We start from the raw sequence: 57671 nt of genomic DNA, 5'->3' as shown, positions 1-57671 counted from the left end.
CCATTACGCTTGTGACACTTCATACAAGCATCACTGTTAATTTGATTGGCTGGCTCAGCACTCATTGCAGAAAAGCTTAAAAGCAACGCAGCAGCACCTAAGCGTAACGACCACAGCCATTGTCTTTTGGACATAGGAAGTCCTCACATTTATCCGTAGGAAGGTAAAGAAGGGGTCGAGTTCGGATAATTCCGAACCCGACGGTCAAGATCACACAGCCAAGGCTTGCTTAAGACTCTGAGTATCCCACTGTTTATGCTGGTTCATTTCAATGAAACTGATATTGAACTTGCTAAACAGTTTTTTCAGTGGTGAGTTAGTTTCTTTGCCAAAATCACTGATCACCATTTTCACTTCAGATGAATCATGGTCGATCAATACATAATCGAGTCGGCATTCATGATTTAATTCCGTATCATGTTTGTCCATCTCAAATACAGTGTCTAATGGCACGTTACAACAAACATCGTATTTACCTTCAACAACTGTTTTTAATGATTTAAAAAAATTGAAGCTTTGTTTATCAAACAATACTGGTTTAAGTTTCATCTCATGATGTGCGGCTTCATCAGGACCTGCTTTAAAAAACTTAATGCAAGTCATGACAAACATCACAAACACGAATGGTACTGCTACGAATAGTACGAAGTACATAAACGCATAGCTGAGAATGACTGAAGTATTCATACACGCCTCCAAAAACTAATTTATTTTTTGTTATCTCCTTTAAAGCAACTTTAGTATTATTTGAAAACACTTATCTTTTCTTGACGCATGTCACACTTGCAAATAACAACTTAAATATAAACAATGATTTACACGGCTCGTCACATTGCAAAATTATGTAAATCTTAAATACAAATATTGATACTTGATAATTCAGTATTTGTATTTTAAATATGTAAATATCAGTTTTTGAAATTTTAAATTTTATGAAAAACCATTTTAAATATTAAAAATAAAACAAAAAAAACCTTTGATACACATAGATAAAATCTAGATCCAAAACTTGGGATTAGTTTCACATTAAAATTATTAATTAGCACCATAATTAGGCATTGATTTAAGTATTTTCTCAATATTAAGGAATATAAAAAATGCACATTAGTAACATGGATGGCCTCGATATTCTGAGTTTAAAAATACTTGTTTCATTATATGAGAACAAGTCAGCAACCTATGTATCGAAAGCGCTAGACATTCCAGCTCCTAAAATCAGCCGTAGCCTTAAAAATCTACGGGAAATTTTTGGTGATGAGTTATTTATTCGTCGTAAATATGGCTTATTCCCAAATGAGTTTGCTACTCATTTATATCCAATTGCAAAAGAAGCAATTGAGTGTACTGATAAGTTTCAAAAAGCCAGAATAGCAAACACTCGCCAAGTTAAGACACATGTCGAAATTGCAGCACCAGGGTTAATTGCCTACACCTTTCCTAAAGCCTTGATGCAGGCTATTAAAGAAGAGCAAAAACCCATGCACATTAATATAAACCCTTGGTCTATGCATACGACTCAAGACATTATTAATGGTGATACAACCCTAGGTATTTGTTGCAATAAAAGTGCTGCCGATGTTGCCGCCTTCGGCGATAAACTGCTAACGACTGAATTGCAACGTATGGACAAACTCTACCTGATTGCTAGCAGGCATCATCCTATTTTTAAACGGGAAATCACCCTAGAAACGATTGCGGAATACCCCTATGTCAATACGGATCTTGGTAATCCCAGCACCAAATTGAGTCCATACCAAGAGTTTTGCATAACGAATGGCATTAAACTCAATACTGAAATTACCATTACCAGTATTTCAAGTTTGTTTGAATATCTAGGCGAAAGTAATGCAGTCTCCCTATTGCCTTATCGGATAGTTTACGAAATGGTGAGCGATATTCCTGAACTGCATACGTGTCAACTATCGCAGTATGAAGCAGAACGTTTATATGCAGATACAGAAACCCCAACGATTTTCTTAGTGCAAAAAAATCAGCCTAATGCAATCAATGAGGACTTGAAATGGTTAAGCGGAGAGATTAAAAAAATCGTCGATCGTATTATCTAGCCAAGCAAATAGCTCAACATATCCAAACAATAAACCACCGATACACGAGGTGACAGGCATCCTCTGCCTTAGCTTAGGCTCCACCTCAGCCCCCATGCGATCCACTCGAGAATTGTTAAACCAAGCATACATCTTGGAGCATAAACACGTTACACTAAGCCCATCTTTATCCTAATAGATTCAGCTATGCGGACCGAAAATACAGCCACTCTTAATCTTATTTGGGGCGCCCTTATTCTTGAGGAGTTAGCACGTCTTGGCGTGCAACATGTGTGTATGGCGCCGGGCTCGCGCTCAACACCGTTAACCCTCGCCGCCGCCCAGCAAACTAAACTCCAGCGTCACTTACATTTCGACGAGCGTGGGCTCGGCTTTATGGCCTTAGGTCTAGCCAAAGCCAGCCGCGCACCGGTCGCCATCATTACGACCTCAGGCACAGCAGTCGCCAACTTGTACCCTGCCATTGTGGAGGCGTGGCTGACCCATGTACCTTTAATCGTCTTAAGTGGCGATCGTCCGCCAGAATTACTCGGCTGCGGTGCCAATCAAGCCATAGTCCAACCGGGAATTTTTGCGAATTACGCCACTCAAGTGAATTTGCCAACACCGGATACACATATCGCACCGCAGGCGTTGCTTACCACAGTGGATGAAGCAGTGGCGAATCAAACTCGTCCAGTGCACATCAACTGCATGTACCGTGAGCCCTTGTATCCGAGTGAACTCAGTGGCGCGATTCTCGATGCCGAATCACCCTACCTCAAACCATTGCAAACTTGGCTGCAGCTCGCACGCCCGTATACCCAATACGGTAAGAGCAAACAGGTGAGCAGCCCAAGTGACGATGCCATTATGCGGTTCGTCCACGGTAAAGGGGTGATCGTTGTCGGCACTCTCACGCCTGAACAAGATCCACAGCAACTAATTGCCCTATCGCAAAAAATCGGCTGGCCATTACTTACTGATGCCCAGTCGCAACTGCGTCAGCATCCCGCGGCGATAGGTAATATTGATCAACTGCTGCAACATCCAAGGGCGCGTAATCTATTGCAGGAAGCGGATCGTGTACTCGTATTCGGCGGCCGTTTATTATCAAAACGCTTGATAGGTTATCTCGCCGAGCAAAATTGGCACAGCTATTGGCAGGTTTTACCAGAACAAGACAGGCTTGACCCTAGTCACAATGCTAAACACATTTGGCACGCGAATGCACAGCAGTTTGCGGCCTTAAATTGGTATCGCTCATCCTCTGCAAACTGGGCGAATACTCTAATCACCTATAACGATGAATTGCATAACTTATTTGTGCGCAATATCGACCAAGGGGAATTTGGTGAAGCACAAGTTGTGCGTGCCATCGCCAATACTCGTCCGCTAGAACAGCAGCTTTTTATCGGCAATAGCCTGCCTGTACGCTTGTACGACATGTATGCCCCTGTCAGTTGTTGTACGGCAACCACTTATACTAATCGTGGCGCATCGGGTATTGACGGATTACTCGCCACCGCCTGCGGTATTGCGGCCCATGAAGGCAAACCCACGAGTTTAATCATCGGTGATTTATCACAACTGCACGATCTTAACTCGCTGGCCATCGCTAAAGGCTTAACCAGTCCTCTGGTGATCGTGATCCTCAATAACGATGGCGGTAACATCTTTAACTTATTGCCCGTTCCCAATGAACAGGTCCGTAGCGATTATTATCGACTCAGCCACGGTTTAGAATTTGGCTACGCCGCAGCTATGTTTAATTTGCCCTATAATCAAGTGGATAATTTAGCCGATTTTCAAGATAGCTATAATGAAGCGCTGGATTTTCAGGGGGCTTCGATCATTGAAGTCAATGTAAGTCAAACACAAGCCAGCGACCAAATCGCCGAGCTCAACTTGTGGGTGAAACAAAGCTAATGCCAACCATGGCCCGTTACGGCGATCCTTCACTACCGACCTTAGTGTTACTGCATGGCTTTTTAGGCACTAAGACCGACTGGTTGCCGTTAATGCCTGCGCTAAGCCAGCACTTTCACTGTATTTGCTTAGATCTGCCGGGCCATGGGGATAACCAAAAGGAGTTGAAGCCAACCGAATTAGATGGATTTAACCAATGTGTTGAAGATGTGTTGGCACACCTGAATGGCCTTCATATTGGTCAATTCCATCTCTATGGTTATTCTCTAGGTGGCCGTATTGCTCTGCACCTTGCCAAAGCCTATCCAGAAAGACTACTGAGCCTAAACCTCGAATCCTGCCATCCTGGACTTACAGACCCGCAAGAAAAACTTGCCAGAATCAAAAATGATACCCAGTGGGCCGAGCGTTTACTGCATCTGAATAGCAAAGACTTTTTAAGCTTGTGGTATCAGCAGCCCGTATTTGCCGATATGACGGCTACCAAACGAAAAACCTTAATAGAGCATCGTTCTGCAGCATTAGATCTGCATCCTAAACTGCGGCTTAAAGAGGTATTCATAGCCACCTCACTCGCACACCAAGCATCGATGTGGGATGTACCTTTGCTGCTTACCTGTGAGTGCCATTTCTTTGCGGGCAGCCAAGATGCCAAGTTCCACGCTCTCGCCCAAGAGTGGCAATTACACGCGCCCATCCTCGTCCATAGTATTCACGGCGCCGGCCACAACATACACCAAGCTGCTCCCGAGGCATTAACCTCAAAAATAGTGAAGTTGCTAGGGTAATGACAGAATTAAAATGTAGGTAATATATGATATTAACTTCGCTTAACCTGTATCAATATCGACTACCGCTCGACGTATTATTGCCCGTCGGCAAGCAACGTATCGATCACAGAGCGGGATTAGTAATACAAGCCAGTGTCAGTGCCAGCGCTAATGTTGGTGGCGAGCATAGACAAGTCGAAGTTGAAATTGCCCCACTCTCTGGCATAGATGTCGATAAACAAGCCTTGATGGGGTTCAGCCGTGAAACACTCACTCAAGTGCAAACGGCTTTGACTGGATTATTACCCCAACTCTGCGGTCAGCATATTGATACATTGCTAGAATGCGCCGAGCAAAGTCCTTACCCTTCTTTGGCCTTTGGTTTAAGTCTGTTACATGGCAAGTTAATGGGCAAACTCGATGCCATTCGTCCACAAACGGCCACAGTCCCTTTGATTTATCATCCAACGGATGCCAGCAAAGACTTGCTCGATAGCAAAATTGCCGCCCTTAGCAGGAATGTTCGTTCGGTGAAAGTCAAAGTCGCGCAAACTTCAATCGAAGATGAACTAAGCCTGATTTATGGCATTTTACGTACCCGCCCCGATCTCAAATTGCGTTTGGACGCGAACCGAGGGTTTACACTTGAGCAAGCAATCGAATTTGCTGCTTGCTTACCCCTAGATACCATAGAGTACATTGAGGAACCTTGCCTGAATCCTCATGATAATCATGAATTTTATCAAGCAATTGGTATACCCTACGCCCTCGATGAATCGCTCAACGATCCAGAATACCAGTTTGTAATGCAAAATGGTCTGACTGCGCTTGTCATCAAACCTATGCTGCTCGGCAGTATCGAAAAACTAGCTAATTTAATCGATACGGCGCAAAGCTATGGCGTACGTTGCATTATCAGTTCGAGTCTAGAGAGCAGTTTAGGCATTAATGATCTGGCTCATTTAGCCGCGATTCTCACTCCCGATGAAATCCCTGGGCTCGATACCCTCAGCGCCTTTAGCCAAGATTTAATCGTGTCATCGGGTAAAAAATACTGCCTCACACTCGCGCAACTTGAGCCCATTGCACTACATGTCATTGATTCAACTCAACAAAATGATGATGCAGCTAAAAGTGAGGGAAACGAGTTTGTCTAATGCCAGCCTATCAAAACCGCTTGCACTGCCACCCGTGCACCAAGCTGCGCTTGCGTTTCCACAGCAAACAGCCATCAAGTTGGCGGGGGAAGACATTAGTTACTCAAAGCTTAGCCAGTGCGTTATCGCACTGGCTAAGCAGCTAAGTGCTGCGGGGATCTCAAACGGTGAGCCGCTCGCCTGTATTGCTAGCAATAATCTCGAGATGATTTGTCTCTATTGGGCCTGCATCGATATTGGAGCAATCTTTTTTCCTATCTCGCCACGTTTTCCCCTCGCTCAGATCCAAGGCTTAGTTGATCAACATCAGATCCGCTATATTTGGAGTACTGAGGTTTACGAACTACAGAATTGTCATCACTTGCGCTTAAATTTCAATCGCGTTAGCAGTGACTTAGCCCTGCCTGTCGACTTTACTCGCCCAGCTAATGTGATTTTAACTTCAGGCTCTAGTGGCTTTCCCAAAGCGGCGGTGCATTGCTTAGCGAATCATATTGCCAATGCCGAAGGTGCCCGCAGCTTAATCCCACTCGAACAAGGTGATGCTTGGCTACTCTCCTTGCCCTTATTCCATATTGGCGGTCTTGCGATATTAAACCGCTGTGCCTTAGTCGGTGCCAGTGTTGTCCTGCCAGATCAAGCGCTTAGCCTTGGTCAGCAGATTGACCAAGATCAGTTGACTCACATATCTCTCGTTCCCACACAACTGAGCAAGTTACTCGTCGATACGAGCAGCAAGCTTAAAAGTATCAAAGCCTTATTACTTGGTGGCGGCGCAGTCTCAATCGACTTACTCGAACAACTTAAGCAACGCAATATCGCCAGTTACACCAGTTACGGCATGACGGAAATGGGCTCGCAGATCACCACAGGTCACGCTTTTAGCGACGGCAGCAGTGGCAAATTACTCCCCAAGCGTGAGCTTAAAATCGAAGATGGTGTGATTTTGGTACGCGGCGCATGCCTGTTTATGGGCTATCTCACCGCGGATGGAATACAAAAGTGCGTTGAACAAGACGGCTGGTTTTACACCAAAGACATGGGCGAATGGGACGAAAATGGTAATCTGCGCATTCATGGCCGCGTCGATAATATGTTTATCTGCGGCGGCGAAAACATCCAGCCAGAAGAAATCGAAGCCGCGCTTAAACAGCACCCACAAATAGATGATGCTATCGTTTTCGCCATCCCCGATGCACAATTTGGCAGTCTCCCCGCCGCCATCATTCGCGGCAGTTTAACCCACCACCCAGAGTCGATTGCAAGTGAACTCGAATTGTTCCTCGCCGACAAAATCGCCCGCTTCAAACGCCCAAGACAGTATTATGTATGGCCAGAAAATCATGAGCAGGCAGGGCTGAAAGTAAATAGAAAAGCCTTGATAGCTAATCTTGTTAAACACTGATTTATCATCAACGTCATCAAGCCAAATTTCACCCATAAAAAAACCTGCCGCAGCAGGTTTTTTTATGGTTAAGTTACAATCATTTTACACGTGATGTGACTTAGGCTTCCATACAAGCTTTTAGCTTGTTCATGGCATTTTTCTCAAGTTGGCGAATACGTTCGGCCGACACTTGATAAGTCTCTGCAAGTTCTTGCAGTGTGGTTTTATCGTCATCTAACCAACGAGCGCGCAGAATATGCTGGCTACGTTCATCTAAGGTTTTGATAGCCGATAATAAACGACCTTGAGCATTGGATTCCCAGTTGTCGTTTTCAATATTTTCCGCTAAATCCGATGAATGATCTTCCAAATAATGGACGGGGGCAAAATCATGCTCCTCGTCTTGATCATTGGTTAAATCAAATGCCGGATCTTGCGCTGCCATACGTGATTCCATTTCGGTCACATCGGCCTTAGACACACCTAAATTTTCAGCCACCATAGTGACTTCTGCATCGCTGAACCAACCTAAGCGTTTTTTCGCTTTACGGATATTAAAGAACAACTTACGTTGTGCTTTAGTGGTCGCGACTTTAACAATGCGCCAGTTTTTCAGCACATATTCATGAATTTCAGCTTTGATCCAGTGCACAGCAAAAGACACAAGACGCACGCCAACATCGGGATCGAAGCGTTTAACCGCTTTCATCAAGCCTATGTTGCCCTCTTGGATCAGGTCTGCCTGTGGCAAACCATAGCCTGAATAGCCCTTTGCAACGTGCACTACAAAACGTAAGTGCGACATAATCAGTTGCTTCGCAGCTTGTAGATCACCAGTTTCCTGTAAACGCTTGGCTAACTCATACTCAGCCTCAGCGTCCAGCATGCTGATGCTAGTCACTGAATGGATATAAGCTTCTAGACTACTGGCGCCCTGTGGGACTGTCAGTGCCATTGATTGCGTTTGAAAGGTCATTCGCTCTCCTACATTTATCAGACTACTTAACGAGTGCATTCTTAGGTTCAACAACAAAATACCCTAAGAATAAGCTCACGAACTATCGGCTAATTGACAGAGTATGTCAACCTCAGCTCGTTTGCAGGTACCCTTTTTACCTCGCTGAAGTAGACATTGCAAGTGAACAAAAGTTCATTACTCAGCATTTTTTTCGTCACTTTTTTTAGTTTAATCGACTGATTATTATGAAGGTTCAATCGACCGTAAATGCTGACGTACAGACAAATACGAACCTAACCAACCTAAAAATGAGGCAAGTCCAACCAATTGCAGCAGTTCAATAAAAGTGAGTGATTTCATTTCAAGCTGACTGCCATACAAGCCCAACAGCTCGGCAAGAGCCGAATCGAGATACCACACTAATAAGTTAATGATAAGCCAAGCCAATATGCCACCAATGACACCATACCAAATCCCAGTGTAGAGGAATGGACGCTGAATAAAGGCTTCGGTTGCCCCAACGAGCTTCATCACTTCAATTTCGCTGCGCCGATTCATAATCGCTAAGCGAATCGTATTACCTATCACTAAGACCACGGCCAGCACGAGTAACGCGGCAATCGCCATCACAGTACGTTCGAGTAGACGCACTACCGCCTGTAACCGTTCTAACCATTCGATATCTAAACGGCCAAAGCTAATCTCAGGCTCGCGCTCTAGTTTAGTTAAGAGTTCACGGGCGCCCACTGGTGTTGAGTAACGCGGCGTAGGCGTAACGGTAATGACCGCGGGCAAAGGATTTTTATCTAAATAGGCCAAGGCCTCACCAAACCCAGATAAGCGTTGGAATTCTTCTAGCGCTTGATTTTTATCTATGTATTGCACTTTATCCACTTCGGGATATGTCCGAATGCGCGTCAGCAGGCTCTGAATCGTTTGTTCACTACGATTATCGTCGATAAACAAGGAGATCTCTGCCGCGCTGTTCCAGGAACTGGTAATGGTCTCGGCATTTTTAACTAACACTTGCAATGCTGCAGGCAAACTTAGGCTCACACCTAAGACAGCCATGGTCATCACAGAGGATATTGGGTTGCGCCAGAGTTCTCCCATGCTAGCCATTGCTTGCTGCGCATGGCGAATAAAAAACATCACAATCCGACCAGACAGAGGCAGCTTGCTGCGAGTTAATTTTGCGCTATCGCTCATTGCCCTTCACCTCTATTCGTCGGTGCACTGCGAGTGTGCACATTAGGATGCAACTCTTGTGCACCTAACATACGGCCCTGTTTAAGGGTAAAAGTGCGATATTTCATTCGTGCGATAAGACCTAAATCATGGGTGGCGATTAATACGCTGGTTCCCGCATCATTAAAGGTTTCAAACAGACGCAAAATATCCATAGATAATTTAGGATCTAAGTTACCCGTAGGCTCATCGGCGAGTAGTAAAGGCGGTTTATTCACAATCGCACGGGCAATGCCAACACGTTGCTGTTCACCGCCGGACAACATAATCGGGTTATGCCGCTCCTTGCCATATAAACCCACCATGTCGAGTGCACCCGCTACACGCTTACGGATTTCGCCATGGGAGAATCCCTCAATCACCAGTGGTAAAGCCACATTGTCGAACACACTTCGGTCCATCAATAGGTGATGGTTCTGGAAAATCATCCCGATATTGCGGCGCAAATAAGGCACATGTTTAGGGCTGACTTTGGCGATATCGTGACCGTTAATCGCGACGCGCCCCGTTGTTGCCCGCTCGATTACCGTGATTAATTTCAACAGCGTACTTTTACCCGCCCCCGAGTGGCCGGTTAAAAATGCCATTTCACCTTGCTGTAGATGAAAATTCACATCCTCCAGCGCCATTTGGCCGCCAGGATAAATCTTACTGACCTGCTGAAAATCAATCATAAATTAGCTATCCGCTTTTTCTTGAGTGAACAAGGCATCGATAAATTCTTTCGAATTGAAGGTACGCAAATCATCAATTTGCTCACCCACACCTATGTAACGGATCGGAATATTAAACTTATCAGCAATCGCAAATACCACGCCGCCCTTAGCCGTTCCATCTAACTTGCTGATGGTAATACCCGTTACACCTACGGCTTCCTGGAATAATTGTGCTTGGCTAATCGCGTTTTGCCCTGTGCTCGCATCTAATGTCAGCATGACCTCATGTGGCGTATCTGGGTCGAGTTTCTTCATCACTCGCACGACTTTCTTCAATTCTTCCATCAAGTGCGCTTTGTTCTGTAAACGACCAGCAGTGTCGGCAATCAATACATCCACTTTACGCGCCTTGGCCGCTTGCAAAGCATCGAACAACACAGAGGCACTATCGGCACCAGTATGCTGGGCAATCACGGTAATATCATTACGTTGACCCCAAACCTGTAGCTGCTCAACCGCTGCAGCACGGAAGGTATCGCCCGCGGCTAACATGACTGACTTACCTTGGCTCTGATATTGTTTGGCTAATTTGCCAATAGTGGTGGTTTTACCCACGCCATTAACGCCAACCATTAAGATAACAAATGGGCCATTAGCATTGTCTGGCACTAACGGGATAGCGACAGGATCGAGTGTTTTTTGCAACTCATCCCGCAGTAATTCATATAAAGCTTCGGCATCTTTAAGCTGCTTACGTGAGGCATGCTCTGTCAAATTCTTGATTAATCGCGTAGTGGTTTCAACACCAACGTCGGCGATTAATAATTGCTCTTCGAGTTCTTCAAACAGATCATCATCGATTTTCTTGCCGCGAAATAGGCCGATAAAACCACTGCCAATATTCTCGCTGGTACGCATTAAGCCACGTTTCAGGCGAGCAAAGAGCCCTTCCTTAACGGGTCTAGCCTGCGGCTCAGGTTGTAATTCAGCAACTGCTACAACAGCTTGCTCAGTTTCAGCTTGTTGCTGAACTAAAGCCTCTGCTTGCTCACGTGCCAGTGCTTCGCCAGCGAGTTGTTCTGCCGCTAAGGCTTCAGCAGCATGCTGTTCGGCGGCCAAACGGGCAAGTTCAGCTTGTTCCGCTGCGAGTAATTCTGCTTCTAGCTGAGCGGCAACTACACGCGCCGCCTCTGCTTGAGCTAATTGCTCTGCGGCGGCTTGCTCAACCGCTAACTGCTGTGCTGCCAATTGTTCTGCGATGCGTTGCTCTGCTTCTAACTGTGCTTCGGCTAACTTCTCTGCAGCATGCTTTTGTGCACTAAGTTGTTCAGCAGCCAAACGTGTCGCTTCAGCTTGCTGATTAGCAAAATGCAACGATTCAATTCGGGCATGCTCAAGGGCGAATTGCTCGGCTTCGGCTTTTGCCTGTGTTTGTTCGGCCGCTAACTGTTCTGCAGCCTGTTTTTCAGCATGAGCTTCGGCCTCGATGACTCCTTGTGCCTCTACTTGTTCCTGCGCTAAACGCTGTGCTGCATCAGTATCTTGTGTTGGAGTAACAACTGGCGTTTCAGCGACGACCTCATCTTGTGACTTATCTTTACGAAACCAAGAGAAAAAACCTTTCTTTGCCATGTGTGATTCCAGCGCTCTACTTCAGTATTGAATTTTGAATAAGACCCTGATGTTATACCAGATTGCCTCGGCAATTACGCCCAAAAAGTCGGCAATTAGCTAAGCTCAGTTAGCCTTCTCACCTTTTAGTGAGACTTTGATATAAAATAGCGGCCTTTATTAAGGTGGCACAGTCTACCACTTTCTTTCTTCAGGCAAAATCACGGGGGCACTTTGGTTAATCATCGAACGGTCAAAAATAATGTGACCAAGGGTCAAACAGCCAAAAATAAACCCGGCAGTGGACAAGTGCGGATCATCGCAGGCCAATGGCGCTCGCGTCGTCTACCTATCCAAGATCTCGAAGGTTTACGCCCAACGACAGACAGGGTTCGCGAAACACTCTTTAACTGGCTGGCGAATGATTTAGTCAATGCACGTGTACTCGACTGTTTTGGCGGTAGCGGCGCTTTAGCTCTCGAAGCCTTGTCCCGCTATGCCAGTTTCGCCAAAATTATCGAGTTGCAACGCGGCGCAGCCCTGCAATTAAAAGAAAATCTGCAAACCCTTAAATGCGATAAGGCCGAAGTGCTCAATGCTGATACGTTAGTGGTACTGCAAAGGGGCTGCGAGCAAGGTTTCGATGTGGTGTTTATCGATCCACCCTTTCGTAAGGGATTGGCAGAAAAGACGATTCAACTGCTCGATACTCAAGGTTGGCTCAATGATGGTGCGCTGATTTATGTCGAAATCGAGTCTGAATTGCCGCAACTTGCTATCCCTTCTCGCTGGCACGCCTTAAAAGAAAAGAATGCAGGGCAAGTGAGCTACCGTTTATATCAATATCACTCAGAAACCACTGTTGAGCTCATCGAAGATGAAAACCATGCCCTTATTAATTAACTTAGGTAAAGCCATCACTCTGATTGCATGGTTGATGATGGCCTACAACTTAGTCATCCCCTTTGAAGGCAATGTGGCGATTACTTTAAATATCCTGTTTGCCATTACCTGCATGATGCATTGCTTCCAAGTCGCGATTTTCCACATGCTGTTTAAGACCTTGCTACCATTAACGCAACAAGATTATCTACAAGTGTTTATCTTCGGAATTTTCAGCCTGTTAGCTTATCGGCAACGAGTGATGACTCAAGCGAATTAACCGAGCACACAGACAGCAAAAAGCCCTCAATAGAGGGCTTTTTAATGGCTATCAATTAAGAAACTGAATCGCTAAACCTTATCCTTTTGGATATGGGTGTGCTACGCCTTTATGGCAGTCAACACAGGTCTTTCTCGCGTCTGGTTCTTTCTTGAAGTTATTTGAGTGCATTCTTACAGCCATTTTACTCATAGTTTCTGGCTGATTCTCGTAAATACGAGTGTGGCAATGCTGACAGTTAGCAGAATCGTTCGCACGGAAATAATTCAGCGCTTTATCCGCTTGTTCTTTACGATTTTCATCTAACCAAGCTTGAGTGTTAAAGCCATCAATTGTCATGAAACCATATAAATCTTTAGATACGATGATTTTTTTGATCAAATAATCGACTGGACCATGGGGTAAGTGACAGTCTTGACACTGAACCGTAATCCCCGCTTTGCCGCCGCCATGGGCAGAAGCCAACACTTCATCCTTCAGCGAATGATTGCTATGGCAAGACATACAGAACTCATCTGTACTGGTCGCGTGTAATGTTTGTTGAGTGGTAAAGTATCCCACAACACCCACTACAATACCGACGACCAGTAGCGCCAGGATTGAATATTTCGCGCTAGGTTTAAATAGTGCACGCCAGTTCATCACTCTATCTCCAAAATTGTCAAAATTAGTTTTTATAAGACTAGTTTATGCTCTTTCATTTATTAGAAATTTGATTTTAAGCCGAAATTTGCTGATTAAATTAACCTTAAAAGCGCAAAATGAGACTTAGCTCTAACTATTTGGACGTCATTTGGTAAAAACCGCTAGCTGAACTGTGATGCACTTTAACTAAAGCTAATGCAATCACCCGATAATCGCAAGTTACCGATTATCGCGATGAGATTTCCCCTTTGAGAATCAATCACTATTGAAATCATTTCTAGAAAATAGAAATGTGATCCAGTCGATGTTTTGTTTAATTATTGAAGTAGGCGGAGAAATAAATCATTAAAAATTAAAATTTGAATCGTATATGAAACTTTATTGGGCTAACTAAGGTCTCTAAGGGTAAGCAATCAATTTTCAGAGTTATCATGGCTAAATTTTGGATCACCATAGCAGTGTTATTTTCGCTAATCGCCCAATCGGCGATAGTGAGTGCTATGCCAACTTCAGCCAACACCAATGGCCACAGCAGTCAAACCATGCTGATGATGGATGCAGAAATGAACTGCACCATGCCAGATTGTTCTGCATCCGATTGCTTGCAACACTGCCAAGATAGTATGACAAGTCATTGTCAAACCCATTGCCTATCATCACTTTACCTTGAGCCTGCAGTGCTAGAACTGGCCTTCGCCAACCCAGCAAGCAAGCGTATTGCCATACAAGGCTGGGCGATGCAAACTGCCGACCTCGGGCTCACCACACCGCCTCCTAACTCCAATTCACTGTAACGTCTTTCGTTTTTTACAACGTAAAACCGACTAAACACCTTTGATTGCGCCGCTGCATATTCGCACCGCAACGAGGTACAGAGAATTTTTGGAGTTTATTATGAAAACCACTTTATTGAACAAAAGCTTACTAGGCCTTACTTTCGTTATCGGTGCCTTATTAAGTAGCACCACAGTTACAGCCGCCAGCTTAAATAGCACAGATGCGCTCAGTGTTATCAGTATCAATGGTGTGCCAACCACGCCCTTTAAACCCATCCAACTCTCCGCAGGGAAAGTACTGCTCGAGCTAAAATATCAGGATATATTTGATTATCGCGCCGATGATAGTGGCAACTGGGTTAAATCAGCGCCGCTTTACTTAGTGCTGGATGTGAAGGCGAGTGATAGCTACCAAATCACCCAGCCCAAAATAATGACTGAAGCTGAAGCGCGTCAATTTATTAAATATCCAACGATTCAACTCAGTATTAATGGTGACAAAGCGGGCGAATATCCACTGCAAAGCCACAGCCAACTGATGGCGAAAATGTTAGTCAGCAACCCCGCTTTCTAATTTAGACGAGTTAAATATTTAATCTGAGGCATGTGCTGAAATGTGAGTTAAATCATTACAGCATAATGCCTCTATGCTAGACTCGAGCCGTTCATCATTTGGAATACTTATGCATCACACACTCAGTCGTTATTTTTTAGTCATATTCACTCTACTCGCACTCGTCGGGCAAAGTGTCGTGTCTAATGGTCACGCCATGGTGCCACACACTATGGATATGAGTGCGATGAATCATGAGGTTTCCTCCCAAATGCACCACGCTACAATGATGCAGATGGACACGGAGAACAGTTCTGACTCACATTCAATGGCCAACACGGATTGCTGCAACGATAAAATGCTTCCCGGCGCGAAACAGCATTGCTGTGATGGCACCACATCATGTTCAAATGATTGTGGTCATTGTTTGACGATTTCAGTCGCTGGCACTCTATTCAGCCCACACCTCTGGCCAAGTGTGAGCATGAGCGATACTGCAATGGCCACTCCTATGCCTCATTTCCACTCTATCTCTTTGTCTTCGGCCTTTAAACCACCGATAGCCTAGCTCTACTTTGTGCTTATTGGGCAAATAAACCCTTAAAAAAAGCCAAACGACCAAGCTAAAACGACAATGCTGTTAGCCCTAAGCTAACGCCCTATTTAGCCGTTTATTGTGGTGCCTTATCATTAAATCGTGCACCCGAGTCTAGCAAAACGTTGATTACTGAGCCGAATGCCAAATTGTGGCATCAATTCGTCTATCGAAGCGAACCGCTTTGATCCACTGTGCTCACTGACGTTTATGCGCTCGTATTCGGCCGTTAATCCGATGGAGTGAATAATATGAAAACACTAACTAATCTCGCCTTAATCACATTCTTGCTGACCAGCACAAGCGTGTTTGCGACGGCCGCGCCGCACGCACATCAACACGACAATGCCAATCCACAGGAACAAGCACATACCCATGTTTGCCCTATGCACCCTGAAGTGACTGGCAGCAAAGAGGATACTTGCCCTCAATGTGGTATGAACTTAGAGCCAAAGGCAATAGAAGCAAAACCGGCTGAAGGTGCGGCAAAAAACGCCCACAAACACCACTAAGCTAGGCTGGAGATGAGGCATATGAATTCATTTAAAACCGTAAAAAAGCAGACCCCTAAAGCCGTACTGATCTTGAGTAGCTTACTCTTAGGTACGCCTTGGTTGAGCCATGCCCAACTGGCGAGCACACAAGAGCCCGTGGCGACCGAAGCTGCAGTAAATTCTGCAACAGCGCCTAAAAATAATTCGTTAAATCAAGTAAAAACCTACACTTGCCCTATGCATCCCGAAGTGCTCAGCCATGAGCCTGGTCGCTGCCCTAAGTGCAATATGTTTTTAGTTGAGAAACAAGATACCGCAAACTCTGCGGCCGAGCATGCACAGCATCAAGTCGCAGATCACCAAGCCTCTGAGCATGGACAAATCTTGGCAGCGAAAGCTTCGAGCCAGGTATTCGATACCCCAACACCTAAGGCCGACAGCTTAGTTAAAGCCCAAAACCACGTGACAACAATCAAGTACGTTTGCCCTATGCATGCTCACATCATCAGCGATGTGCCCGGCACTTGCCCTATCTGCGGCATGAACTTAGAAAAAGTCGAAACGGGCGGCAATACCCAAGAAATCAATATCAATGTTTCCGGCAGTATGCAGCAAGCGCTGGCACTCAAAGTCGCCAAGGTTGAACGCGACACACTGTGGAAATTTGTCGAAACCGTCGGTCAAATCGATTACGACGAAAGCCAGATCACCCATATCCATGCCCGCGTCACTGGCTGGATTGAAAAGCTCATGGTCAAATCCGTGGGGGATACCGTCAAGAAAGACCAACTGATCTACGAGATCTACTCTCCCGATTTAATTAACGCCCAAGATGACTACCTGCTCGCCATGGACACCGCCAAAGCAAACGGCCAAGGCCGCTACAAAGATTTGGTGCGCAATGCGGGTTTACGCTTATCTTTCCTCGGTTTTAACGACAGACAAATCAAACAATTAGCCGAGTCACATCAAACCCAGTATCGCGTACCTTTCTACGCCAAAGAGGATGGCATAGTTAAAGCCCTCGACGTTCGTGATGGCATGTACATTCAGCCTTCGACCGAAGTCATGTCCCTAGTGGATCTCTCTAAGGTATGGGTGATTGCCGACGTATTCGAGAATGAGCAAAGCTGGATTGCTAAAGGTCAAAAGGCCGAAATTGCCGTTCCCGCCATGAATATCAGTGGCATAGAAGGCACGATCGATTATATCTACCCTGAGCTTGATCCAGTCACTCGCAGCCTGCGTGTGCGAGTGGTGCTCAACAATACCGACGTCGATTTAAGGCCTAAAACCCTCGCGAAAGTCTCGCTATTCGGTGGCCCGAATAAAGATGTGCTCGTGATCCCGCAAGAAGCTTTAATCCAAACGGGTAAAGAAAACCGCGTGATCGTCAAACAGGCCGATGACAGCTTTACCGCTAAGGTCGTTACCGTCGGCATGATGAGCCAAGGCAAGGCCGAGATTGTCTCTGGCCTAAATGAAGGTGAACGGGTGGTGATTTCGGGGCAATTCTTACTCGACTCCGAAGCCAGCCTCAAGGGCAGTTTAATGCGTTTAAGCAGCGGTCATCAGCACTAGGAGCCCGTTATGTTGAAATATATTATCGAGGCGTCCATCAGGCAGCGATTGATGGTGCTGATTATCGCCATCATGATCACTGTTTGGGGCGTACAGGAGCTGCGCAAAACGCCGCTTGATGCGCTGCCGGATTTATCCGACGTACAAGTGATCATTAAAACCCCTTACCCGGGTCAAGCGCCAAAATTGGTTGAAGAACAAGTGACTTATCCCTTGTCGACCGCCATGTTAGCCGTACCTGGCGCCAAAACCGTACGTGGTTATTCCATGTTCGGCGACTCCTATGTCTATGTGATTTTTGAAGATGGCACCGACATTTACTGGGCCCGCTCGCGGGTGTTGGAATACTTAAGTCAAATCAGCAGCCGTTTGCCCCTAGGTGTACAACCCTCACTCGGCCCCGATGCCTCTGGTGTCGGTTGGGTGTATGAATATGCGCTGGTCGATCGCTCTGGCAATTTAGATTTATCGCAACTCAAAAGTCTGCAGGATTGGTATCTTAAGTTAGAACTGCAAAGCGTGGCGGGCGTGTCTGAAGTTGCCACTGTCGGCGGCATGGAGCAAACCTATCAGATAGTGCTTGAGCCCGATAAAATGGCGATCTATAAACTGGATATCGCCAGCATTAAACAAGCGATCGATAAAGCTAATAGCGAAGCCGGCGGCTCAGTAATTGAAATGGCCGAAGCCGAATACATGGTGCGTGCTAAGGGCTATCGCCAAACTCTGGAGGATTTTCGTGAAATCCCCCTTGGCATCACTAGCCCTTCGGGAACAGGTTTATTACTCAAAGATGTCGCCACTGTACGCAAAGGCCCAGCATCACGCCGCGGCATAGCCGAACTCGATGGAGAGGGTGAAGTCGTTGGCGGTATTGTGGTGATGCGTTACGGCGAAAACGCCCTAGCGACGATTGATGCGGTAAAAGCAAAACTCGAAGAACTTAAAGCTGGGCTCCCCTATGGCGTTGAGATTATCCCAACCTATGACAGATCCCACTTGATTCTTAAGTCCGTCGACAACTTGTTTAGCAAGGTCGTCGAAGAAATGCTGGTCGTCGGCTTAGTCTGTCTGCTGTTTTTGCTGCATGCGCGCTCCACACTCGTGGCCGTGATAACCCTGCCGCTATCCATCCTTATCGCTTTTATCGTGATGAATAAGATGGGTGTGAACGCCAATATCATGAGCCTTGGCGGCATCGCCATTGCTATCGGCGCCGTGGTGGATGGCGCGATTGTGATGATCGAAAACCTGCACAAGCATTTAGAACATTTCAAAGCTGAACATGATCGCGAGCCCGATACTAAGGAGCATTGGCGCATCGTCACCGAAGCGTCGATTGAAGTCGGCCCTGCGTTATTTTTCTCATTGATTATTATCACCTTAAGCTTTGTGCCTGTGTTCGCACTCGAAGCACAGGAAGGTCGATTATTCGCGCCACTGGCCTACACTAAAACCTTCGCCATGGCAGCGGCGGCCTTGTTATCGATCACCTTAGTGCCGATTTTGATGGGTTACTTTATTCGCGGCAAAATTCCCAGCGAACGCAGCAATCCCCTCAGTCGCTTCTTGATCGCGCTTTACCAACCTTCGCTCAAACTGGTGCTTAAATTTCCTAAAGTCACCCTGATGTTAGCGTTAGTCGCGCTGGCCAGTGCTTGGTATCCCATGACCCGCATGGGCAGTGAGTTTATGCCCGCCCTTGAAGAAGGCGATTTACTCTACATGCCAACGGCATTACCCGGTATCAGTGCCAGTAAGGCCGCCGAAGTCTTGCAGCAAACCGACCGCTTGATTAAAACCGTGCCCGAAGTGGCCCGCGTGTTTGGCAAGGTAGGCCGCGCAGAAACCGCGACCGATCCCGCGCCGCTGACCATGCTTGAAACCACTATCATGCTCAAACCCCATGACGAATGGCGTGAAGGCATGACCCTAGATGGCATCATTGCCCAACTACAGCAAACCGTCAAAGTACCAGGACTCACCAATGCTTGGGTACAACCCATCAAAACCCGTATCGACATGCTCTCGACGGGAATAAAAACCCCCGTCGGCATTAAGATCACTGGTGCCGATGTCAACGAGCTGCAAAGCATAGGAGCTAAGATAGAAGCCATCCTCAGCAAAGTGCCGCACACAAAATCAGCCTATGCTGAACGCAGTGGTGGCGGGCGTTATATCGATATCACCCCAAAACTTGATGTCGCCGCACGTTACGGTATGTCACTGCAAGATATTCAAGATGTCGTGCGTTACGCCATTGGCGGTATGGATATTGGCGAGTCAGTACAAGGGGCTGAGCGCTATCCCATCAACCTACGTTATCCCCGTGAGCTACGCGATAATATCGAAAAGCTGCGCGAACTCCCTGTGATCACTAAATCGGGAAATTATCTACCACTGCGAAATTTAGCGGATATAGAAATCACCGATGGCGCACCTATGCTCACCAGTGAAAACGGTCGCTTAATCTCTTGGGTGTTTATCGATATTGAAGGCACGTCTATCGGCGAATATATTACGACCGCCAAGCAAGCTTTAAATGCCGAACTCAAGGTGCCCCCGCGCTACAGCTACACTTTTGCAGGGCAGTACGAATATATGCAGCGGGTAGATGCAAAACTTAAGCAAGTGATCCCTATGGCATTAGCCGTCATCTTCATCTTGCTGATGATGACCTTTGGCTCCACCATTCAGGCCAGTATTATCATGCTCAGCCTCCCCTTCGCGTTGGTCGGCAGCACTTGGCTGTTATACCTACTGGATTACAACATCTCAGTGGCAGTCGCCGTCGGTATGATTGCCTTAGCGGGTGTCGCAGCCGAGTTTGGGGTAGTAATGCTGGTGTATCTCAATAACGCCATCAAGCACAGACAGGAGAAAGATAATTACCACAGCGTCAGTGACTTAAAAGAAGCGTTAATGGAAGGTGCCGTTATGCGGATCCGCCCCAAAGCCATGACAGTAGCGACCATCTTCTTCGGCCTACTCCCCATTATGTGGGGTGCAGGATCGGGTAACGATGTGATGCAGAAAATTGCCGCACCTATGGTCGGCGGCATGGTTACTGCCCCATTATTGTCACTGTTTGTACTACCCGCACTTTATCTACTGATTTACTCGCGTAAATTAAAGAAAGACGCGGCGTAATTGAGTGTACGGCGCTAGAACACCGATAAAAATCCCCTCAAACCATTAAAGTTTGAGGGGATTTTCTCATTCAATCAGATTAAAAATCTAATTTTACAACAGTGCCATATACCACTCTGGGTAAAATAAGCCTCTAAGTTTATAGCGCTTATGTGTACCATTGACTCAGTGCCACACAGAATTGACTCAATTCACTGCCGTAGGAAGGATCCCATCACATGACCAAGTCATTTTGTTTAACCATCAGCCGGATATGGCCGCAAGCACTTTCCCTTAAAACCCCTTCACGTGCGTTACTTGCTGCATTCGGTTTATGCGCTGCGCTCATCATTACAGCACCCGCCTTTGCCGCACCCGCAACCGGTGAATTCGTTGCCGACAAACGCTGTGAGCTATTTCAATCGAAAAATAAGCAGACGAATCCAGACCAATGGCAGAGCAATATTGGTGAGCGCTACCCTGTACTTGAAATCCTCGGCAATAGCGCTAAACCTGATTGGCTAAGAGTGCGCACCAATGCGGTGAAGTCTCCCATGCGTTGGATCAGCGGTGATTGTGGTCAATATCTATCTAATGTTGCTGGCAGTAATTTATCAACACCTGCAACGGCGGCGGAACCGGCGCAAACAACCACGGCATCGGACATCAAAGCAAAAAGCCGAGATAGCCTTAAAGAGCATGGTACCCCAGAGAAACGCCAAGGGAATCAATGTCAAATCGGTGGCGAATTCGATGCTAACGTGCTCGCATTAAGCTGGCAAAGCACCTTTTGTGAACTCTATGGCCGCCGTAAAGCCGAATGCCGCGCCCTCAGCCAAACGCCAGAATCGAGCCAATGGCAACACTTCAGCCTGCACGGGCTGTGGCCGAATAAACAACAATGCGGCACACGATATGGTTATTGCAGCACAGTCAAACTGCAGCCGAATGATTTCTGTACTTATCCTGAGTTTGAACTGAATCCATCGGTGCGCAAAAATTTAGAAGAAGTCATGCCAAGCGCCCAATATGGCACCTGTTTAGAACGCCACGAATGGTGGAAACACGGCACTTGCCGTAGCCAAGACCCTAACGAGTACTTTTTATTGGCAACCCAACTGACCCAAGCGGTCAATGCCTCGGCATGGGTACAAAAATTTATGCATGACAACATAGGTAAGAGTGTCAGTAAAAGTGAGTTAAACCAAAGTTTTGATGGCAGCTTCGGTCAAGGCGCTCACACTAAAATGAGTCTAGAATGTGGCAAGGGATTACTAAGTGAAATCCGCATTAACTTGCCCGAAGTCATTAAAACTTCTGACTCCTTACCTAGCCTACTCGCCAAAGCCAATAAGGCCTCAAAAGGCTCCTGCCCTGAAACAATCATGATTGATAACGCTAATTAAACAAATGGTTAGACAAATAAAAACGGCGATTTAGCGTCGCCGTTTTTAACCTTAATGACAGTCCTTAATATGCCAGTCACATCTGATTAAGCTTGATCACCGCAAAGGTAGCGCCTTGGGCGTCAGCAATGACAGAAAATCGTCCCACATCAGGGATATCACTAGGCGGAATGCACACTTGCGCGCCTAAGCTTTGGGCTTTCTCAGCAAACGCATCGCAATCCGCCACCACAAAATAGAGCAACCAGTGGGGAGAAATATCGCCCCATTCAGGCATTATCGTCATCATGCCGCCGATGGATTGACCATCAAGCTGCCATTCTGAGTATTCAATGTCAGGCATGTCACTTGGCATGTTGGTCCAAGGGAAGATTTTGCAGTAAAAGGCTTCTTCAGTACGCGGCTCTTTGCAAGCCAGCTCAACCCAGCAAAGGGTATTGAGTTCACCCTGACGGCGAGCACCTATGTGGTTCTTTGCTTGCCATAAGGCAAAGCGTGCGCCTTCAGGATCGCTCACCTGCGCCATCACGCCCGCATCACCCACAATATGCGGCCCCATGTGCACTTGGCCGCCCGCCGCTTGAATCGCTGCAATGCTGGCATCGATATCATCGACGGCAAAGTAGATACGCCAGTGGCTGGGGATATGTGCTTCTGACTCAGGGATTTGATACATGGCGCCTAAGTCATCTCCCGCTAAATTAAATAGCGAAAAGTGACCTTCAGGGATCGGCATTTCGACCGAGTTCCAACCAAATAACGCTTGGTAAAATGCTGTAGCTCCCTGCCAATCATGGCTTGCAAGTTCAACCCAACATGCATGTCCTTGTGCGTACTGAGTCATTTTCATTATCGGCTCCTTTGTTTTAACAATCATTCGAGTTAAGCCTGAGTTTGTATTTCTGTCCAGTATTCAGGTTAAAAAGATCTGTAAGACAAAACTCAACCGCTAAAGACAAAAAAGCCCTCACATGGAGGGCTTAAATCATCACAACAAATTAGGAATATTGCGGCAGTAAATTTGCCATCGCGAGCAGATGACATGCACCCGTGACTATGCCAAATAACACCACAAGAATAATCAGCGGTGTACCGCCTATCACTCTAAAACCTGTGCTATCGGGGAACAACTGCCGCGATTTATAGGCCATCAGCGCCGGGACGATTACCGCCCACACTGTCGCCGCTAATGCCGCAAAGCCAATCGCTACTAAGAAGCCATCGGGAAACAGTAATCCTAAAATCGTTGGCGGCACAAAGGTCACTAACGCGGTTTTCATTCGGCCAGAGCGTGAATCATCAAAACCAAATAAATCGGCAAGATAATCGAACAGACCTAAGGTCACCCCTAAGAAAGATGAAGCCACGGCTAAGTTAGCAAACAGGGTCAACATACTGTTTAACCAGCTACTCGCCATCACCTCAGACAAAGCGCCCACCAACACTCCCATATTGCCACCTTGAGCAATAATGTCGATAAACTGGCTGCGGGGAATATTACCCATAGTCGCCACTAACCAACAGGCATAAATCACCAGCGCGATAAAGGTGCCGACGAAAATCGCCTTGATAATGGTGGAAGAATCTTTGCCGTAATACTTCACTAAGCTGGGGACGTTACCATGGTAACCAAAGCTAGCGAGACCAAAGGGCAGCGCCGCCCACAGATAAGGTGAAAAGCTGTTATTACCATCGGGTTCGAGCAACTTAGTCACATCAATTTCGATCAATAAATTTCCGATCGCGAGGAAGAAGGTAATGATCATACCGCCGAGCATAATCGTGGTAATCCGATCCACGGCTTTAGTACTGATCAACACTATGCTCGCCAATACTATGGCGAACACTAGCCCTGCCACGCTTTGCGGTAACTCAATTCCCATGCCCTGCAAGCTGTGATTCACAATCGAACCACCGCCGCTGATATAGGCATAAGTCAAAATATACAACACGAAAGCGATAGAAACGCCGTTCACTATCCGCCAAAACTGCCCAAGAGTTTGCTTGCTTAAGGTATCGAAGCTAGCACCAGGTTCGAAATGTAAATTGGTTTCGAGCAACAATAAGCCCGACATCAACATGCAAAACCAAATACCCAATAACATTAAAATCGAATAGCCAAACCACATACCTGCACCGACCACGGGCAGAGAAAACATCCCAGCACCTACGGTCGTGCCAGCAATAATCATGGCACCACCAAGCAAGGACTTACCTGCGGGCTTATGCTTAGCCGCATTCATATGATTTGCCATTAAACTGTGTGCTCCGCGGTGACACTCGCCACTATCGTTTGTCTCACTGACGGACGTAATAAGCTATTGGCCTGATCTCGTATGCGATTGATATTGGACTTATCTTCACTATCCGCCAGATATCCCAATTCTTTGAGCTTCACGCTCAAAGTACCGTAGAGTTTTTTATCGTAGAACTCAGGCGCGGTAATACCATGTAAAGCCCCTAAACGCTGGGCGAGTAAATGGCTCTCAGACTCAAGTTCTGAGCGCTCCATCTTAGGTCTGTTCGCTAACAGATTGAAAATAATAGCGTAGCGTTGCAGAGTCTCACTCACTGAACTGGCTAACAACAATAATTGGCTTGAGTGCTCAGGCACGACAGCTAAAGTATCAGTCTCAACCACTAAACCTTGCCCAATCAGGAAATCCAACACTTGCTCAACATAGGCTGGTAAGTCTTTAATTCCCATGAAGAGTTCGGCTTTCAGCAGTGGATAAAAATCGGCAACGATTGAAACGACTTGCTGGCGCAGGATCTGTTCATTATGGGTTAAACAACTCGCAATTAATGACGGTACGATAAATAAGTGAATGATATTGTTACGATAGTAAGTCATAGACACTGCCTGACTCGCTTCGATAGACACTATTTCCCCTAAAGGATCGGCACTAACAACAAACTTGTTCAGCTCTAAACCTTGCTGCACTAAATGCTTACCATCACCTTCGGCAACAGATGTATAAGAAGTGTAAGGCACTTTTTTGAGTAGGGTCAGATACAAATCAAGCTGACGCTCCAGCAGACTACGTTCTAAGGCGTTTTGATCTGTCGCCAGCAAAACTAAGCTAGTCAAAGTCACCGAACTCGCGGCTGCGGCATCATTGATACGCGTCATCACCCGATTAGCCAGCACGTTTACCGCTGGCGTTAACCAACTTGGTTTCTGTTCGGGATCATCGGCCAACTCAGCACGCCAGTTTGGCGCACGCTCATTTAAGAAATTTTGCAGGGTAATAGGCTCGCCAAAATTCACGTAACCTTGGCCAAAATTACCTAATTTGCGAATGGCACCGAACACCTGCCACACAGATTCTTTTTTCTTTTTCTTACCGCTTAACTCTTTATGGTAAGTCGCCACTTCCATCACATGGTCATAGCCTAAATACACAGGCACAAGTGTGACAGGACGTTCAATACCGCGCAGTACGCTGTTCATCGTCATGGCGATCATGCCAGTTTTCGGCGCCAACAGACGGCCAGTACGTGAACGGCCACCTTCGGAGAAGTATTCCACCGAATAACCTTTAGCAAACAGCTGGTCTAAATACTCACGAAATACTGCGGTGTACAGCTTGTTGCCATTAAAACTACGGCGGATAAAGAAGGCACCACCGCGACGGAACATAGGTCCCGCGGGCCAAAAATTGAGGTTAATGCCGGCAGCAATGTGCGGCGGAACCATGCCTTGATAATACAAAATATACGATAACAGCAGGTAATCCATGTGGCTGCGATGGCAAGGCACATAAACAATTTCGTGGCCATCGTGGTGCAGCTGGCGAACTTGCTCGGCGCCTTTAATGTTGATCCCGCTGTAAAGCTTGTTCCACAGCCAAGTTAAGAAACGCTCGGCAATACGCACTAAACTGTCTGAGTAATCAGCAGCGATTTCATCGAGATACTCAATGGCCGTCTCGCGCGCTTGGGTCTCAGAAATCTTTTTACTGGCGGCTTCTTCTTGAATCGCTTTGCGCAGCGACTCAGATTTGAGTAACGAATGAAACAGTGCTTGGCGGTTTGGCAGCACAGGCCCTGTCATTACCTTACGTTGACGACGGAAATGCACGCGTGCAACCCGTGCTAACTTATGGGCAATCCCCATGTCGGTGCCATGTTCGTCAGCCATGTAACGCAGGGATACGGCATTCGAAAACTGCACGAAGTTATGTCGACCTAAGAACAGAATCATCAAGCACTTGCGTAGCCAAGTCGGGTTTTCCCGCTCAAATACGGCCGCCTTCATAGTGTCGTCTTCTTTCCCTGGCGTGCGACCCCAATACAAACTCACGGGCACCAGTTGAATATCCAATTCAGGACGTTCCTTATGCACGGCTAACAAACGCATAAAGCATTCGAGGAAAGGCTCATTACCAGCACGTTCGCCAAACAGTGGCTTACGCCCTTGAAGACAGACAACCCGAGGCGCAGTCACACCATTAGCCACTAGAGGCTCATAAGGGCTTGGTAAACCTAACTTAGCCGTTATTTCGCTCAAAGCAGCTATGTCACTAAGGGATTCTGTTTTCATCACATAAACAAGGGGTCTGGAAGCATCCAGATTCAGATCGGCAAAGGGATCCTGAGGCACCACAATAGTGTGCACTAAGTGTTTTTGGATCCAACGTAATGATTTCAACCAAAGAGAGTCGTGTTTAGGCATTATTCTTATGCAATTAAGTGCGTTTACTAGCCCGATAGAATACCAGACTATGGGCAATATTCGCTAATTCTCTCCAAAATAGCTAAAAAGTGGTTAATACTTGCGCTGCAAATAATACTGTATATACTAACAGTAACTGTATAGAAAAACAGGAAACACCATGAGACCTTTGACGCCACGCCAAGCTGAAATTTTAGAGCTAATTAAACGAAATATTGCCGATACTGGCATGCCACCCACTCGGGCAGAAATCGCAACCCGTTTAGGTTTTAAGAGCGCCAATGCGGCTGAAGAACATCTTAAAGCGTTGGCAAAAAAGGGCTGCATTGAGATCATGCCAGGCACATCTCGAGGCATTCGTCTACCTGCGGAAATCGAAGATTTGACTGAAACAGGTTTACCGCTCATCGGCCAAGTGGCCGCGGGTGAACCTATCCTCGCCCAAGAACATGTTGAACAGTACTACCAAGTCGACCCAAGCATGTTTCATCCCGCCGCCGATTTTTTACTGCGAGTAAAGGGCGACAGCATGAAAAATATCGGTATTCTCGAAGGTGATTTGCTGGCAGTTCATAAAGTAGAACAAGCTAGAAATGGTCAAGTGGTTGTCGCTAGAGTCGATGACGATGTCACTGTTAAACGTTTCGAAAAAAAAGGTAATGTAGTCTATCTACATGCCGAAAATGAAGATTACTCCCCGATTAAAGTGGATTTAGGCTTCCAAAGTTTAACAATTGAAGGACTCGCCGTCGGTGTGATCCGTAATGGAGATTGGCTATGAATAAACTACTTGGCAATGCCCCCCGCCATCCGGGCCTGTGGCTCGATGAAGTCCGTGATGCTGACTATGACTGGCACCATGCGCCCATCGCCTGCATGCCAACTAAGACTCAAGGTCGCCAAGAATTAATTCATCTGAGTGCACAACTCGCTCAGTTAAGCCAACAGGGCCGTTGGTTAGTGCTCATCAACCCTCCAAGTATTGGCTACAAGCAAATGCTCGCCAGCGCAGGTGTGCGTATGGATAGAGTTTTGCTGGTACATGCTAAAGATGAAGTCGAAACCCTGTGGGCGATGGAGAAAGCCCTGACAAGTGGTACGTCCAGTGCAGTCATTACTTGGACTCAATCATTGGATGCGCGGGATAATCGACGCCTACAAATCGTGGCTAAAAGTGCCCGAGCTATGGGCATAGTGCTTGAAGACGTAAACAGTCACTTACATGCCGACGTACGCATTGAGCAAGGCAATCTCTTCGGTCAGCAATCTTTTTTTAGCTCTGTACACTAAATATTCATTTAATTTTTTACCTTGAAAGCCGCCTCACCTATGAATGTGAGGCTTTTTTTTGGCAATTTTTCAGATAATTAGATAAATAAGTGATCTTGATCAATATTTAAACAGCAAGTATGGTTGGTTAAGTCGGTGATGATATATCACCTTCCGTGGTCAATAAGTCGGTGATGATATATCACCTTCCGTGGTCAATGAATCGAGTATTTATCGAACTCGAAGCGCCACTAAAAATAGAGAACAGATTTATTTCAGCAGTATGTGCCAGCGTGGCTAATTACCAGCAGTAACAATACTTGATTAAAAGTAACAGCCGCCAACGCACGTTGAAGTCAAAAAAGCTTTTTTGGGAACTGAAGAGTTTGCATAGAGTTGAGACTTACTGTGTTGCTCTTCTTTGTAGTTGCTATTCGCAATTGGCAGAGGAGAAGTCTTGTGAAGCAATTGTTGTATTGTTTACTCGTGGTGCTTTTCGCACCACCGTTGACCGCCGCGGACATGCGGTTCAACATGACCCCTGGCGTGACCGAGATCAGTGGCAAGGTTTATCACTTGCACATGACCATTTTGTATATCTGCTGCGCAATAGGCCTAGTGGTCTTTGGCGTCATGATTTACGCCATGATCAACCACAGAAAATCCAAAGGCGCTGTCGCGTCCCACTTTCACGAAAGCACTAAAGTTGAAATCGCTTGGACGATTCTGCCATTTATCATTTTGATCTTAATGGCGATTCCAGCGACAAAAACTTTAATCGCAATGGAAGATCCCAGCAACGCCGATCTCACCGTAAAAGTTACGGGGTCCCAATGGAAATGGCATTACAGCTATTTCGATCAAGATATTGATTTTTATAGCATACTGACAACACCCAGAGCACAAATCGAAGGCACCGAAACCAAGGGTGAAAACTATCTATTGGAAGTCGATAAACCGCTCGTTCTACCAATAAACCGCAAAATCCGCTTTCTGATGACTTCAGAGGATGTCATCCATTCTTGGTGGGTACCCGCCTTTGCCATTAAGAAAGATGCCAATCCAGGATTTATCAATGAGGCCTGGACTCGCATCGACAAACCCGGCATTTACCGTGGTCAATGCGCCGAGCTCTGCGGTAAAGACCATGGTTTTATGCCTATCGTAGTACAAGCGTTACCCGAAGCCGAGTTTGAGGCTTGGGTCACAGAGCAGAAACAAGCCGCAGGTGCTGCGGCTGAAGCCGCTCAAGCCGCTTTATCACAAACCCTAAGTAAAGAAGAGTTGATGACTCAAGGTGAACAAGTTTACCTCGGGCACTGCGCAGCCTGCCACCAGCCCAATGGCGAAGGGTTGCAAGGCGTATTTCCGCACCTTAAAGGTAGCCCGATTGCAACGGGACCGCTCAGCGGCCACCTTGAAATTGTGCTCAACGGTAAAACGGGTACAGCCATGCAAGCGTTTAGTAAGCAATTGACTGCACAAGAAATCGCGGCAGTGACTACCTACGAGCGTAATGCTTGGGGCAATAATACTGGCGATGCAGTGCAAGCCAAAGACGTCAACGAGTACATGAACGGCAATTCTGCACAAACATCCGCCGCGGTACCAAGCAGTACAACTCCGACACCCGCACCTGCAGACGTCTCAGCTGCAATCGATCCCGCAAGCCTCCCCACACTCAGCCATGACGCCCTCATGGCCGAAGGTCAAACTGTCTACGCGACCTTCTGTGCTGCCTGCCATCAAGTGACAGGTGCAGGAATACCACCCGCCTTCCCCGCGCTAGTGGGTAGTGCTATCGCCATTGGACCAGTCGCCAATCACATCGATATTGTGATGCACGGCAAAACGGGCACGGCTATGCAGGCATTTGGCAAACAGCTTAGCCCACAGCAACTTGCAGCAGTCATTACCTATGAACGCAATGCTTGGGGTAACAATACCGGCGATACAGTGCAACCTGCTGATATCGCAAGTCATGGACAGTAGGGGATAATGATGAGCACTACGACTCAAGATCAAACCGCAGCCCATGATGACCATCATCATGGTGCGCCAAAGGGCATCATGCGCTGGCTGCTAACCACCAACCATAAAGACATAGGTACTTTGTATTTATGGTTCAGCTTTATTATGTTCTTAACCGGTGGCGCTATGGCCATGGTGATCCGCGCTGAACTCTTTCAACCTGGATTACAATTGGTCGAGCCCAACTTTTTCAACCAAATGACAACTGTTCATGGGCTGATCATGGTATTCGGTGCGGTAATGCCAGCCTTTACAGGGCTCGCTAACTGGCTGATCCCTATGATGATAGGAGCGCCCGATATGGCGCTGCCACGGATGAATAACTGGAGTTTTTGGATACTCCCCTTCGCCTTCACTATCCTTCTCAGTTCGCTATTTATGGAAGGTGGCGGACCTAACTTTGGTTGGACCTTCTACGCACCACTATCAACAACTTATAGCCCAGATAGCACGGCGCTCTTTGTATTTTCTATTCACATCATGGGGATAAGTTCGATCATGGGCGCAATCAACGTGATTGTGACCATAGTGAATTTACGCGCGCCAGGCATGACATGGATGAAGTTACCATTGTTTGTGTGGACTTGGCTTATCACGGCATTCCTACTGATCGCGGTTATGCCCGTACTCGCTGGCGCAGTGACTATGGTGCTGACCGATAAGTTTTTCGGCACGAGTTTCTTCGATGCGGCTGGCGGCGGCGATCCTGTGATGTTCCAGCATATTTTCTGGTTCTTCGGCCACCCTGAAGTCTACATCATGATCTTGCCGTCCTTTGGCATCATCTCTGCCATAGTTCCAGCCTTCAGTCGTAAACCCTTATTTGGCTATGCATCCATGGTTTATGCTACCGCTAGTATTGCAATTCTGTCGTTCCTCGTATGGGCGCACCATATGTTCACCACAGGTATGCCAGTGTTTGCCGAGCTGTTCTTCATGTATTGCACTATGTTGATTGCTGTGCCAACTGGGGTGAAAGTGTTTAACTGGGTTGCCACTATGTGGCGCGGCTCACTCAGTTTCGAAACGCCCATGCTGTTTGCTGTAGCCTTTATCATACTCTTCACTATTGGCGGTTTTTCGGGATTAATGCTCGCCATTACACCCGCCGACTTCCAGTACCACGATACTTATTTTGTTGTGGCACATTTCCATTATGTGCTCGTGACTGGTGCGATTTTCTCCATCATGGCAGCGGCCTATTACTGGCTACCTAAGTGGACGGGACACATGTACAACGAACGACTGGGACAATGGCATTTCTGGTGCTCGGTGATTTCAGTCAATGTGCTATTTTTCCCGATGCATTTCCTTGGGCTGGCAGGAATGCCAAGGCGTATCCCTGACTACTCGATTCAATTTGCCGATGTTAATCAAATCGTCTCGATTGGTGGGTTCGCCTTCGGCTTATCGCAATTGATTTTCTTAGTATTAGTAATTAAGTGCATCCGTGGCGGCGAAAAAGCTCCCGCTAAACCTTGGGAAGGTTCCGAGGGTTTAGAGTGGACATTGCCAAGCCCTGCGCCTTACCACTCCTTCACGACACCACCTGAGGTGAAATGAAATGGCAACCCAACACCAGCAAGATAAACCTAAGTCAAATCGTAAACTTATCAGCATGTTAGTTATCGGCTGTATTGGCATGTTTGGCTTTGGATTCGCGCTGGTGCCGCTCTACGATGTGTTGTGCGAGCAACTCGGTATCAATGGAAAACCCTCCAATACCGTGAGTAGTTATCAAGCAATCACAGTAGATACAAGCCGAATAGTGACTGTGGAATTTATTTCTCAGGTACAAACAGGCATGCCATGGACATTTGCGCCACAAACCAAACGGCTCGAAGTTCACCCTGGCGAGCTAATCCATACGGCATTTTTGGCGCGCAATATGTCCGCTAAAGCAACGATTGGCCAAGCGATACCTTCAGTTTCGCCCGGCCAAGGTGCCGCTTATTTCAATAAAACAGAATGCTTTTGCTTTAATCAACAACCCTTAGCGGCGGACACTAGCGCTGAGCTGCCGCTCATTTTCTATGTGGATCCTCAGTTACCTGAGTCTATCCACACTCTGACCCTCTCTTACACTCTCTACGACATTACCGACAAGCAGTTAGCGTCTGCCATAGAGCAAGGAGCTGTAAAATGACAACGAAACATCAGTCTTACTACGTTCCATCCCAAAGTGTCTGGCCTATTGTAGGTGCCATTGGCTTGTTCTTAATCGCCTCTGGTGCAGGCCTTTTCGTGCAACAGTTGAAATCAGGTGCATCCGGTGGCGGTTATGTGCTGCTGGTTGGGATAGCTGTGATCCTATTCATGCTGGTAGGTTGGTTTAGAACCGTGATCCAAGAGTCGATGGCAGGGCTCTATTCTAGCCAAATGGATCGATCGTTTCGCCAAGGTATGAGCTGGTTTATTTTTTCGGAAGTCATGTTTTTCGGGGCTTTTTTCGGGGCACTATTTTATGCCCGCATGTTCGCAGTGCCTTGGCTCGGTGGCGCATCGAATAATGCCATGACCCACGAAGTACTCTGGCCTCAGTTTGAAGCTATTTGGCCGCTCATTACTACGCCAGATGGCACTAAAACCCAAGCTATGCCATGGACTGGACTGCCATTAATCAACACTATCGTACTGCTAACCTCCTCAGTTACCTTACATTTCGCCCATGTCAGCCTAGAAAAAGGTAAACGTTCTGCCATTACTCTCTGGCTTGGTATCACCATACTCTTGGGTATGGGTTTCCTTGCCTTACAGGCAGAAGAATATATGCATGCCTACCGGGAAATGGGACTCACTCTGACCTCTGGGATTTATGGCAACACCTTCTTCCTGTTAACTGGCTTTCACGGCATGCATGTCACTCTGGGGACTCTCTTTTTATTCGTGTTGTTTTTCAGAGTGTTGAAGGGGCACTTTAGCGCAGATAAACATTTTGCGTTCCAAGCGGGGAGTTGGTATTGGCACTTTGTGGATGTGGTTTGGCTGTGTTTGTTTATTTTCGTTTACGTTCTCTAGTGCTTTAGTAAGGCGTGGGATTGGGGCTAATTAACCCAGTCCCTAAGGCCACCAGCAATAACAGGATAACGAGCACGGAAAAAATCACTCGCCGACCAAGATAACGGCTCATAGACACTTTTTCATCACCTTTCCCCATAATAAACAAGGCGCGACCTAGATTAAAAATGATGAATAGCAACAGCAGAACTAAGACCAACTTAAAAATGAACAGGCTATTCATACAATATCCTCATGTTCTGCTGAATAAATTAACGGTTTTTCTACTGATATTGACTGTGGCTGTATTAACTATATTGGTCAAGTTGGGTTTATGGCAGTTAGCCCGTGGTGAAGATAAAACGACGCTTTTAGCCCAAATGGAAGCAAGGCAAGCTTTGCTGCCATTAAGTTTTGAGCAGCTCCAGCTCAAGGTCAGCAAAGAAGGCGTAACGGGTTATCGACTGCAAGTACGCGCCACTCCCGCAAGCTCACAAATCTGGCTACTGGATAATCAAATCTATCAAGGTCAAGTGGGCTATTTAGCCTTCCAACCATTGCAAGTAGAAGTTGAAAAACCTTGGTTGCTGGTCGAGTTAGGCTTTGTTGCCGCAGGCTCCCATCGGGATGAGTTGCCCCACATCACTCCCCTAAGCGGGGCATTAAATATCGAAGGCAGGCTTTATCAAAAGCAAATCAATCCCTTGAGCCAAGCTTTAATGGCAGAAACAGGGACAAGTATTCGCTTTCAAAATTTAAATATGCCCGAAATGGCTAAGGTATTAGGGCACCCAGTGTTACCTGTCGTGTTGCAACCAGAGCAATTACCTTCCCTCACATTGCCCCATCCTTGGCAACCTTTCCCACTGTCAGCACAAAAACATTGGGGCTATGCATTGCAGTGGTTTTCGATGGCAGCCGTATTTGCAGGGCTAATGCTGTGGCAAGGGATTAAATATGTAAAACGCCATAGCACCCAAACAGTCGCAAACTCAAGGAGCAAATAGGGAAATTCGTACCATACTTAGCAAGACACTAATAAAACTAAATAAATATAAAACAATAAATTAGGGATAATTTGAATGAGAGGAGCAAGCATGAACTCCCAAAACAAATCTAAACACAAAGCATTAGGGCTATTACTGCTGGCGTTTATTGCACCCGTAGTGATTGCTAAGCTAGTGCTGAGCCTCAATTTATACCATGGCGGTGCCACCAATCATGGCGAGCTGATCAGTCCCGAAACCAGTTATGCCAGCCTTGGGGTTGAAAATTCTAATCCCAAAGAATGGCAATTACTGTATTTATTACCCACCAAATGCAACGATGCTTGCCGTGAACGCCTGTATATTTTGCGCCAAAGCCACACAGCGCTAGGGCCAGATCAGGCGCGAGTAGAACCGCTTATCCTCACCCATCCCGACAGCGATCTTAACGCCTTAAGCACCTTTAACTTCAATACTCGTCCCGCCAATGCAGACTTAAGCAAATGGTTAGATGAACAGCAGCTAATCATAGTCGATCCCTTAGGCAGCTTAGTACTGCGCTACCCTCAAGTGCAGGGCAAAGAAGCACATTTAGCTCAAGGCAAGGCACTGATTGCGGATCTGCGTAAGTTGTTAAAACTGTCGAGGGTAGATTGATGCAACTAACTTGGACCCTACGCTTAACCTTAGTCTTTACCCTATTGGTGATTTTAATGGGCGCTTACACCCGCCTATCGGATGCAGGGCTCGGCTGCCCCGATTGGCCAGGCTGCTACGGCCATATTAAAGTGCCCACCCAAGACCATGAAATCGCCCATGCGCAAACTATATTCCCAGATCACGATATCAATCCAAAGAAAGCTTGGCTGGAAATGATCCACAGATATATCGCAGGCGGACTTGGCTTACTGGTGTTGTTCATCTTAATTTTGTGCTTAAAAACACCGGAAGCACCCAAAAAGTTGCCGATCATCATAGTGCTGCTGATCCTTTTTCAAGGAGCGCTAGGTATGTGGACAGTGACCATGAAACTCATGCCAATAATTGTGATGTCGCATCTTATTGGTGGCTTTAGCCTAATCTCGCTGCTGTTACTCCTTTACCTGCGAACCCGACCTCGGCGTATATTTAATAGCGAAACTCATGCTCGACATCTCGCACCGTTAGCATTGGTGAGCCTATTCGTCCTTGTGGGTCAGATCATGCTGGGCGCTTGGACATCATCGAATTACGCGGCGCTCGCCTGCACCTCTTTACCCATCTGTGAGGGAAATTGGGTAGATAACTTAGCAATAGCCGAGGCATTTTCACCGTTCCAAGGCCAACACCCTAGCTTCGAATTTGGTGTGCTCGATTACCCTGCACGAATGACTATCCACGTAGCCCACAGAATTGGCGCTATCGTCACTGCCAGCTTGTTACTCGTGCTCGCCTACCGATTATTTGTTGGCGCTACGGAACTTAAGGCTTTAAGCCTTTTATTAGTGGGGCTAGTCATACTACAAGTGAGCTTAGGTATTTCTAACGTAGTGATGCATTTACCACTCGGTATTGCCGTGTCTCACAACGGTGGTGCGGCACTACTGCTACTGACCTTAGTCACAATCAACTATTTTTTATGGCGCAAAGCATAAGCGAGGGATCCAAGATGGCAAAACCACTCTCAATCACCAGTAGCCTGCCCACTTTCAGCGTAACATGGCGCGCCTATTTTGAAATGACCAAACCTAAAGTGGTTGCACTGATGCTGCTCACAGTCTTAGTCGGCATGTGTCTTGCTGTGCCCCATGCAGTCCCCGTTCAACCTTTAATCGCCGGTATGCTGGGTATTGCTATGATGGCGGGTTCTGCGGCGGCGTTGAATCATCTGATCGATCGCCGTATCGATGGCTTAATGGCGCGCACCTACAATCGCCCACTGCCTAAGGGACGCATTTCGGCCACGCGCGCGTTAATTTTCGCCGCTAGCTTAGGTAGTTTTGGCTTTATCGTCTTATATTCCTTAGTCAATCCACTCACAGCTTGGTTGACCTTTGCCAGCCTGATTGGCTATGCCTTGGTTTATACTGCCTATTTGAAACGCGCAACATCACAAAATATTGTGATCGGTGGCCTTGCGGGAGCTATGCCACCCTTGCTGGGATGGACGGCAGTGACGAACGAATTTCACGGCCATGCGTTATTGCTAGTGATCATCATTTTTACGTGGACGCCACCACATTTTTGGGCACTGGCCATTCACAGACGCGCCGAATATGCCAAAGTAGATATTCCCATGCTGCCAGTCACCCACGGTGTCGAATTTACTAAAACCTGCATCTTGCTCTACACAGTATTGCTGGCGATTGCTTGCCTGTTACCTGTGCTGGTTGGCATGTGTGGGCCAGTGTATTTCGTCAGCTCGAGTTTACTCAGTACGGGATTTATCTATAAAGCATGGCAACTTAAATATCGGGATCATGATGGCTTAGCGATGCAAGTGTTCCGCTTCTCTATCTACCATTTAATGTTGTTATTTATGACATTACTGCTAGACCACTATTTGTGGAACTAGTGTATGGAACGAGTTTGTCGCGCTAACCTGTATTTATGGAGCGAATAATGCAGAAAAGAATTTTAGTCATCGCCATTTTGTTGTTCGGTCTTGGCGGCCTATTTGCGGTGAAATTTAATCCACCAAAACCTATCGAGTTAGAGAGCGGTTTTCTGTTTCCACAGGCCTATGAATTAGCGCCCTTTGAATTGATTGATCAACACAAGCAAGCTTTTACCAATGCCAGTTTGCAGGGAAAATGGAGCTTATTTTTTATCGGTTTTACCTTTTGTCCCGACATTTGCCCTACGACCTTAAATAAACTTGCGGCAGCTTATCCTGATCTAAACAAAATAGCGCCATTGCAAGTGGTGTTTCTATCCGTCGACCCCAAACGGGATACACAGGATAAACTCTTAACCTATGTGAATTTTTTCAATCCAGAGTTTAAAGCTGTAACGGGTGAACAAACGCAAATCTTCCCGCTCACACGCAGCTTAGGACTCACTTATGCCATGGTGGGTGAAGGAGAAAATTACCAAGTCGACCATAGTGCGGGTTATGTGTTGGTGTCGCCGCAGGGAACGCGAGTTGCGGTATTTAAACCTACGGCAGCGTTAGGCAAACCGCCGCAGGTATTAAATGATAAATTAATTAGCGATTTTGAAAAAATAGTGGCGCAATACAAACCTAGCCGTTGATCACTCTTTGACCCAAGAGCCATCGTCCTTTGGCCTTACCCAAGGCTGAGAAAACCAATAGTAGCCATTACGCGCCTTACTCGGCGCTGTGCAGTTATAACGCGAGCGCCCCGCGGGCAAGGCTAAATCCGCTTGAACACTAAACTCGTTTTCATTGAGCCAAGTCGGCTGTTTTGAGCCTTGACCTTGGATATAACACATCACTTGCTTAGCAGATATATCACTCATATCGAGGGTCACTTTAAGCTCTGGACGCCAATGACCACCCTTTAACTCAGGATCACTTGGGGTTTGTGCAATCACAGGCATATTTAAGCTGTATAACTTTGCCTTAAGGCTTTTTAGGTCAGCATATTGTCCAGCAACGGGGAAACGCGGCAGGGCCGTTAATGGCGAATAGGGCCCCGCGGCACCGGACTGTTGCCCAAAAGCGACAAAGCCGTTCTCAGTTAACATATCCTGCAACGCTTGATTGTACTCACCATATGGATACGCCAACATTTTAAAATTGTGCCCTGTGGCATCTGCAATCGCTTTTTCTGTATCTAAGATATTGGCTTTTATCCGCGCTAACCACTGCGCCTGTGATTCATTTTCTAAGGCGCGGATCAAATGTTCGTGCGCCCAACTGTGGTTAGCAATATCGGCGCCTTCCTTGGATAGTGTGATGAGTTCATCCCAAGTCATCATCTCGGTAAACTTTTGTTTAATCGGCTCAATTGCCACAAACAAGGTGTAGGGGAATCCAAATTCCTTTAGGATAGGATGCGCAGTAGTCGCTATACTGCGATAACCATCATCGAAGGTAATTGCGATTGTTTTAGCGGGTAAATCTTGTTTTTGCTTGATCGCTTCAACCACTTTAGAAAGCGGGATCACCTTAAAGCCGTCATCGACGAGAAACTGCATTTGCTCACGAAATTGCGCGGGCGTAACGCTGGTTGCCGCCGGAGTGGTTTCTGACACATGGTGATATTGCAGAATGACCACGGCATGGGCAGAAAACGTCATTAGCCCTATGAGTGCCAACAGCACACGTTTAACCATAATGTGAACACCTCTGAAATTAATGAATACTGCTAAATCAACTTGGCTCGACCTCATGCTCAACGGCGCGAAAAATCGCCAGTTACTGGCGCTCGCCCTGCCGATGATACTCTCCAATATCACTATCCCGCTGTTGGGCTTAGTGGATACGGCTGTTATAGGTCATCTGAGTGAAGCCTATTATTTAGGGGGAGTCGCTGTCGGGTCAACGATTATCACATTAATCATTTGGTTATTGGGATTTTTGCGTATGGCGACGACAGGTTTAGTCGCGCAAGCCTTTGGTGCTGACGATCTTCACGCCCAGCACAAACTCTTAGTCCAAGGCGCTATGCTAGCGATGTTATTGGGCGTAGGCGTTATCGCACTGCAAGTCCCGATATTGAATTTAGCGTTGGGATTATCCGAAGCGAGTAGCGAGGTCGAGCGTTATTGCCGCGAATATTTTCAGGTACGGATTTGGTCAACGCCCTTCGCCCTGCTCAATTTAGTGATGTTAGGTTGGCTCTTAGGGCGACAACAACCTAAAGCCGCCATGTGGCAGCTGATTTTAGCCAACCTTGCCAATATTATTCTCGATGTGGTGTTTGTCCTCGGCTTGGGTTGGGGCGTTAAAGGCGCTGCCCTCGCCTCAGTCTTTGCCGATATCACCGCTTTCTCAGTCGCACTCACTATGGTGTTGCAACAACTCAAGCGCGCACCCGAGTTTCACTTATCTCAGCTATTTCCCCATGTCACCTTAACGGGTTATGGCAAATTACTGAGGCTCAACACCGATATTTTTGTCCGTAGCCTCTGCTTGCAGGCAGCTTTTGCCTTTATGACATTCCATGGTGCAGGTCTAGGTGATAATACCGTTGCGGCCAATGCCGTGTTATTGAATTTACTGCTGTTAATCTCCTATGCACTCGATGGCATTGCCTATTATGCCGAGGCAGAAGTCGGTCGAGCTTATGGGCAAAAACAGGCAGAACAATTAAGGGAAGCTGTGATCTTAGCTTGGTGCTGGTCGGCCATAACGGCACTAGGATTCTGCGCTGTATTTAGTCTTTTTGGCAGTAATATTATCGCGTTATTGACCAGCATTAATGAGGTCAGAGCCACTGCGCAAACCTATCTTATCTGGCTAATATTCTTGCCTTTATGGTCCTTTAGCTCGTATTTATTCGATGGTGTTTACATAGGTGCCGCTAAAGGAAAAGTGATGCGCAATAGCATGATACTCGCCACCTTTGGCGCGTTTTTCCCAACATGGTATTTACTGCAGCTGCTATTACTACCAGAGCAAGGCAACCATGCCCTCTGGGCCGCGATGAGTGTCTTTATGATCATCAGAAGCCTAACGCTCGCAGGGCATTATTATTTCAGTCAGGCCTTTTTACATAAATAAATCTGTAAAGACAGTAGTTTACTAATCTCAAAATCATTATTATGTTGATTTTACAATTGTAACGAAGATGTGAATCGATAATGAAAAGGATTTTACCGCTGCTATTGCTGTGGCTATGTAACTATACGGTTGCCAACACTGCGCCACAATTACCCGTTGAAGCCTTTGCAAGCATCCCAGATGTTAGCTCTGTGCAGCTCTCGCCTAATGGCAAAAAAATCGCTTCTGTTGTACGGGTCGATCAAGCCAAACTCAAAGGTACTGTCGTTAGTATCCAAGATATAGAAACAGGCGAAAAAAGCATTCCGCTGCACACGGATAATCAAAAATTTGTCATCCTGTCTCTGCAGTGGGCAAACGATAATATCTTACTGATCAGTGCTAAGTTTCCGGCTAACCGTTACGGTACACCTACAACCGAAACCCGCCTTGTTAAGTATGATTTGACCACGAAAAAGACCTCGAGTGTCCTTCCGCGCAGCGTCTTAGACCGTCTTAATTGGATCCCGCAACATCAGGGGCAAATTATCGATCTTATGCCAGATGATCCCGATAATATTTTACTGTCATTAGACGGAATGGGCGAAAACGTAGGCGAAGACAGCGTTCTGAAAGTCAATTTAGCGCAGGGGAAATCCAGTTACACCCAAAATGCTAAAAAGAAGATTATAAGTTGGATTACCGACAGGCAGCACAAAGTCCGAATTTCTATCTACAACGATGATACTGAGTACCGTATTTATGAACAGGCCGAGCAAAAGAGTGATTCACGCTTGCTTTGGACCTTTAAAGCTTTTTCTGAGGACACTGTTTGGCCATTAGGTTTTGATGCAGACCCTAATATCCTCTACGTTCGCGCCTATCACCAAGGTTTCGAAGCCATTTTTAAAGTGAACCTGACCGACCCTAATCTTACAAAAGAGTTGGTTTACGCCAATGAAGCAACTGACGTCGAAGGGGATTTACTCTACTCGCAATTAAAGAAAAAAGTCATTGGTATCAGTGAAGGCGACGGCGAGGAATACACCTTCTGGGAAACAGAATATGTTGGACTACAAAATGGTCTTAAGGCTGTATTACCCGATGCTCACAACTATATTACTCAATTCAGTGCAGATGAACGCCGCTACATAGTGTATTCCACCAGCTCGACCGAGCCTGGCACTTATTATTTCGGCGATAGGGACGAAAAAACGTTATATCCCATCGCGAACAGATACGGCAAGCTCAATAGTGAGCTACTCGCCAACACCCAACATCTAACTTACGAAGCAAGGGATAAGCTCAAAATCGATGCTTACCTAACAGTGCCAAAGGGACTCGAAGCTAAACAGCTACCGACGATTATTTTCCCCCATGGCGGCCCGATCAGTTACGACAGTAACGGCTTTGACTATTGGGCACAGTTTTTCGCTAATCGGGGTTATGCGGTATTTCGAATGAACTTCAGAGGCTCGGCAGGTTACGGCTATGAGTTTATGAAGGCTGGCCTAAAAAGCTGGGGACTCGAAATGCAAAACGATGTTGAAGACGGGACTCGTTACCTAATTGCTCAAGGGATTAGCGATCCTAAACGCATTTGTATTGCCGGTGCGAGTTATGGTGGTTACGCGGCCTTAATGGGGGCAGCTATGACTCCCGATCTTTACCGTTGCGCCATCAGTGTGGCTGGTGTGACCGATGTGGCCTACCTAGTCAAATCAAGCCGCAGACATACCAACTATGAAGTGGTTAAAGAGCAAATAGGAGATGATCTCGATGCCCTCTATGAGCGCTCACCTATCAGTAAAGCAGATAAAATTAACATCCCAGTATTGCTGCTTCATGGCGATAAAGACAGAGTCGTTAAGGTTCAACATAGCCGAGAAATGTATGACGAGCTCAAATCACTAAATAAACCAGTGGAGTATATTGAGTTGGAAAATGGTGATCATTACCTGAGCAATAACGACAACAGACTCGCGACGTTTAAAGCCTTAGATAAGTTCTTAGCTGATAATCTCAACCCTAAGTTATAACTTAACAGCTGCACTTAAAGCGAAAGCCAAATATAAAAAACGCGACTCAAGGTCGCGTTTTTCATTCAGCTCAACAAACAAGATTAAGCGTAAGAATGTTCACCGTGTTGGTGATCTGTCACGTCACGTACGCCAGTCAACTCACCTGGGAACATGTCTAACAATTGTTTTTCGATACCATCCTTCAGGGTGATATCAACTTGAGAACAACCATTACATCCACCGCCGAACTGCAGTACGGCTACGCCTTCTTTGGTAATTTCAACCAGCATGATATTACCACCATGGCCAGCTAACTGAGGGTTGATTTCAGATTGGATCACGTATTCGATACGCTCGACTAAAGGTGCATCACCAGACACTTTACGCATTTTTGCGTTAGGTGCTTTGAGCGTGAGTTGTGAACCTAATTGGTCAGTCACAAAATCGATAGTGGCATCTTCAAGGAAAGGTGCACTCTTCTCATCGACCATAGCATTGAAGCCAGTGAACTCGATTTCAATATCATCACTTTCTACTGCATCCGGTGGACAATAAGACACACCACACTCGGCTTGCGAGGTACCAGGACTGATCACAAATACACGAATATGAGTGCCTTCAGGTTGATCTGCTAACAACTTAACAAAATGGGCTTGAGCCGCATCGGAAATGGTAATCATGAAAACCTGCTCCGTCAGGGGATACCTGAGTGTTTTAGTAAGAATTAGCCGTATGATACTCCGACTCACCTTCGCTTTGTAGTCCTTTGGATAGCAAGTTTATGGATTTTTGCCATAGCGATCACGATTTATTCATCATAAACAAGCTTTAAACGAATGTGTTGTACGCGAGTGAACTGCATCATTTACAAACAAAAGCGACCCAATTGGGTCGCTTTAAGCCAGACATAAAATACAAACTATTTAGCCGCTTCTTGTCCAGCGATACGACCAAAGACAATGATATCAGTGTAAGCATTTCCACCGAGTCGATTGGTTCCATGGGTTAAACCAGTCACTTCACCCGCAGCAAACAAGCCCGGAATCACCTTTCCTTGTTCATCAAGTACACGAGTACGTGTATCAACCGCAAGGCCACCCATTGTATGGTGCACAGAAGGTGTCGCTTTTAAAATCCAATAAGGTCCTTTACTTAAATCAACCAATCCTGAGCGATGATTAAAGGCTTCATCCTTTCCTGTTACGGCATAACGATTAACGTCTTTAATCGTTGATAACAACTTGTCTTCAGGAATATTAAAGACTTTAGCGGCTTCTTCTAGGGTGTCGACCTTATACATTAGCCCGTCTTTTGTGAATTCCTTCAGTTCACCTTGATGCATTTCAACAGTATGGGCAACATCTTCAATAGCTTGGTTCCAGAGAACATAAGTATAACGGCCTGGTTGGGCTAGAATGGCCTGTGAAATCACATCTCGGCGTTCCAATTCTTCAACAAAGCGCTCACCCTTCTGGTTGATTAACACCGCACCAAAGAAGCGAGAGTCTGCAATCAAGGCAATTGCACCCGAGGTTGGGCTACAAATAGGATATGACTGGATATATCCCATATTTTTAGCTACTGCATGTATTTTTTCTGCCATCACAATACCGTCACCAGTACCACCTGAATGACCAGTGCTGCCATATCGTTCATCTAACTCTGGGTTATATTTTTTACGCATTTCCATGTTAGACGAGAAGCCACCCGTGGCAATCACAACACCGCGTTTTGCATAGTAGGTTACCGTTTTGCCATTATGAGTCGCTTCTACACCCACAATTCGGCCCGTTTGATCTTGAATTAACTTTTCAGCCTTAGTGTTGGTATGAATTGGTAAGCCCACTTCTTCAGCTTTAATAGAAAACTTGCTGATCACCTCTGCTCCGGTATGACCTTTAGGGATTAGCGCCCGTTTCACGCTGTGTCCACCAAACTGAAATAATTGATCTGGGTAAAATTCTACTTTGACGTAATCCCTTAACCACTCCGCAGCATCAACCGCATTATCGACCATGGTCTTAACCATTTCAGAGTCACCTTTGAAATCGCCGCCTTTTAGCGTGTCGCTAATAAACAGCTCTTTGCTATCGGTCACTCCCATATTTTTTTGCACCCAACTACCGGCCACATTCATCTCAGCGCCAGAAATCAAAGAATTACCGCCGATAATAGGCATCTTTTCAATAATCACTGCACTTCGTCCCGCAGTCATAGCCTCTAAACCAGCACTGAAACCTGCACCACCCGAGCCAATAATCACCACATCATAGGTATATTCTGCTGGTGTTAATGCTTCATTTTTTTTAGCTGAAGCGACAGCAACTAACGTAACACCTGCGGCTTCAATACTTTTACCCACGGCTTCTTTAAGCGCTTTAGACGTTACGGTTGCGCCTGCAATACCGTCAACCTCGATAGAGTTATTATCAATAATCGCCTGTTTCACATCTTTAAATACGGCACCAGCAAGGACCTTATTTTCCTTTTGCTTTAGTACATCAATCGCCACAATGTGTCCGTCTTTGAATGTGGTTTCGACCTGCACTTCGCCATGCTTGCCTTGAGCGGTTCCCTGGCTTTTTACTATTTGATGGGTAACTTGACAGCCGACAATAATTGCTGTTGCCGTTGCAGCAATACCAATAATGGATTTTTTATAATGCATTACAATTCCCTTATTATTTTTGATAAAATTTAGAACAGCACCAAATTAAATGAGATTCTACTTATCAAAATTTCAACCTATTTGATAAACCGTTAAAACTGATAACCAACAGATATACCGTATTCAACCCCATCATTATATTGCGAACCCCAGCTATCATAATGAGTGATATATAACTTTGAAAATATTGAATCCGTGAGGCTTGTTTGTAATGTTGTAATTATCTGATGGCCATAGCTGTCATATGAAAATAATGCTTGATGCGCTGCATCCCTATCAATTTGTGCTTCATAATTCAAACTTAAACTATGTTTTAACCCTAGCAACTCAAATGGGTACTTTGCATTTAAAACCACGGCATAACCTGACAGATCATTAAACTTCTCTGATGTGGGGGAAAAGCTACCAATGGTATAATTTAAACCGACACCATAGTTTACTGATAAATTTTGAATTTTTGCATTATGGGTAATACCTAAGTAAAGATTATCTTCAACTAGCGTTTCACTCGCAGAGATAAAGTTCTGAGTCCAGAAGTTGAACTGCGACTCTCCCAGCTTATTTTCAAGTATCAATAATGACTTAATGGTAGTTTTACCATCAAGGTTCTTCTGATTTTCCGCGATTTCAGCAGGGTTTTCGAGCTTAAGATTAGCAAAGTAAGTACCCCAATCAGCAATACCTAAATGATTCAACTTTACAAAAGGTTGATTAAAAACACCCGGGTTATCATTTTTTGCGGCACTAGTATAAAACTTATAACCTAAATCCACGCTCGTTTTATTCACATCAGCATATACTGAACCACTAAAAATAATTGCACTGACTAAAATAGATGCCACACTTTTTTTACACATAGAGCCCCTCTCAACCATGTATTCTAGGAAGTATTTTAAAATACTTCTCGACCAGTAAACTTTATATAATAAAGTTACTACGAATAGCATGATGACTATGTGATCTAAGCCCAACGGCGCTTTTGCATTTTAAAAGTGTGTGGTTTAATGCAGTAAATCTATAGTTCCCATTCTTTAGTTATTAGATATGACCAGCCTAGCTGTAAATAAATTATTTGCAGATGAGCTAGTAAAAATCCAACCCAGTTGATTAGCGAGACGTTTCACCAGTAAAAGCCCTAAACCAAATCCATGACGGCCCTTACTATTGTAGGAATTGGTTATTTCTATACAACAAGCATCTTGAGTAATGCGAATATCCATCCCACCATGCTCAATACTATTCCTTAATAAATTGCTTAAGATTATTTTTAGCGGATGAAGCTGGACGGGCAAGCAAGTATCGTCACACAATAATTGAATTTTTTGCTCATAACCATGTACCCGTTGCTGCTCCTCGATAATACTGGCAAGTAAAGGCGATAATGCTACGTTTTCCTTTTCTAGGTTTGAACACTCTTTATTAGTTAACCATAGTAGGGTTTCAATGAGTGACTTCATTTGATTGGTCGCTTGGGAAGCATACAGAGTTGCCCCCGTAAGCTCACCTTGTTGTAATGCGAGGATTTCAAATGAAGATTGGCATATGGCGACTGGCGTACGTAACTCATGGCTAGCAAAGCGTAAAAAATTGAGTTCTCGCTGCTGAGCCTCCTGAAGTTGTAAAATCGAGTTATCTAAAGCATCAACAATTGCCTTTAATTCAGCATATTCTTGTTCTGGTAAACTCAGTTTTCCTCCTCCTTCCCAATCATGTTGTTTAATCGCATGACTAATTTGATGAACAGGCGTAATCACTTTGCTTTGCATATAAAACGCTAAACTTGCACTGGCACAAAAGGTTATCAAGACAAGCAGCAAGATCGCCGTCATATTTTTAGGGGCAAATTGCAAATCATGGGTAACACTAAACTGCAGCCAAACGTAGAGCGGCTGGCCAGTTTGGGTGTAGTACACACTTAACGCGTTAACAATGGGACCTTCTGCATGCTCATAGTGAATTTTGCTCGCATCAGTTAAGACTTCATTGTTACTTAACTCACGAATTTGCAGCGGAATATCTAGCCAATGAGGATAGACAGTTAAGTTATCGGTTTTTAGAAGTGGTTGATGAAGTAATGATTGCTGAGTTGGCTCCGCCATCTTCAGTAATGCTTCTGCCGCTTGCCCTGCATTGTGCATTGTGACCTCATGCATAGAAATCATACCTGCACACATCATGCAAAGCGGGATAAAACTATTCACGCCTAAGGTTATTAATAGAAAAATAACTCCCCACACTTGATAGCTACGCTTGAGGCTAAGTTTAGGCGCTTGCATTGATATCATCTCTAAGGCTTAAACCAACGCCACGAATCGTATGTAATATTTGCCGTTCAAAGGGGCGATCGATCACTCGACGCAAAAGATGAATATGGCTGCGCAAGCTGTCACTATCAGGTGCGCTGTCGGGCCAAAGCATTCGCTCAATCTCTTCTCTACTCACCGTTTCTGGACTACGCCTAGCTAATAAAGCCAAGATCTGCCATCCGGTTTTAGACAAAGCCAGCAGTTGCCCTTGCCGATACACCATGTGGTTTGCAAAATCGATTTCTAGGTCGCCAATAGTCAACCTTTGGGGCGCGGGACGACGCTGAGCAACCACCTTCAATCGCGCGACCAGTTCCTCCATTGCAAAGGGTTTTACTAAATAATCGTCCGCGCCCACAGCAAACCCACTCAAGCGATCATTCAGACTACTACGTGCAGTTAACATGATTACTGGTGAGGTAATGCACTGTCCTTTCCAGCGTTCACACGCTTCAATCCCATCACCATCCGGCAAATTTAGATCGAGAATAATAGCGTCGAACTGCTGCTGACTAATGAGCATATCCGCTTGTGCCAGGTTGAAAGCGTAATCACACTCTATACCACTCAATTCAAGATATTGAATGATGTTGTTAGAAAGAAGTCGATTATCTTCAACCAGTAATATCAACATATTTAGATCAACTCATATTGATGGGCTAAATGGATTAAATTTGCTCTATTTGTAGCCCCAAATTTCTTACGCATGGATTCCATATGATATTCAACTCCTCTGACACTTATCGGGAGCTGAGTTGAAATTTCGTCGTTTTGAAGACCGTTTGCGACCATAAGTAGGATATCTCTCGCATTATCTTTAAGCAGAGAGCTTTGTAGAAATGGATTGAACAATTGTTTATTACATTCAAATAGCTTGTTTTGAGCCTCTTTTAAGGTTGCACTCAAACCCGTTAATAGGATGTCTGAATCACTCAGATGACTCAGCAATATAAAACGACCCGCCCAATGTCGATTGCTATGACATGTAACGGGCCAACTTAATACGGTTTGAATATGATGCTTACTAAAAAGTAGGCTAGCTTTATCACCTTTATCACACGACAAGCGATACATATAAGATTTTGAAGTATCTAACGAAAAACCAAAATTAAAATCATTAGCGGCAACCTGACTTAGATAAAAACGCTGCAGTTCAGCAACTACAGGTGATGAAGCTACGCTGGCATTAGGTTTACGCAGCGAAGCTTGTGAGAACAGATTGGTTTCTTTTGGAAAGTGATAGTTTTCATACGCGCAATGAGGGACTCCTTGAAACCAGAAACCACAAAAACCATGTAGCTTCAAAGAGTAGTTTATCGCCTGAATAACGTCCTTCAGCGTTGATGCCGTATCTGCATTTGATCGCGCCAGTTTAGCGTCCATAAATACCCTCCAAACGAAATAACATAGAAAGGTATCTCAATACAAAAATAAACAAAACCCATTGATACAGATACTTACATCTTGTCGCAAAATTAAAACTTATTCATTTTTACGCAGTATTTTTGACATAATTTTGACATACACAAAGATATAATGGAGCAATGCTTTTAACCTTTTTAAATATCATCCAACAAGCCTGGCGCCTCTGCCCTTGCCAAACACCATACTTGAACATGCACATAACGCGCTTCGAATAAGCGAGCAATTTCAGAGACTGTAGTGCCGGTGGTCACCACATCATCCACCAATGCAACACGCTGGAACGCAAAATCATCCGCTAACATAAAGGCATCATGTAAGTTGCGTCGTCGCTGTGCACCCGAAAGCCCCGCCTGCGATCGAGTGTCTTGTTGGCGCGTTAACCCTTCGCTCACTAACGGCAGTTGCAAGAGCTGTGATAACTCATGGGCAATTAACCACGCCTGATTAAATCCCCGTTGTTGTAAGCGTTTTGGATGCAATGGGACTGGCACTATCGCTTGAGGCAGCGAGATTAATCCTTGCTGTTCTAATACCTTAATGCGTGCCACTAAGGCGCTACACAGCACGGGCAAAGCGGCAAGTTGACCTTGATATTTAATCGCACCAACCCAAGCACCCAAACCTTGATGATAACTACAAGGCGCAATGACTTTACGTGGCTGGCGCTTTTGGCATTCACCGCAATAATCGACTTCTATTTGCATCGACTTACCGCAACCTAAGCAAATAGGCCCATGATATAAGCCAGATTGAAGACAAACGGCGCAAATGCCAGTCTCGGGAAGTGATATGGATTGGTGGCACAGCAGGCAACGGTTAGGTAAACTGCCCGCCAACCACCTTGTACCGAGTTGATAGCCTAAACGCATTATCCGTAAAGCAGATTGCGGCCAAATCCTTTTGACAAAGTGCGGCATACATTCACCTAATCCATTTTTGAGGCACTCAAGTGAGCCAAGTCACATCCACAAACCAAGCAAATTTGCATATTGAAATCAGCGGCCAAGGGCCAGATCTGGTGATGCTTCACGGTTGGGGAGTGAATAGCGCTGTGTTTACGCCATTACATGAGTCACTGTCTCAGTATAGGGTGCACTATGTAGACTTGCCGGGCTTCGGCCATAGCCAAATGGTTGAAGGTGGCCTATCAACCTGGGTCGATACCTTAGTCGCTGCATTACCTGAACACGCTATTTGGGCCGGCTGGTCACTCGGTGGGCTCGTTGCGACTCAGGCAGCGTTAAGTTATCCACAAAAAATCAAAGGCTTGATTACTATTGCCTCATCCCCTTGCTTTATGGCAAGGGAAGACGAAGCATGGCCGGGCATTCCGCCACAAGTCCTTAATCAATTTAGAGAACAACTCGGCCAAAATTTACCTAAAACTATAGAGAGATTTCTGGCGATTCAAGCCATGGGTAGCGAAACCGCCAAGGAAGATATCAAACAACTGCGCGATCTTGTCCTCGCACGTCCTTTACCCAATACCAGAGCCTTAACTCAAGGCCTAAATATGCTAACCGACGTCGACTTAAGGCAGCAACTGATAGAGTTGCAACAACCTTGGCTAAGGATCTGGGGCCGACTCGACGGGCTAGTGCCCAAACGCGTACCACCTAAAATGCCCATCACAGCTCAAAGTGTGGATGTGATGCTCGCCAAAGCCTCTCACGCGCCCTTTATTTCCCATCAGCAGGAGTTTTTGCAGGTATTTATGCCTTGGTTAACGTTACAGACACGTTAACGCTTTATCTTTGAGCGATTAATGACTAGTATTTAACCATTAATGTGCCAAGGAATTTTCCATGTTAGTTGTCAGTAACTACCCCCAAGTCCCGCTAGCGACCAGTAATGTCGCGACGGACTCGGCTCGGGTCGACAACCAACTGAAACCTGTGGTCATCCCACCACAAGCGGCAACTAAAGGTCACGAAGAACGCGCCTTTAATCCACAGAATGAACGCACTGCGGATCAAGCTCAACAACAGGCAAAAACGCTCGAGCATAATCAGCAGCAAGTTCAAGAAAAACAGCAGCAACAGCAATCCTCACAGCAACAGAACCAACAACAGCAAGAGAAAAAAGCGCCCCTTGTAGTGACCGAGCGTGTTTTACCTAAAACGCTAAAAATTGCAGCAAGAGGCCAAGCGGCGCTGCAACGTAAGGATATACGCTTAAAGGTCAGTCAAGGTGCAACAAGTTATGCCAGTAGTAGCGCTAAAGCGAATACCAGCAGTACGGCAAGGCAATCGCTTCAAGGCGAATCGAGTCAATTTTATCAACAACTTGGGCAGCGCATTGGTCAGTTCTATCAACAACAGACTCAGCCAGAGCAAGAATCTATTATGTCGACGTGGATTTAACCTATTCCAATCGTATGAATCCGTTTGCGCACAAAATTAACCTGAATGATAAACAAAAATGCCGCTAAAAATAGCGGCATTTTCCATTCTGTTTAACGCTTATTTAGGCAAACGATACAGCTCTTGCTGGTAGGCCAAACTGCCCCACAATGCCCAACTTAAGGCTTTCTTCTCTAGCGCGGCAGCTGCGGGTGGATGAGGCGTTAACTGCTCGGTTTTTTCGTTATACTCGAAACCTTGAGCCGCTTTTTCTGGCTGCAGGATCACAACCTCTTTGCCTTCCATCAGTGCAAAGTTTTTATCGTATTGCATTAACGCGCGCCCCGGCCAATCATCACTCACTTGGGTTAAATCTCGGCCCAGCATAGGATAAGAATCTGAAATACCAATCAATGATAACAGTGTTGGCGGTAAATCAATCTGGCTCACAATACGATGATCGCGTTTTGGTGCAACATTATCCCCAAGAATTAATCCCGGAATACGAAAACGTGACACTGGCACCAGATCCGCACCACCCACTCGACTGTCATGGTCGGCAACTACAATAAAAATCGTATCTTTCCAATAGTCCGCGTTTTTCGCCAATTTGAAAAACTCACCAACCGCATAGTCGGCATATTTCGCCGCATTATTGCGAGTTTGCTTAGGTTGTTCATAAAGTTCGATACGATCATCTGGGAATTCAAATGGATCATGGTTACTCGAACTAAACACCAAACTAAAGAAAGGCTTACCTTCGCTATGCAGACGCTCAAACTCACTGTTCGCCTTGCGCATTAAATCTTCGTCTGACGCGCCCCACGAACCCACGAAGGCCGGAGATTTGTAATCTTTCTGATCTATGATGTCACTAAAGCCGTTGCCCAAGAAGAAGCTACGCATATTGTCGAAATGGCTCTCACCACCATAAATAAACTGCGTTGTATAACCATGATTTTTAAGTAATTCAGCAATACTGAAAAAGCCAACTTGGCTCTTACCTAGCTTCACCACAGCACGAGCTGGCGTTGGCGTAAAACCTGTTGTCACGGCTTCGATTCCGCGTACAGATCGTGTACCAGTAGCGTACAAGTTATCGAAATACCAACCTTCTTTAGACAAGGCATCGATATTCGGTGTCAGGGGTAACCCACCTAAACTACCGACAAAACGGGCGCCTAAGCTCTCTTGCAGTAGGATCACTAAGTTCTTTGGCTTACCAGTATAACTGGCTTGGTTAAAGCTCAGTGATGGGATATCCGTTGAAGTAAAGGCACTTTCAGGGCGACCACTTTCCAGCCTAATCGTTGCAATAACCTCCGCGTTATCTAGCTTGCCATACACTTTAGAAGCATCTTCTTCACTATCCATCTGCTTGATGGCAAACACCAAGGAATAAGCAGAGTTAATCACTAAAGAGTTCACTAATGGATCGTCAGCAAAGGCCACCAGAGCGGGGTTAAGCGGACGATGACCCAAGGTTGAACGGGCACCTAATATCGTAATTGCGATAACGATTAACGCTAATACTGGACGCCAATACCAGCGTGGAAAGCGCAGGTTTCTCGTCAGTTTACCGCTGAGAACCCAACCGCCCCAGAGTGTACCTATGGTTAATAATATTGAGAAAATAAGCTCAAGCTTACGACCCGCCCACAGCATAGAAAGCACTTCTTTCGGGTAGATCAGATATTCCACATACAAACGATTCGGACGAAAACCGTATTCTTCAATAAAAGCGGGGGTCGATGCTTCTAAAAACAGCATGATCCACAGACCGACGGTTAACCACACCCGTAAAATCGGCTGCCATAGACGGCCAATAAAATGATCACCTGAAAATAATGCGGTTCCTAAGGCAGCAATACCCCATAACCAGCACAGAGTTGCAATATCGACGCGTAAACCTTGGATTAAGAGATGCGACCAACCATCAACAGCGGCCACGCGATCGGCTTGCCACAGCCCTAAAGCGATACGGCTCGCGGTGGCAATGAAAAGCACTAATAACGAAAAGATAAAGATGGCGCGAAAAGGCCCATGGGCATTGTTTCGCCCGCGAGGTGATAAACCAGATTGCATGTGTTACCCCAAAACGTGTAAAAAGAGCCACTCTGCTTTGGAGTGTCAATATTGAAAAATCGGTGAATAAGCTGTGCTATGACAACCGATTTTGCTTAACGTTGCATTAAATGCCGACTTTATATTCCCTAAGACGACATTTATGCAACAATTTTGTGAGTAACAGGTTAAAAAGTCGACTCGGACATGACGTATGTCCGAGTATTTACATTACAGCGTCTACTTTTTCAGCTTAGCGAAGGCATCGGCAAAGGCATTGCCCATGGCCGCGTTTGCTGGCGCTTTAGGTGCTTGCTTTTGCGCAGGACGCGCAGCCGGTTTCGCTGACTGCGGTGTTTTACCATGATTAGTTCTGGCAGGATTGTGTGGTCTTTGCTGTGGCTTGCTCTGGTCGATAGCTTCATCCAAACGCATGCTCAAACCGATGCGGCGGCGCTCAACGTCAACTTCCATCACTTTGACTTTCACCACATCTCCCGCTTTCACCACAGTGTGCGGGTCGCTGATGAACTTGTCGGTTAGAGAAGAGATATGCACGAGCCCATCTTGATGTACGCCAATATCAACGAAGGCACCAAAATTAGTCACGTTGGTCACTACGCCTTCGAGTACCATTTCAGGTTTCAGATGTTTAAGTTCTTCAACACCATCTTTAAACTTGGCAGTTTTGAACTCACCGCGGGGATCGCGTCCTGGTTTATCCAGTTCGGCTAAAATATCCGTGACCGTCGGCAGGCCAAATTCCGCCGTAATAAACTCTTCAGCCTTGATGCTGCGCAGCAAATCTGAGTTACCCATCAGGCTCGCCAACTCTACTTGCTTAGTCTTAGCGATAGTTTCCACTAGCGAATAAGCCTCTGGATGCACAGACGAGGCATCGAGTGGATTGTCCCCTTCTCGAATACGCAAAAAGCCCGCCGCTTGCTCGTAGGCTTTAGGCCCTAAACGCGGCACTTTCAGCAGCTCTTTACGATTCTTAAACTGACCATTGGCATCGCGATAATCGACCACGTTTTTCGCTAACGTCTTATTTAAACCTGCCACTTGTGACAATAACGGCACAGAGGCCATGTTGAGATCTACACCCACGCCGTTTACACAATCTTCCACCACGGCTTCCAGCGAACCCGATAATTGGCTTTGACTCACGTCGTGTTGGTATTGACCGACACCGATAGACTTAGGCTCAATCTTCACCAATTCGGCTAATGGATCTTGCAAGCGGCGGGCGATAGACACAGCGCCACGAATCGACACATCAAGATCAGGAAACTCCAACGCCGCCAATTCCGATGCAGAATACACAGACGCACCCGCCTCACTGACCATCACTTTGGTCAAATGTGGATGGGTATCTTTCACTTCAGCAATCAGCTCAGCAGCCAGTTTGTCAGTTTCCCGTGATGCAGTGCCGTTACCAATCGCAATCAGCTCAACCTTATGCATTTTGACTAAGTTAGCCAAAGTACGGATCGACTTTTCCCACAGATTTTGCGGTGCGTGTGGGAAAATAGTCGCATGGCACAACAACTTACCCGTGTTATCGACCACAGCGACTTTAACACCGGTACGTAAACCAGGATCGAGTCCCATGGTGGCTTTCGCGCCCGCAGGAGCGGCCATCAATAAATCACCTAGATTACGGGCGAAAACTTTAATCGCTTCGGCTTCAGCGCGTTCGCGCATTTGCGAAATAAACTCAGTTTCCATCTGCAGGGCAATCTTAATACGCCATGTCGCCGTCACCACAGTTTTCAACCATTGATCAACGCTGCTATCACCTAATTTCAGCCCTAAATGATCACAGATAATCACTTCGCAGTAACTACCTTGGCCCGCTTCAGCGGCTGGATCGGCATTCATAGATAAGGTTAAGAAACCTTCATTACGCCCACGCAGCATAGCCAGTGCACGGTGTGATGGGATCTTAGCTAACTGTTCTGTATGCTCAAAATAATCGCGGAACTTCGCGCCGTCTTTCTCTTTGCCAGCAATTAAACGGCTTTCTAACACACTGTTTTGGCTTAAATGCTCACGCACTTTACGCAGTAATTCAGCGTCTTCGGCGTAACGCTCCATCAGGATATAACGCGCGCCCTCGAGCACAGCTTTAACATCGGCAAAACCCGCTTCGCTATTGATATAGCCTGCCGCTGTAGTCTCGACATCTACGCTACGATCAGCCAGTAATGCATCGGCTAATGGCTCAAGCCCAGCCTCGATAGCGATTTGGCCCTTAGTACGACGCTTAGGTTTGAAGGGCAGGTATAAATCTTCGAGGCGTGTCTTACTGTCTGCCTCGTCAATCGCCCATTGTAATTCTGGCGTTAACTTACCCTGAGCTTGGATGCTAGACAGGATCACTTGGCGTCTGTCGTTCAGCTCACGCAGGTAACCTAAACGTGTGTACAAGGTACGCAGTTGTGTATCGTCTAAACCGCCTGTGGCTTCTTTACGGTAACGGGCAACGAAGGGAACTGTCGCGCCATCGTCGAGCAGAGTGATGGTTGCGGCAACTTGTTGCTCACGAACATTCAGTTCTTGAGCGATAATCAGAGCGATGTTATGTGCATTAGTTTGCATAAATAAAGTGTCGTGCCTAACTGTAAAGTAAATCGTTATTGCGCCAAAGATACCACAGGCGCCCCGTATGTTTCATGCTAAAGCCTAGGTCAAATCAGAGAGTTTGATCTTTCCCGCAATCCAGTGACTACCGCCGCTATTTTAAGAGCGGCAAGTCTGTGGTTAATTCGCCTCGCTGGCGAGAGTAGTTTCAAAAGGGGTATAACGGATCTGATTGATATACCACTCTTTTGGACCCGATGGCGTTTGCACTAGCACCTCATCATCCACTTGCTTGCCGATTAAGGCACGCGCCATGGGCGAGTCGATGGTGATATAGCCTAATTTTGTATCGAGCTCATCTTTACCGACGATCCGATAACGCACTCGATCACCTGCTTCATTTTCAAGCTCAAACCAAGCGCCAAAGAATATTTTGCCTTCCTGCTGCGGCGAGTAATCGACGATTTTTAATTCTTCTAACCGCTTAACTAAGTATCTGACTCGGCCATCAATTTGTCTTAACAAACGCTTGTTGTAGGTGTATTAGTTCCCCTAACAACATCATACTAAATACATCGTTATCTTCTCAATGAGATCATTTTTCTTACTAATCTTTATTACTTTGACAAAATAAGAATCCCCAACTATATACTTTATACTATTAATTTGTTGGTATAAAAATGCCTTCAGTTCTAAAGCGCAATGTTGCATTTACCGCCTCTCATGCAACTACAGCGATACAACTTCCTGCCCTTTTCACTGAAAATGGCTTGCTCATTTCCCATTTAAGATTTCTTTGCTCAAAACGAAATAAATCCCAATCTTGGATTGAACGGAATACGTTTGCAATTCAGCTACTTTTGAAGTTCGTTGATGCCCATCAACATTCAGACATGTCTGCAACTGAGTTGCTCCAATCTTTCGTTCATGCCCTAAACTTTGGAACTTTAGACAACGAACAAATTGATGAATTAAACCTTTACTGGTTCCCTCGAAGAGTTGCTGATGTGAATACTCTGCTAAGTCATATCAACTTGTATTGCGATTACATTGATGGAATTTATGGGCACGAATTACCCAACTTAAATCCCCTGAGGCGGTCAACTAAGGCAGAAGAAAGAATCCGATGGTGTGCCTACTACAAACGTCAATCGAACTGCTTTTTAAACCACTTAAATCACCCATCGCCAAACAAATTTGTAATGAGTCGTAGAGTGCAAGCGCCAACCTCTCATATGCTTTCGATTGAATCCGTGTCCCGTTTTCCAGACGAGCACTTTGAACGATTTTTACAATACGGATTTACAAAACCTGCAGGAGAATTCGATTTAGGCAGCATACTCATCGTGATGCTTATGCACTATGGTGGCCTAAGACTATCCGAATGCTTCCACATCTATACTCATGATGTTGCGATTGATAATAAAACTGGCGCTACGATCATTTCAGTGTTTCACCCAAGCGACGGGGCCAGTCCATTGCCTAATTTTACTAACCGTCGCGATTATTTAAATCTACAGTTTCATCTTAAGCCCCGAAATGAATATCCACGCTCACACAGACTTTTTTCGGGCTGGAAAGGATCACTGCTTACTGCTCGTAACCTTTCATTTAATGTCATGATATTTCCCTACACTAAAGCGGTCGAATTTACTGGTCTGCTAAAAGATTATCTATCTGTCAGAGTAAATGGCGATCACCCTTATCTTTTTACCAACAGCAAAGGGCAACCCGAATCCAAAAAAAACTTTATCAAAAAGTATCAAAAATCAATAGAACGTATAGGACTAGATTCGGATAAACATCAGGGAACCAGTCCACACTCTCACAGACACTCGTATGGTTATAGGCTCGCGACCTCGGGGTTCATTCAATTAGAAATTCAAAAAGCAATGCACCATAAAAACCCAGAAAGTTGCTTGGTGTATATAAAACCTCAAGACGATGAAATTAGAGAAAAAGCTAGGGAGTTAGGCCTATGAAAAAATGTTTTTATGCTTCTCTAGTCGCAGCACAGCAATCCGTCCAAGCACTCGGCATCACCTCTTACCAAGAATACCAACAGCGTTACCGTGAAGATCCACGCTTGCCCAGCAGCCCTAATGCAACCTATTCCGCCGATTGGCAATCTTGGCCCCAGTTTTTAGGGACAGCAGATAAGTTCTATCCCACTGAAGCCGCAGCTCAGCAGGCCACCCAAGCCCTTGGCATCACTTCACCGTCAGACTACCAACAGCGCTACCGTGAAGACCCACGCTTACCCAGCAGCCCTAATGTAATCTATTCCGCCGACTGGCAATCTTGGCCCCAGTTTTTAGGGACAGCAGATAAGTTCTATCCCACTTTAGCCGCAGCTCAGCAGGCCACCCAAGCACTTGGCATCACTTCACAGCCAAACTACCAACAGCGCTACCGTGAAGACCCACGCTTACCCAGCAGCCCTAGTGCAACCTATTCCGCCGACTGGCAATCTTGGCCCCAGTTTTTAGGGACAGCAGATAAGTTCTATCCCACTGTAGCCGCAGCTCAGCAGGCCACCCAAGCCC

At 45.9% G+C, this 57671-nt stretch carries 52 protein-coding genes and 1 pseudogene (1 of these 53 running past the window's edge); 31 read left to right on the top strand and 22 right to left on the bottom strand.

What is annotated here, in order from left to right:
* Positions 1-134: the beginning of a cytochrome c3 family protein gene (locus L5L77_RS16265; protein ID WP_105250595.1), read on the bottom strand. 331 nt of this gene lie to the left of the window's left edge; the window shows 134 of its 465 coding nt (coding positions 1-134); the start codon lies at positions 132-134; its stop codon lies beyond the left edge, outside the window.
* A gap of 76 nt (positions 135-210) precedes the next feature.
* The gene (locus L5L77_RS16260; protein WP_105250596.1) at positions 211-687 is read right to left on the bottom strand and encodes a DUF2726 domain-containing protein; all 477 of its coding nucleotides are present in this window, start codon (positions 685-687) and stop codon (positions 211-213) included.
* A gap of 410 nt (positions 688-1097) precedes the next feature.
* Between L5L77_RS16260 and L5L77_RS16255 the strand changes: the two genes are divergently transcribed.
* From L5L77_RS16255 to menE, 5 genes are all read left to right on the top strand, one after another.
* Entirely contained in the window at positions 1098-2066 is a 969-nt protein-coding gene (locus L5L77_RS16255) for a LysR family transcriptional regulator (RefSeq protein ID WP_105250597.1), read from the top strand.
* Positions 2067-2252: 186 nt separating this feature from the next.
* Positions 2253-3974 (top strand): 2-succinyl-5-enolpyruvyl-6-hydroxy-3-cyclohexene-1-carboxylic-acid synthase, encoded by a 1722-nt coding sequence (gene menD, locus L5L77_RS16250; protein WP_263185128.1) that lies wholly within the window; start codon positions 2253-2255, stop codon positions 3972-3974.
* Complete coding sequence (menH, locus tag L5L77_RS16245) at positions 3974-4762, top strand: 2-succinyl-6-hydroxy-2,4-cyclohexadiene-1-carboxylate synthase (protein WP_263223123.1); 789 nt, start codon at positions 3974-3976, stop codon at positions 4760-4762. Before menD ends, menH begins: the two co-directional genes overlap by 1 nt.
* Before the next feature lie 26 nt (positions 4763-4788).
* On the top strand, positions 4789-5901 hold the full coding sequence (menC, locus tag L5L77_RS16240; RefSeq protein WP_263223121.1) for an o-succinylbenzoate synthase: 1113 nt from the start codon (positions 4789-4791) through the stop codon (positions 5899-5901).
* Positions 5867-7306: an o-succinylbenzoate--CoA ligase gene (gene menE, locus L5L77_RS16235; protein WP_411569238.1), complete on the top strand. Its 1440-nt coding sequence runs from the start codon at positions 5867-5869 to the stop codon at positions 7304-7306. Before menC ends, menE begins: the two co-directional genes overlap by 35 nt.
* Before the next feature lie 100 nt (positions 7307-7406).
* Here menE and rpoH read toward each other — a convergent pair whose 3' ends face one another.
* From rpoH to ftsY, 4 genes are all read right to left on the bottom strand, one after another.
* Entirely contained in the window at positions 7407-8264 is an 858-nt protein-coding gene (gene rpoH / locus L5L77_RS16230; RefSeq protein ID WP_006079635.1) for an RNA polymerase sigma factor RpoH, read from the bottom strand.
* Between the two features lie 225 nt (positions 8265-8489).
* A complete protein-coding gene (gene ftsX / locus L5L77_RS16225) occupies positions 8490-9455 on the bottom strand; it encodes a permease-like cell division protein FtsX (protein ID WP_113940269.1) in 966 nt (321 codons plus the stop codon).
* A complete protein-coding gene (gene ftsE / locus L5L77_RS16220) occupies positions 9452-10168 on the bottom strand; it encodes a cell division ATP-binding protein FtsE (protein ID WP_105250626.1) in 717 nt (238 codons plus the stop codon). Before ftsE ends, ftsX begins: the two co-directional genes overlap by 4 nt.
* 3 nt (positions 10169-10171) lie before the next feature.
* Positions 10172-11782, bottom strand: coding sequence for a signal recognition particle-docking protein FtsY (ftsY, locus tag L5L77_RS16215; RefSeq protein WP_263223118.1), 1611 nt, complete (start codon positions 11780-11782; stop codon positions 10172-10174).
* A gap of 213 nt (positions 11783-11995) precedes the next feature.
* Between ftsY and rsmD the strand changes: the two genes are divergently transcribed.
* Together rsmD and L5L77_RS16205 are read left to right on the top strand one after the other, a co-directional pair.
* Positions 11996-12664: a 16S rRNA (guanine(966)-N(2))-methyltransferase RsmD gene (gene rsmD / locus L5L77_RS16210; protein WP_131524803.1), complete on the top strand. Its 669-nt coding sequence runs from the start codon at positions 11996-11998 to the stop codon at positions 12662-12664.
* Positions 12639-12923 carry a DUF1145 domain-containing protein gene (locus tag L5L77_RS16205; RefSeq protein ID WP_173248200.1) on the top strand — a complete coding sequence of 95 codons (285 nt, stop codon included), beginning with the start codon at positions 12639-12641 and terminating at the stop codon, positions 12921-12923. Before rsmD ends, L5L77_RS16205 begins: the two co-directional genes overlap by 26 nt.
* 78 nt (positions 12924-13001) lie before the next feature.
* Here the strand turns inward: L5L77_RS16205 and L5L77_RS16200 are convergent, their stop codons facing one another.
* Entirely contained in the window at positions 13002-13565 is a 564-nt protein-coding gene (locus L5L77_RS16200; RefSeq protein ID WP_105250630.1) for a NapC/NirT family cytochrome c, read from the bottom strand.
* Between the two features lie 434 nt (positions 13566-13999).
* Here L5L77_RS16200 and L5L77_RS16195 point away from each other — a divergent pair, with 434 nt between their 5' ends.
* From L5L77_RS16195 to L5L77_RS16165, 7 genes are all read left to right on the top strand, one after another.
* The gene (locus L5L77_RS16195) at positions 14000-14362 is read left to right on the top strand and encodes a hypothetical protein (protein ID WP_198572390.1); all 363 of its coding nucleotides are present in this window, start codon (positions 14000-14002) and stop codon (positions 14360-14362) included.
* A 100-nt stretch (positions 14363-14462) separates the two neighbouring features.
* Positions 14463-14918: a DUF2057 family protein gene (locus tag L5L77_RS16190; protein ID WP_198572391.1), complete on the top strand. Its 456-nt coding sequence runs from the start codon at positions 14463-14465 to the stop codon at positions 14916-14918.
* Positions 14919-15027: 109 nt separating this feature from the next.
* A complete protein-coding gene (locus L5L77_RS16185) occupies positions 15028-15465 on the top strand; it encodes a hypothetical protein (protein ID WP_263168558.1) in 438 nt (145 codons plus the stop codon).
* A 278-nt stretch (positions 15466-15743) separates the two neighbouring features.
* Positions 15744-16004, top strand: a complete 261-nt coding sequence (locus L5L77_RS16180; protein ID WP_198572393.1) for a heavy metal-binding domain-containing protein — start codon at positions 15744-15746, stop codon at positions 16002-16004.
* 21 nt (positions 16005-16025) lie between these two features.
* Positions 16026-17567 carry an efflux RND transporter periplasmic adaptor subunit gene (locus L5L77_RS16175; RefSeq protein ID WP_263223117.1) on the top strand — a complete coding sequence of 514 codons (1542 nt, stop codon included), beginning with the start codon at positions 16026-16028 and terminating at the stop codon, positions 17565-17567.
* 9 nt (positions 17568-17576) lie between these two features.
* Positions 17577-20717, top strand: coding sequence for an efflux RND transporter permease subunit (locus L5L77_RS16170; protein ID WP_263185121.1), 3141 nt, complete (start codon positions 17577-17579; stop codon positions 20715-20717).
* Between the two features lie 218 nt (positions 20718-20935).
* Positions 20936-22102 (top strand): ribonuclease T2, encoded by a 1167-nt coding sequence (locus tag L5L77_RS16165; protein ID WP_263223115.1) that lies wholly within the window; start codon positions 20936-20938, stop codon positions 22100-22102.
* Positions 22103-22178: 76 nt separating this feature from the next.
* Here L5L77_RS16165 and L5L77_RS16160 read toward each other — a convergent pair whose 3' ends face one another.
* From L5L77_RS16160 to plsB, 3 genes are all read right to left on the bottom strand, one after another.
* Positions 22179-22952: a VOC family protein gene (locus tag L5L77_RS16160; protein ID WP_113940260.1), complete on the bottom strand. Its 774-nt coding sequence runs from the start codon at positions 22950-22952 to the stop codon at positions 22179-22181.
* 148 nt (positions 22953-23100) lie between these two features.
* Positions 23101-24357, bottom strand: coding sequence for a tryptophan permease (mtr, locus tag L5L77_RS16155; protein ID WP_173497974.1), 1257 nt, complete (start codon positions 24355-24357; stop codon positions 23101-23103).
* Positions 24357-26780 (bottom strand): glycerol-3-phosphate 1-O-acyltransferase PlsB, encoded by a 2424-nt coding sequence (gene plsB / locus L5L77_RS16150; RefSeq protein ID WP_105250638.1) that lies wholly within the window; start codon positions 26778-26780, stop codon positions 24357-24359. Before plsB ends, mtr begins: the two co-directional genes overlap by 1 nt.
* A 160-nt stretch (positions 26781-26940) precedes the next feature.
* Between plsB and lexA the strand changes: the two genes are divergently transcribed.
* The 6 genes from lexA (at position 26941) to L5L77_RS16120 (ending at position 33098) form a co-directional block, all read left to right on the top strand.
* Positions 26941-27561, top strand: a complete 621-nt coding sequence (gene lexA / locus L5L77_RS16145) for a transcriptional repressor LexA (protein ID WP_105250639.1) — start codon at positions 26941-26943, stop codon at positions 27559-27561.
* The gene (locus L5L77_RS16140; protein WP_105250640.1) at positions 27558-28070 is read left to right on the top strand and encodes a cell division inhibitor SulA; all 513 of its coding nucleotides are present in this window, start codon (positions 27558-27560) and stop codon (positions 28068-28070) included. Before lexA ends, L5L77_RS16140 begins: the two co-directional genes overlap by 4 nt.
* Before the next feature lie 438 nt (positions 28071-28508).
* A complete protein-coding gene (coxB, locus tag L5L77_RS16135; protein ID WP_173497973.1) occupies positions 28509-30041 on the top strand; it encodes a cytochrome c oxidase subunit II in 1533 nt (510 codons plus the stop codon).
* 9 nt (positions 30042-30050) lie between these two features.
* Positions 30051-31643, top strand: coding sequence for a cytochrome c oxidase subunit I (ctaD, locus tag L5L77_RS16130; protein WP_105250642.1), 1593 nt, complete (start codon positions 30051-30053; stop codon positions 31641-31643).
* Position 31644: 1 nt separating this feature from the next.
* Entirely contained in the window at positions 31645-32226 is a 582-nt protein-coding gene (locus tag L5L77_RS16125; protein WP_263223113.1) for a cytochrome c oxidase assembly protein, read from the top strand.
* A complete protein-coding gene (locus L5L77_RS16120; RefSeq protein WP_105250644.1) occupies positions 32223-33098 on the top strand; it encodes a cytochrome c oxidase subunit 3 in 876 nt (291 codons plus the stop codon). Before L5L77_RS16125 ends, L5L77_RS16120 begins: the two co-directional genes overlap by 4 nt.
* Before the next feature lie 4 nt (positions 33099-33102).
* Here L5L77_RS16120 and L5L77_RS16115 read toward each other — a convergent pair whose 3' ends face one another.
* Complete coding sequence (locus L5L77_RS16115) at positions 33103-33321, bottom strand: DUF2909 family protein (protein WP_263182675.1); 219 nt, start codon at positions 33319-33321, stop codon at positions 33103-33105.
* Here L5L77_RS16115 and L5L77_RS16110 point away from each other — a divergent pair.
* The 5 genes from L5L77_RS16110 to L5L77_RS16090 all read left to right on the top strand — a co-directional run bounded on the left by L5L77_RS16110 (position 33320) and on the right by L5L77_RS16090 (position 37297).
* Positions 33320-34084, top strand: coding sequence for an SURF1 family protein (locus tag L5L77_RS16110; RefSeq protein ID WP_263182724.1), 765 nt, complete (start codon positions 33320-33322; stop codon positions 34082-34084). The two genes, L5L77_RS16115 and L5L77_RS16110, sit on opposite strands and share 2 nt — an antisense overlap.
* A gap of 90 nt (positions 34085-34174) precedes the next feature.
* Positions 34175-34720, top strand: a complete 546-nt coding sequence (locus tag L5L77_RS16105) for a hypothetical protein (RefSeq protein WP_263223111.1) — start codon at positions 34175-34177, stop codon at positions 34718-34720.
* Positions 34720-35697, top strand: coding sequence for a COX15/CtaA family protein (locus L5L77_RS16100; RefSeq protein ID WP_263182677.1), 978 nt, complete (start codon positions 34720-34722; stop codon positions 35695-35697). Before L5L77_RS16105 ends, L5L77_RS16100 begins: the two co-directional genes overlap by 1 nt.
* Positions 35698-35711: 14 nt before the next feature.
* Positions 35712-36617 carry a heme o synthase gene (cyoE, locus tag L5L77_RS16095; protein ID WP_263179127.1) on the top strand — a complete coding sequence of 302 codons (906 nt, stop codon included), beginning with the start codon at positions 35712-35714 and terminating at the stop codon, positions 36615-36617.
* Between the two features lie 47 nt (positions 36618-36664).
* A complete protein-coding gene (locus L5L77_RS16090; protein WP_263179126.1) occupies positions 36665-37297 on the top strand; it encodes an SCO family protein in 633 nt (210 codons plus the stop codon).
* Here L5L77_RS16090 and L5L77_RS16085 read toward each other — a convergent pair whose 3' ends face one another.
* Positions 37298-38344, bottom strand: coding sequence for a polysaccharide deacetylase family protein (locus L5L77_RS16085; RefSeq protein WP_168827212.1), 1047 nt, complete (start codon positions 38342-38344; stop codon positions 37298-37300).
* Positions 38345-38366: 22 nt separating this feature from the next.
* Here L5L77_RS16085 and L5L77_RS16080 point away from each other — a divergent pair, with 22 nt between their 5' ends.
* Both L5L77_RS16080 and L5L77_RS16075 read left to right on the top strand, forming a co-directional pair.
* Positions 38367-39734 (top strand): MATE family efflux transporter, encoded by a 1368-nt coding sequence (locus L5L77_RS16080; protein WP_263179125.1) that lies wholly within the window; start codon positions 38367-38369, stop codon positions 39732-39734.
* A gap of 80 nt (positions 39735-39814) precedes the next feature.
* A complete protein-coding gene (locus L5L77_RS16075; protein WP_219234915.1) occupies positions 39815-41752 on the top strand; it encodes an alpha/beta hydrolase family protein in 1938 nt (645 codons plus the stop codon).
* Between the two features lie 83 nt (positions 41753-41835).
* On the opposite strand, the gene nfuA is transcribed toward L5L77_RS16075, so the two are convergent.
* The 7 genes from nfuA to L5L77_RS16040 form a co-directional block, all read right to left on the bottom strand.
* The gene (gene nfuA, locus L5L77_RS16070) at positions 41836-42414 is read right to left on the bottom strand and encodes a Fe-S biogenesis protein NfuA (RefSeq protein WP_006079591.1); all 579 of its coding nucleotides are present in this window, start codon (positions 42412-42414) and stop codon (positions 41836-41838) included.
* Between the two features lie 239 nt (positions 42415-42653).
* On the bottom strand, positions 42654-44402 hold the full coding sequence (urdA, locus tag L5L77_RS16065) for a urocanate reductase (protein ID WP_263179123.1): 1749 nt from the start codon (positions 44400-44402) through the stop codon (positions 42654-42656).
* Between the two features lie 92 nt (positions 44403-44494).
* Positions 44495-45259, bottom strand: a complete 765-nt coding sequence (locus L5L77_RS16060; protein ID WP_263223110.1) for an outer membrane protein OmpK — start codon at positions 45257-45259, stop codon at positions 44495-44497.
* A gap of 174 nt (positions 45260-45433) precedes the next feature.
* Positions 45434-46678, bottom strand: a complete 1245-nt coding sequence (locus L5L77_RS16055) for a sensor histidine kinase (RefSeq protein ID WP_263223108.1) — start codon at positions 46676-46678, stop codon at positions 45434-45436.
* Positions 46665-47342: a response regulator transcription factor gene (locus L5L77_RS16050; RefSeq protein ID WP_263223106.1), complete on the bottom strand. Its 678-nt coding sequence runs from the start codon at positions 47340-47342 to the stop codon at positions 46665-46667. The genes L5L77_RS16055 and L5L77_RS16050 overlap by 14 nt, the downstream gene beginning before the upstream one ends.
* Before the next feature lie 2 nt (positions 47343-47344).
* Entirely contained in the window at positions 47345-48091 is a 747-nt protein-coding gene (locus L5L77_RS16045) for a helix-turn-helix transcriptional regulator (protein ID WP_263185112.1), read from the bottom strand.
* Between the two features lie 176 nt (positions 48092-48267).
* Entirely contained in the window at positions 48268-49050 is a 783-nt protein-coding gene (locus L5L77_RS16040) for a ComF family protein (RefSeq protein WP_263141465.1), read from the bottom strand.
* Positions 49051-49082: 32 nt separating this feature from the next.
* Between L5L77_RS16040 and bioH the strand changes: the two genes are divergently transcribed.
* Positions 49083-49877 carry a pimeloyl-ACP methyl ester esterase BioH gene (bioH, locus tag L5L77_RS16035; RefSeq protein ID WP_263147398.1) on the top strand — a complete coding sequence of 265 codons (795 nt, stop codon included), beginning with the start codon at positions 49083-49085 and terminating at the stop codon, positions 49875-49877.
* Between the two features lie 61 nt (positions 49878-49938).
* Complete coding sequence (locus L5L77_RS16030; protein ID WP_263185111.1) at positions 49939-50496, top strand: hypothetical protein; 558 nt, start codon at positions 49939-49941, stop codon at positions 50494-50496.
* A 99-nt stretch (positions 50497-50595) separates the two neighbouring features.
* Here L5L77_RS16030 and L5L77_RS16025 read toward each other — a convergent pair whose 3' ends face one another.
* The 3 genes and pseudogenes from L5L77_RS16025 to L5L77_RS16015 all read right to left on the bottom strand — a co-directional run.
* Complete coding sequence (locus L5L77_RS16025) at positions 50596-52560, bottom strand: LTA synthase family protein (RefSeq protein ID WP_263185110.1); 1965 nt, start codon at positions 52558-52560, stop codon at positions 50596-50598.
* A gap of 219 nt (positions 52561-52779) precedes the next feature.
* Positions 52780-55143: a Tex family protein gene (locus tag L5L77_RS16020; RefSeq protein ID WP_198572413.1), complete on the bottom strand. Its 2364-nt coding sequence runs from the start codon at positions 55141-55143 to the stop codon at positions 52780-52782.
* Positions 55144-55305: 162 nt separating this feature from the next.
* A pseudogene (locus L5L77_RS16015) lies at positions 55306-55668 on the bottom strand (GreA/GreB family elongation factor); the annotation flags it as partial.
* Between the two features lie 137 nt (positions 55669-55805).
* On the opposite strand from L5L77_RS16015, the gene gmtY reads away from it, so the two are divergent.
* Positions 55806-57107 carry a gamma-mobile-trio recombinase GmtY gene (gmtY, locus tag L5L77_RS16010; protein WP_011920228.1) on the top strand — a complete coding sequence of 434 codons (1302 nt, stop codon included), beginning with the start codon at positions 55806-55808 and terminating at the stop codon, positions 57105-57107.
* A partial coding sequence (locus L5L77_RS16005; RefSeq protein ID WP_317629715.1) for an integrase repeat-containing protein occupies positions 57104-57671 on the top strand: 568 nt, incomplete at its 3' end. The genes gmtY and L5L77_RS16005, both read left to right, overlap by 4 nt.

Source organism: Shewanella sp. SM29 (genome assembly GCF_025654245.1).
In the GTDB taxonomy this organism is placed as follows: Bacteria; Pseudomonadota; Gammaproteobacteria; order Enterobacterales; family Shewanellaceae; genus Shewanella; species Shewanella oncorhynchi.
The sequence above is the reverse complement of the archived record's forward strand: the minus strand, read 5'-3'. Positions and strand labels throughout refer to the sequence as shown.

Bases quoted from the DNA above. Each gene is read 5' to 3' on its own strand.
- L5L77_RS16260 (WP_105250596.1), bottom strand. From the start codon at position 687: ATGAATACTTCAGTCATTCTCAGCTATGCGTTTATGTACTTCGTACTA.
- L5L77_RS16255 (WP_105250597.1), top strand. From the start codon at position 1,098: ATGCACATTAGTAACATGGATGGCCTCGATATTCTGAGTTTAAAAATA.
- menD (WP_263185128.1), top strand. From the start codon at position 2,253: ATGCGGACCGAAAATACAGCCACTCTTAATCTTATTTGGGGCGCCCTT.
- menH (WP_263223123.1), top strand. From the start codon at position 3,974: ATGCCAACCATGGCCCGTTACGGCGATCCTTCACTACCGACCTTAGTG.
- menC (WP_263223121.1), top strand. From the start codon at position 4,789: ATGATATTAACTTCGCTTAACCTGTATCAATATCGACTACCGCTCGAC.
- menE (WP_411569238.1), top strand. From the start codon at position 5,867: ATGCAGCTAAAAGTGAGGGAAACGAGTTTGTCTAATGCCAGCCTATCA.
- rpoH (WP_006079635.1), bottom strand. From the start codon at position 8,264: ATGACCTTTCAAACGCAATCAATGGCACTGACAGTCCCACAGGGCGCC.
- ftsX (WP_113940269.1), bottom strand. From the start codon at position 9,455: ATGAGCGATAGCGCAAAATTAACTCGCAGCAAGCTGCCTCTGTCTGGT.
- ftsE (WP_105250626.1), bottom strand. From the start codon at position 10,168: ATGATTGATTTTCAGCAGGTCAGTAAGATTTATCCTGGCGGCCAAATG.
- ftsY (WP_263223118.1), bottom strand. From the start codon at position 11,782: ATGGCAAAGAAAGGTTTTTTCTCTTGGTTTCGTAAAGATAAGTCACAA.
- L5L77_RS16205 (WP_173248200.1), top strand. From the start codon at position 12,639: ATGAAAACCATGCCCTTATTAATTAACTTAGGTAAAGCCATCACTCTG.
- L5L77_RS16200 (WP_105250630.1), bottom strand. From the start codon at position 13,565: ATGAACTGGCGTGCACTATTTAAACCTAGCGCGAAATATTCAATCCTG.
- L5L77_RS16195 (WP_198572390.1), top strand. From the start codon at position 14,000: ATGGCTAAATTTTGGATCACCATAGCAGTGTTATTTTCGCTAATCGCC.
- L5L77_RS16190 (WP_198572391.1), top strand. From the start codon at position 14,463: ATGAAAACCACTTTATTGAACAAAAGCTTACTAGGCCTTACTTTCGTT.
- L5L77_RS16185 (WP_263168558.1), top strand. From the start codon at position 15,028: ATGCATCACACACTCAGTCGTTATTTTTTAGTCATATTCACTCTACTC.
- L5L77_RS16180 (WP_198572393.1), top strand. From the start codon at position 15,744: ATGAAAACACTAACTAATCTCGCCTTAATCACATTCTTGCTGACCAGC.
- L5L77_RS16175 (WP_263223117.1), top strand. From the start codon at position 16,026: ATGAATTCATTTAAAACCGTAAAAAAGCAGACCCCTAAAGCCGTACTG.
- L5L77_RS16170 (WP_263185121.1), top strand. From the start codon at position 17,577: ATGTTGAAATATATTATCGAGGCGTCCATCAGGCAGCGATTGATGGTG.
- L5L77_RS16165 (WP_263223115.1), top strand. From the start codon at position 20,936: ATGACCAAGTCATTTTGTTTAACCATCAGCCGGATATGGCCGCAAGCA.
- L5L77_RS16160 (WP_113940260.1), bottom strand. From the start codon at position 22,952: ATGAAAATGACTCAGTACGCACAAGGACATGCATGTTGGGTTGAACTT.
- mtr (WP_173497974.1), bottom strand. From the start codon at position 24,357: ATGGCAAATCATATGAATGCGGCTAAGCATAAGCCCGCAGGTAAGTCC.
- plsB (WP_105250638.1), bottom strand. From the start codon at position 26,780: ATGCCTAAACACGACTCTCTTTGGTTGAAATCATTACGTTGGATCCAA.
- lexA (WP_105250639.1), top strand. From the start codon at position 26,941: ATGAGACCTTTGACGCCACGCCAAGCTGAAATTTTAGAGCTAATTAAA.
- L5L77_RS16140 (WP_105250640.1), top strand. From the start codon at position 27,558: ATGAATAAACTACTTGGCAATGCCCCCCGCCATCCGGGCCTGTGGCTC.
- ctaD (WP_105250642.1), top strand. From the start codon at position 30,051: ATGAGCACTACGACTCAAGATCAAACCGCAGCCCATGATGACCATCAT.
- L5L77_RS16125 (WP_263223113.1), top strand. From the start codon at position 31,645: ATGGCAACCCAACACCAGCAAGATAAACCTAAGTCAAATCGTAAACTT.
- L5L77_RS16120 (WP_105250644.1), top strand. From the start codon at position 32,223: ATGACAACGAAACATCAGTCTTACTACGTTCCATCCCAAAGTGTCTGG.
- L5L77_RS16115 (WP_263182675.1), bottom strand. From the start codon at position 33,321: ATGAATAGCCTGTTCATTTTTAAGTTGGTCTTAGTTCTGCTGTTGCTA.
- L5L77_RS16105 (WP_263223111.1), top strand. From the start codon at position 34,175: ATGAACTCCCAAAACAAATCTAAACACAAAGCATTAGGGCTATTACTG.
- L5L77_RS16100 (WP_263182677.1), top strand. From the start codon at position 34,720: ATGCAACTAACTTGGACCCTACGCTTAACCTTAGTCTTTACCCTATTG.
- cyoE (WP_263179127.1), top strand. From the start codon at position 35,712: ATGGCAAAACCACTCTCAATCACCAGTAGCCTGCCCACTTTCAGCGTA.
- L5L77_RS16090 (WP_263179126.1), top strand. From the start codon at position 36,665: ATGCAGAAAAGAATTTTAGTCATCGCCATTTTGTTGTTCGGTCTTGGC.
- L5L77_RS16085 (WP_168827212.1), bottom strand. From the start codon at position 38,344: ATGGTTAAACGTGTGCTGTTGGCACTCATAGGGCTAATGACGTTTTCT.
- L5L77_RS16080 (WP_263179125.1), top strand. From the start codon at position 38,367: ATGAATACTGCTAAATCAACTTGGCTCGACCTCATGCTCAACGGCGCG.
- L5L77_RS16075 (WP_219234915.1), top strand. From the start codon at position 39,815: ATGAAAAGGATTTTACCGCTGCTATTGCTGTGGCTATGTAACTATACG.
- nfuA (WP_006079591.1), bottom strand. From the start codon at position 42,414: ATGATTACCATTTCCGATGCGGCTCAAGCCCATTTTGTTAAGTTGTTA.
- urdA (WP_263179123.1), bottom strand. From the start codon at position 44,402: ATGCATTATAAAAAATCCATTATTGGTATTGCTGCAACGGCAACAGCA.
- L5L77_RS16060 (WP_263223110.1), bottom strand. From the start codon at position 45,259: ATGTGTAAAAAAAGTGTGGCATCTATTTTAGTCAGTGCAATTATTTTT.
- L5L77_RS16055 (WP_263223108.1), bottom strand. From the start codon at position 46,678: ATGCAAGCGCCTAAACTTAGCCTCAAGCGTAGCTATCAAGTGTGGGGA.
- L5L77_RS16050 (WP_263223106.1), bottom strand. From the start codon at position 47,342: ATGTTGATATTACTGGTTGAAGATAATCGACTTCTTTCTAACAACATC.
- L5L77_RS16045 (WP_263185112.1), bottom strand. From the start codon at position 48,091: ATGGACGCTAAACTGGCGCGATCAAATGCAGATACGGCATCAACGCTG.
- L5L77_RS16040 (WP_263141465.1), bottom strand. From the start codon at position 49,050: ATGCCGCACTTTGTCAAAAGGATTTGGCCGCAATCTGCTTTACGGATA.
- L5L77_RS16030 (WP_263185111.1), top strand. From the start codon at position 49,939: ATGTTAGTTGTCAGTAACTACCCCCAAGTCCCGCTAGCGACCAGTAAT.
- L5L77_RS16025 (WP_263185110.1), bottom strand. From the start codon at position 52,560: ATGCAATCTGGTTTATCACCTCGCGGGCGAAACAATGCCCATGGGCCT.
- L5L77_RS16020 (WP_198572413.1), bottom strand. From the start codon at position 55,143: ATGCAAACTAATGCACATAACATCGCTCTGATTATCGCTCAAGAACTG.
- gmtY (WP_011920228.1), top strand. From the start codon at position 55,806: ATGCCTTCAGTTCTAAAGCGCAATGTTGCATTTACCGCCTCTCATGCA.